Origin of the sequence: Paenibacillus sp. FSL R10-2788 (assembly GCF_038003885.1) — a bacterium.
Classification (GTDB): Bacteria; Bacillota; Bacilli; order Paenibacillales; family Paenibacillaceae; genus Paenibacillus_AQ; species Paenibacillus_AQ odorifer.
In genome coordinates this window covers 4,728,138-4,785,173 of sequence record NZ_JBBOQA010000001.1, presented here as the reverse complement: position 1 = coordinate 4,785,173, position 57,036 = coordinate 4,728,138, and the positions used below count along the sequence as shown (strand labels likewise).

Sequence of the window (57,036 nt, the reverse complement as noted above, 5' to 3'; positions counted from 1 at the left end):
CGGCGGACATATTTTTCGTTATCGTAAGGATCAGTTTAACTGGACGGCCAAATCAAGTGAGTTTATTGAAAAGAAACAACTGAAATTCGGCAGCATTCTGTTCCACCTCGGAATTATGCCGGTTATCCTGGGCCATATTGGCGGGCTCGCTGTTCCGAAATCATGGCTGGAATCCATCGGCGTAAGTGATCATCTTTACCATATCGGCGCGGTATACATCGGGGGCATCTTCGGTGCAGCCACACTGCTCGGGATGCTGATTCTGACTTCGCGGCGCTTTACGCTTAAGAATGTCCGCCGTCTCAGCAGTGCATCGGACCTGATAGTCAACTCACTCCTCCTGTTTATCGTGTTTATGGGGATGTACTCTACCATTGTAACGAATGCCGTACAACCTGAGTTTGACTACCGCGATACGATTTCTGTCTGGTTCCGCGGCCTGTTCATGTTCCGTCCGGACCCGTCACTGATGAGTGATGTGCCGTTTTCCTTCAAGCTTCACATCTTGTCGGGGTTTGCCATCTTTGCCTTTTGGCCGTTCACCCGGTTGGTCCATGTATGGAGTGTTCCGTTGAATTATATAGGCAGAAGTTATATCCTATACAGAAGAAATAAATCGAATTAACGGAAAGAGTTGCGTGGACTTCTTTTCCTGTTCTAATCGAGGAGAGAAAACGATGAACAATAAGGTGGATTATCAAATCGAACTTGACCGGATCCGCGCAGCTCTAGGATATGACTTCATGTCGCTGGCTCTTGCTGAACCTGCGGAATATGACTATGTAATTCGGTGGAAATACGCCTCAGGGAACACTAATGACCGTTACAAACGGATTGTACTTCAATCCGGCAGAGGGATTGCAGGGATCGTGTTCAAGACCGGAAAACCGTTCTTAATCCCTTCTGTGCAGACAGATGTGAAGCCTGATACCTTGTTTAATTATCCCATTACTAAGATGGAGAATTTGAACAGTATTGGTGCTGTACCGGTGTGGAATGATGCCCGCGTCGCAGGCGTGCTTCTAGGCGGTTTCAGGGGTGAACGGCAGGTAACCGCTGAAATGCTGAGAGACCTGGACAGGGTAGCACGTAAGGGGATTGGAGACTTGAACGGGAAGGAATTGTTGCTCAGTTGATGACACCCGGAATGGATCTGCGGAGCCTGCTCATGACGAAGCTGTTCGAGAACAGCTCGGAGGCGATGTTCTTTTTTGACCGGCAAGGGAAAGCCCTGGCGATGAATCCGGCTGCCGAGAACATCGTTGACCAGGATATCCTGAAGCAGTTGTATCAGGGAAATCCGGAGGCACTATGCGGGACCTGCCGGGGATACACTAGTGAGACGGAGCTCCGCACATGCCTTAATTGTTACTTTCATACACCGGACTCAGAGGAATTTACCTCTTATCAAGTCTATCTGGAGACGAAAGATAAGGGGATTGTCCCTTATGCCGCCACCTTTCACACGATAGATGACGAGAATGGTATCAGAGTGTTTATGCTCAGGGATCTGAGCAGACAGTTCACGACACAAGAGAAGTTCTACCAGAACAAGATGATGAAGCATATCATTGAGGCGCAGGAGAATGAACGCAAGCGGATATCCCGTGAACTGCATGACAGCGTTGCCCAAGAGCTGATGAGTGCCGTGATTGATCTGCGTGTGCTCAAATATATGACAGCTGATGAACAGCTGCTGAAGAAGGTGAAGCAGACCGAAGTATCCATGACAAGACTTCTGAATGATATCCGCAACCTTTCCGTGGAGCTCAGGCCGGCTGCACTTGATGATTTCGGGCTGGAGGCTGCATTCCGGTCACACTTCAAGCGGATGGAACAAAGCTACGGACTTATAATTGAATATGAGTCCCGGCTTTTGGAGAAACGGTATGAGAGTGAGATTGAAACCGTCATGTACCGTGTATGCCAGGAAGCTGTGTTGAACGCCCTGAAGTATGCCCAGGTAGACAGCGTCAAAGTATCTCTTACAGAAAATGACGGCGTGCTGCGGCTTCTGATTAAGGATGAGGGAACAGGCTTCATTCAGGGAGACGAACCCAATGGAACCGGACTTGGTCTTTTTGGCATGCAGGAACGGGCGGAGCTGGTGGGTGGCACCTTCACCGTAGATTCAGGGATAGGTAGGGGCACAACCATTATTTTACAGGTGCCAGTAGGATTATCCCGAGGAAAGGAATGAGCTTCTGATGAAGATCGTCATTGCAGACGACCATGCGATCGTACGGAGCGGATTCTCCATGATTCTCAATTTTCAGGATGACATAGAAGTGATCGGAGCGGCGGCAGACGGGAGGGAAGCTTATATAATGGTTGCCAAATTCCGGCCGGATATTCTGATTATGGATTTAAGCATGCCTCCGGGCGAAAGTGGGCTGGTTGCAACCGGGAAGATTAAAGAGGATTATCCCGATACCAAAATCCTAATTCTGACGATGCATGACGATGATGAATATCTTTTTCATGTATTGAAGAACGGGGCCTCCGGTTATGTTCTCAAAAGCGCTCCGGACGAGGAGCTTTTGCTGGCCATCCGGACCATTTATGAAGGCGGCACTTATATCCATCCTAAGATGGCGACCTCACTGGTCCGTGAATTTATTAAGCAGGACAAATCCGCCGGTACAGAGGATCTGTTTGAGCTGTTGTCCAAACGTGAACTGGAGATCCTGCCGCTTATCGCCAAGGGATACGGGAACAAGGAAATCGCAGAGAAGCTGTTTATTTCGGTAAAAACGGTGGAAGCCCACAAAGCGAAAATTATGGAGAAGTTAAACCTTAAAAGCAGACCGGAGCTGGTCGAGTATGCTTTAAGGAAAAAAATGCTGGATTTCTGATTTGCAAATGGAGGGTTAGCAGGATGCCGGAAAATACAGGGCTCAAGTTTACGATGCCCGCCATGCGTATTCTTGAGAATGAACACCGCTATTTATCATTTCTGATGGAAGAATGGCATGCCCTTGTACTCTGGTTTGAACACGATCAGCCCGCTCTGGAAGAATCTAGGACACAGCTGCATAAGCTGCGTAAGGCGATTCTGGAGTTTACTGGTCCGTTGAAGAAGCATACTGTGAAGGAAGAAACGTTTTTTTTTCCGCTGCTTGGCAGTTATATCGGCTTTGAACAAGGACCACTGGTCGGCATCCAGGAGGAGCACCGCGAGATTGACGGATATATAGGGCATTTCCTGCATTACACAGAGGGCAATATAGATATGCTGCCGCTTGAGGATATCCGCGCAGCTGTTAAGGATGCAGGGGAGGCTTTTGAGGTTCTGACGGTACACTTTGTCAAAGAAGAGACTGTCATTTACCCGATGGCCGAGCATCAGCTGAGTGCGAAAGACAAAGAACGGTTAAGCCAGCAATTGAATACGCTCATTACGTGAGAATGAACAGGCTGCTCCTACTTGGGGCGGCTTTTTTGGGTCTTATTAAGAGAGTAGATAAGGTATTATGTTTCATTTGTGATAGGAGTGAATAAGTTCTGGAGCATGGCCCCACTATGTGGGGTTATTTTATTTTTAGGGTTTCCCCTGTCAGGGAAAGGGGACTCCCCTATATCTGAGCCGGGGGATCGGCGGATACAATGAGTACAGGAAGTATTGGTATGAATAATCAAGAGAATAAACGGCGAAAAGGTGAGTCGAATGATTAAAAAAATGCAATTGCCGCTACAAACATTAAACTTGATTACTGGATTCATGGTGTGGGTGATCATCTCTTCCCTGATGCCCTTTATTTCCGAGGATATCAGCATTCCTCCGGGGCGGCTAGCGATGGTCACGGCTATTCCGGTGGTGCTCGGCTCTATTCTAAGGATTCCTTTAGGCTATTATGCAAACATTCTGGGAGCACGCATTATTTTTATGTTCAGCTTTATCCTGCTTTTGTTTCCGGTATATTTCATCAGTGAAGCATCCTCGGTCACTCATTTAATTATCGGAGGTTTGTTCCTGGGAATCGGCGGAGCCGTTTTTTCGGTAGGTGTAACCTCTTTGCCGAAGTATTTCCCTAAAGATAAGCATGGTCTGGTCAACGGAATCTACGGGATCGGGAATATCGGAACAGCTGTCACTACCTTCTCGGCTCCGATTGTGGCAGCACAGATTGGCTGGGCACCCGCGGTTAAAATGTATCTTATCCTGTTACTGGTATTTATCGCATTAAATTTCTTCTTTGGGGATCGTCATGAGCCTAAACTCAAAACGCCGATTATTGAACAGATCAAGGGCGTGTCCAAAAATGAAAAGCTCTGGCTTTTCTCCTTGTTCTATTTCATAACCTTTGGCTCCTTCGTTGCCTTCACTATTTATCTGCCGAACTTTCTAGTTTCGAACTTCGGTCTGGAAAAAGTGGATGCCGGGATGCGCACAGCCGGCTTCATTGCCGTTGCGACCTTCTTCCGGCCGATAGGCGGCTGGCTTGCCGACAAGTTCCAGCCTTTGTTTCTGCTTACCGGCACATTCAGTATTTATACGGTTGCAGCAATCATCCTGGCATTTATGCCTGACATGGGCTTATATACAGTAGGTTGCCTTGCTATTGCGTTCAGCGCGGGAATCGGTAACGGAGTCATATTCAAATTAGTCCCACTGTACTTCAATAAGCAGGCGGGTGTCGCCAACGGGATCGTATCGATGATGGGCGGTCTGGGCGGTTTTTTCCCTCCCATTATGCTGTCGGTGATTTATTCGGCTACAGGGCAATATTCCATCGGGTTCATGCTGCTCTCTCAGGTAGCGCTGGCCAGTCTGGTGCTGGTAGTGTGGATCTATTTTCAGGACCGGCTTGCGCTTACCTCTGAAGTGTTCAATTCTACCGGACAGGGGATTCTGGTTACGGATGTCTCCGGTCTGATCAAGACCGTCAATCCGGCGTTCACGAAGCTCACCGGCTATACGGAAGACGAAGTTCTTGGCAGACAGCCCAGCATTCTGAAGTCAGGCCGCCAATCCAAGGAGTTCTACCGCTTAATGTGGAGCGAAGTCAGGGAGAAGGGGATGTGGCAGGGTGAAATCTGGAACAAGCGCAAGGGCGGGGAAGAGTATTTGCAGTGGCTGAATATCAGCGCTGTAAAGGATGAGACCGGCGAAGATGTCCGGTATGTAGGCACATTCAGCGATATTACGGAGAAATAACCGGATGAACCGTTTTTTAGTACGGCACTAAGTTAGGAGCAGATGAAGGTGGAAAAGACCAGAACTCCGGTTACCGTTGCCGAAGCTGTATTCCGGGTAACTGAAAGAGCATGTCGCATAGGTACAGAAAGGATTCCACTTGCTGAAAGCTATGGACGGATCCTGGCGGAGCCGCTGACGGCAACCCATGATGTTCCGCATTTTACCCGATCACCCTATGACGGATATGCAATTTCTTCGGCAGATTCTGCCGGTGCTTCCGGTAATAACAGGATCAGCTTTACTGTAGTAGATCATATCGGCGCAGGGGCAGTATCTCAGATTGCAATTGGGCCATGCGAAGCTGTCCGTCTGATGACGGGAGCGGCGCTGCCGGCAGGAGCGGATGCTGTAGTTATGTTTGAACAGGCCACAGCAGCAGGTCATACGTTTACAATCCGTAAAGCTTTTGCGCCACAGGAGAATCTGTCCCTGAAGGGTGAAGATATGCGGTCAGGAGAAATGATCGTTCCGGCCGGCAGCTTCATTCATCCCGGGATTGTAGCGCTGCTGGCTACATTCGGTTATGGGTATGTTCAGGTCGGTAAGCGGCCGGTAGTAGGGATATTGTCTACGGGAACCGAACTGCTGGAGGTGACAGCACAGCTTGCACCCGGCAAAATCCGCAACAGTAACGGACCGATGATCGCAGCCCAGCTCGCCCGGATGGGTATTCCTTACCGGATGTATGATACAGCCGCAGACCAACTGGAAGCATGCCTGCTGACGGTGCGGAAGGCAATGACAGAAACAGACTGCCTGATCACAACGGGAGGTGTGTCCGTCGGTGATTATGACTACCTGCCGGAAATATATAACCGTCTCGGGGCTGATGTGCTGTTCAACAAGGTGGCGATGCGTCCGGGCAGCGTGACCACAGTTGCGGTTGCCGGGGATAAGTACTTGTTCGGACTGTCCGGCAATCCTTCTGCCTGCTTCACAGGCTTCGAGCTGTTTGTTAGACCCGCCCTGCTCAAAATGATGGGAGCGGATAAAATTTATCTGCCGCGCACGACGGCGGTACTGGCAGAGGATTACCCAAAGGCCAATCCGTTCACCCGGTTTATCCGGGCTGTTCATGACCGCACCTCGGTGCGTCCTGCCGGTTTCAATAAATCTAATGCCGTATCTTCCATCGCACGCGGGAATTCGCTGATTGTGCTGCCGGGCGGGACAAGAGGTTACGCCGCAGGTGATCTTGTTGATGTACTGCTTCTGGGTGTTGAAGAAGGTACTGATAAATGGGTACTGTAAGCCTACCGGAAGGGAGATAAGAGTCATGAATGCACATCCACTAAAGGATCAATTGCGACGGCCTATCCATGATTTGCGGATTTCGGTAACAGACCGGTGCAATTTCCGCTGTTCCTACTGCATGCCGAAGGAAGTGTTCGGTGATGATTATGCATTCCTCCCCGCAAGCGAGCTGTTAACCTTTGAGGAAATCTGCCGGCTGACGAAGCTGTTCGTATCCCTTGGAGTAAGCAAAATCCGGTTGACCGGTGGCGAGCCGCTTATGCGGCGTAATCTGCCTGAGCTTGTTGCGGGAATCCGCGCTATCGGCGGTGTAAAAGATATGGGACTGACGACGAATGGGGTACTGCTCGGTGCGCAGGCAGCGCCACTGTATGCTGCGGGACTCCGCAGACTGAACGTCAGCTTGGATGCTTTGGAGCATAAGCGGTTTGGAAAAATGAACGGACGGGGCTTTACGTCTGGATTAATTCTGCGTCATATTGATCATGCCGTAGAAGCCGGGTTTGAGGTCAAAGTAAACATGGTGGTACAAAGAGGTGTGAACGAATCGGAGATTGTACCGATGGCTGCCTATTTCAAGGATAAGAATATAACTTTGCGGTTCATTGAGTTTATGGATGCCGGCAACGATAACGGCTGGAGCTATGAGAAGGTTGTAACCAAACGGGAAATACTGGAGCGCCTCCAAGGCTCATTTGAACTGGAAGCACAGGACCATAATTATTTTGGCGAGGTAGCCAAAAGGTACCGGCACAAGGGTAGCTGTACCGAGGTCGGTTTTATTACTTCCGTATCTGAATCGTTCTGCTCTTCCTGTACACGTGCCCGGCTGTCTTCCGACGGCAAATTGTACACTTGCCTGTTCGCATCAGACGGTTTTGATCTCAGGGAAATGCTCCGCAGCGGGGCGAGTGACCAAAGCCTGCTGCTAGCCATTAGGGATGTATGGGAGCAGCGGACAGACCGTTACTCCGATGAGCGGACAGAACAAACCGTGAAGAACAGAACAAAGATCGGCATGTCCTATATTGGAGGTTAAAGAGCAGAATGCAATTTCAGCTGTTGATCGAGCCGGATGGCAGATCATTTTTGGCTGAGCAATGTATCCTTATTGTACCTCCAGGATCGAGCAATCCGGAAATGATCGCAGAATAGACTAACGCAACAACAAGGAAGCTCCTCTACCCGGATTACCGGCAGATGAGCTTTCTGGTTTTTTACAACTGTATACTAGAAGTACAACACGAGCACAGACACATATAACATAAAGGAGAAGCCAATTTCGATGATTCCGGTACGTTTTACTGTGATGCCCGTCTTTGGCAGGACAGCTGCCCGCACAAGCAGGATGAGCAGCGGAACAAGCAGAGATGGAAACAGGAACAGCCCGGCTGCTGCAACCAGCAGGTGATATAGAACAGATCCGTAATAGAAGCTAATATTATTTCGTTCACGGATGATGGTTTTGACATACAAAGCGGTTCCGACAAAGTACAGGACAGCCAGCAGGAACAACTCGGTCGCTGTCCGCCAGCTTTCTCCCTGACCGACGTAGAAGACCGGATAAATGATCAGGCAAAATGCCAAAATGGCCGAGATATCATTGAGCAGGGCACGTTCATTTTTAGTTTTTGCATAATAGAGATTTACAGCGAACAAAGGCACGAGCGGTAGAACAAACCATAACAACTTAGGTTCGGCTACTACCAGATAGACGATCAAAGGGAGTAGCAGAATTCCATATACCTTCAAGGGCTGGGCATAGCGTTTAAATCTTCCTGTCTTCACCCCCTGCAGTAAAGGAAAACTGAACAAATAGATCAGAAGCCAGCAAGCAAACAGCGGAATATGTATCGGTTGCCCCTGGGATGCGGCTACCCCGAACAGAAAGGGAAGGACGAGCATCGCCCAGGCGCCGTGCTGGTTAGGGATATACTTCTTCATAGTAAACATCCTCCTACCCTGAAATATCATGGCATGCGAGGATGCCATACTCTTTAACTATACGTTTTTCCTTGAGGGGACCCGGGTGATTTGAAGCACTAATCATTTTAAGAAAAGGAGTAAACATCGTGAGTATGGAATCTCATCATGCAACAGTACAGGGTCCGGTTCCTGTATTACAAATTGTCGGGTACAAGAATAGCGGAAAAACAACACTTGCCTGCCGTTTAATTCGAGCTCTATCTACTCAAGGTATACGCGTCGGGTCTGCTAAACACGATGCTCACCATTTTCAATTAGATGATCCGGGTACAGACAGCAGCAGGCATCTGCTGCACGGTGCGATTGAAACCGTACTGACATCGTCTGAGGCTACAAGAATAATGCGGAAGTCCGAGACTTCATTAGAAGAAATCGTACAGTCTATGTATGGTAAGGTTGATCTGCTGATTGCTGAAGGGTTCAAATCTGCAGATTATCCCAAAATCGCCTTGATCCGCAATGTAAATGAAATGATAAATCTGCGAAGTCAAGCAACGAATATTTATATGTGGTTAAGCTGGGAGGAGGACGCTAATATGAAAAGTGTAACGTCTGTGGTAAGCAAGAATACTACCCCTGTACTACTTTTAAGGGATCAAGCTCTTATAGATCAGGAGGTCCTCAACCTGGCTTTGTCGCTGCTTCAATCTAATATAGGAATCCCTGACATAAGAGAAGGAGATTCCCTTACAGGAGGTGCACATTGTGCTGACTGGAATAATACTGGCAGGGGGACAGAATTCCCGGATGAAGGGTCGGAATAAAGCGCTCCTGACCTATCACGGGGAGCATTTTATTGTTAGACAGGTGAAGGAGATGCGTACCCTTTGCTCCAAGATCATTATTGTTACGAAAGATGCATCCCTGTATGAGGATTGTCTTCCATCCGGTCTCATTTTTCTACCGGACATCTATGAAGGGCATGGACCCTTAAGCGGGTTTCATGCCGCTTTTGTCAGGGTGGAAACGGATTATGCTTGGGTTGTCGGATGCGATAGTCCTAATATTTCAGCCCCTGCAGCTTCGTGGATGCTCACCCGGTTCAAGGAAGGCGACTATGATGCTGTTCTTCCCATCATTAACGGTAAGCATCAGATGCTCCATGGGGTATATCGGCCGCACCTGATTTTGCCAAGTATCATTGATAGACTGGAAACACGACAGTACCAGCTATCAGGATTATTAGATTCGATGCATTGGTTAGGGGTAGATAAGGGCGACCTTGCTGGTGCTGGTATATATGAGGATTTCACTGTAGATGTAGATACACCTGAGCAATATAAGGATTTGCTGCATCTATCGAAAGGGAGTGATCACATGGGCAGTTCATTATTTGAAATTACAGACGGACCGATCACACCAGCGGAGGTATCTGATAAAGTCCTGCGTAGAGAAGCGGGAGCGATTACCTTATTCCTAGGCACTGTACGGGAGTTCACGCAGGGTAAGCGGACATTATATCTTGAATATGAAGCTTATCCGCTCATGGCTGTAGCGCAATTGGAACGAATCGGGCAGGAAGTGAATGAGCGTTGGCCAAATACTATGGTTGCTGTAACCCATAGGATAGGAAAACTTGAAATCACTGATATCGCCGTTGTGATCGCTGTATCCTCGCCGCACCGTAAGGCCGCTTACGAAGCGAATGAATATGTGATTGACCGGATTAAAGAAATCGTGCCTATTTGGAAAAAAGAAATGGGCGAAGACGGCGAAGCATGGGTTGGCGATCAGCTGAATCAATTAACCTATCCGGAAGGGCGGCCATTTTTTCCGGATGTTTCTGCAGAAGATAAGAAGTAGAGGCGGCTATTAATGAAGCAGGGGAGGAAGCAAAGAACATAAATGAGTACTGCTCGAATTGCCTTGTAGTATAATATTAATCAATTCAAGCCATCTAAACCTAAGGCAGCAATAGAACATAGGGATTTTTACCCAAAAAGCGAGGCGTAAGGAAATGAATGCAGCAGAGTTTCAACAGTATGTTAAGGAGTTCAGTGAAATCAAAGGGTTTGATACCAGCACCATTGAGCAGAGAATGCTGTACTTAATGACTGAGGTTGGGGAGTTGTCCAAAGAAGTTTTGTCCGTATCTTTTCATCCAGATGCAGAGCGGAAAGAAAACTTGGGATACGAGATGTACGATGTGGTGTGGAATATTTTTGATCTGGCCAATAAACTTGGCATTGATCTGGAGCAGGCTTTTAAACGTAAGCTGGAGATTAATGAACAGAGGACTTGGGAGTAAGGTGTATCTATTGAATACTATAAAAAAAAATCCAAGGACCTCCCCTGTGGGAAGCCTTGGATTTTTTTCACCCGAAATTTTATTTAAATGAAGCATAACCTTCATCAGCCATTACAACACTACCGTTAATTGCACTAGCTTCTGGTAAGGAGAGCAAGTATACAGTGTCTGCAACTTGTTCAGGCAATGTTAATTTGTTACCCATTACTTTACTCTTCATTTGGTCGACCATTCCTTGATCTTTATATCCTTGGATAATTGGCGTATCCACAGCGCCTGGAGCAACGGCAAGCACGCGGATACCATGGACGGAAAGTTCTAGTGCTGCGGATTTAGTCATCATAATGACCGCACCTTTGGAAGCGTGATATGCGAATGTACCTGGGGAAGCTAGGAATCCAAATACAGAAGCTGTATTGATGATCACACCTTTAATGCCGAGCTCACGCATTTTTTTACCAGCAGCGATAATCCCATGGGCTACGCCATGCTGATTGACATTAATGACACTATGATAATCCTTAAGGTCTTGGTCTAGTACAGGAGTGACGCGGCCGATGCCGGCATTGTTGAACATTACGTCAATTCTTCCATAAGTATCTACAGTTTTCTGAACGAGTGCTTCAACTTCTTCGTATTTTGAGACGTCAGTTTTGACGAAAATAGCTTCGCCACCATCTTTAATAATTTGTGCTACCGTTTCTTCACCTAATTGTTGATTGAAATCGGCAACGACAACTTGATCACCTTTACTTGCAAATTTAATGGCGGTTTGTTTCCCGATTCCACTGGCTCCACCTGTTATTACGGCTACTCTTTTGTCTGTCATTTGAGTTTCCTCCTCGAGAAATATAGTTATACTAGAAATGAAAGTTGATATAGTAAAAATGGTTACTTACTAACTTATTTACATTGTAGCACTTGTCTAAATTAATTAAAATTTAAGTAAATTTAATAGTTATTAAGTAAAGATTAACTTAAGGGGTGATTCAAATGAATTTGGAGCAGTGCGAGAATATCGTAGAAGTCGCAAAGATTGGTTCTTTAACCAAAGCAGCTCAGAATCGTCATATCACTCTATCCGCAATGAGCCAGTCCATTACCATGCTGGAGGCTGAGCTGGGAGTTACTTTGTTCATCCGTTCGCGCGGGCAAAAGGCGGTTCCCACAGCAGAAGGAAATGCCATTATTAGCAAAGCAAATGAAGTCCTGATGAAAGTAAATGAATTAAAAGAAGAAGCACAGATTTACAGCGATACGTTAAGTGGTCATTTGAAAATTGCTACGATACCTGGACCCATGCATTTGATGGTGAAGGTAATCTCTAGCTTTAAGGCAGATTTTCCAAATGTGAAAATAGAGATTTTTGAAAAGGGACCTAAAGAAATTCTGGATAATGTACTGCAGGATGAAATGGACATTGGACTTATGGTCTCGCCGGAGGGAATGCCTGACAAATATAAAGGGGTTAAGTTTGAACGGTTAGTGGAAGGAAAGATTGTAGTCGGTGTACATCCTCACTCACCGCTTGCCCTGAATTCCATCCTTACACCTGCTCAGTTAGTGGGGCAGACGTTGGTTTTATACGATGATTCTTACATTAAGGACTATGTAGAGCGATATTTATCTGGCTATGGGCCGATCAATTTGCTTTTTGTAAGTAACAACACACGGGCGATTGAGAATGCAGTTGCAGAAGGACTGGCCATCACAATTGGTCTGGATTATTCGTTTCTGAAAATATCAGAGGGTTCTCCAGCCTTCATGAAAACCATCGAGTTACGATCACCAGATACCCGTGCGAAATATTCAGGAGCTATTGTCTCTGCTTCAAAACAGACCTCCCAGACCGCCCGGAGATTTATCAACAGGCTAAAGCATGAATTTGATGAAATGATTAGACGAAGTTAACAGTATGCCTTGGTAAATTTTATCTAACCTTTACGCTTCCTAGTTAATATTAACCCTATGATGTTGTCCAAGCTCAGATCGATATTAGGACAGCCAAGTGGGGAGGATGTCAACATAGTGAGATGGTATCTTAGGCAAATTAATGTTGTTATTATCTTTGTTTTGTTGATTTCGTTGTTACAACCGGGAGCAATTGTTCGCGCTTCCATTTCTGATTTATATTTACCAGCAACAGATTACGGAACCGTTATTGATGTTCGCCAAACAGAGCTTGCACCCGGGGCGATGTATACCTGGATAGATCTCCAGAATGAACGTGGTTTACAAAAGATACATGCAGTGGAGTTCAACCCGCAACAAGGAAATTTGGAGCTGCGGGCAGGTACGAAGGATGGAAAGGTATACGGTATGAAGGGCGTTACCGAAATGGCCATGTATGCGGATTCGCCTGGAAACCGAGTGATCGCAGGGATCAACGGTGATTTCTATGAAATCCCCGGTTTTGCTACGGGTGTTCCCAATGGACTTTAAGCTTACACCAAGAGTAGTGTATCTGTGGCTAGCCGTAACATTTCGGCATTCAATGATATTGGTCTTGCTCCACAGTGGGCTCAAGAGGCAATCAGTGAAGTGTACAGACTTGGTTTGATGCAAGGACGTGCTGAAGGGCAATTTGCACCGGACCAAAACGGAACACGTGCTGAAAGTGCACAGATGATCCTCAACCTGCTGAGTGTTATGGAGTAATGATTATGGCCAGTCTCAGGTTTATAGGGACTGGCTGTTTTTTTGATAATTGGATTAGTGGGATATACGCAGGATACGCACGCATGAATACACTGAGGGGGAAGCGGAGTAAAAGTAAAAATAAGGGTGTGACACAAAAGGTAAGTGTATATGGAGAACAGAGAACTAAGGCACGCTCGCTAAGGTACAATAAAGCTGAGGCACGCTCGCTGAGGTGTGCTAAAGCTAAAGTACGCTCACTGAGGTACGCTAAAGCTAAAGTGCGCCAACAGCGACGCACACTTGGTAAGTTTGGCTCGGACGAGCTACTTTTATCAAGAAAGTTTGTTTTAACAGATAGCCTCGATGGTTTGGGATCGTAACGGACTGTATTGCCGCTATTTGAACTTTTTGGTCTATTTTTCCAATTTTTCGGACTCCATAGCTCTTATTGTCATACTTTTGCACGGAATCGTAATATATTTTAATGAATAGCTGCATTTGAGTCCGATAGCTGAGCAGAATGGCAGAAATCAGCTTAATAAGGTCTCCTCGGTCCGATGAAGTAGAATTGAGTTAATAAGGTGAGTAAGGTGAGTAAGGTGAGTAAGGTGAGTAAGGTGAGCTATGTGAGCCAAGTGAGCTAGGTAAGTCAAGTGAGTAAAGTGAGCAAGTTGAGAAGGTGAGCTAGATGAGTAAAGTAAGTAAACTGAGTCAGTAAACGGAAGATAAGATGCAGAATACAGATGGGGTTTAAGCGTATAGTAAAACTGAGGCGAGTATCGAGCATATTCCAAATCCTTACAGACGAGCGCTGAGTCTTTTTCCGGTATTTTGTAAAGATAGGGTTATATTGGGCGTGGAATACTGGGAATTGCTCTTCAGAGGCAAGTAAAAACAAGGAATAATTGTTATTAGCCAACACAAATTGTTATGTTGTGTTATGATAGTAGGGAGGTGACTCCCATGAATGATTTTGAGAACTATCCCGATGAGCTGGGTAATTTCATTCGGCACATCAGAAAGACGAGAGGGTTAACCTTAAGAGGACTGGAAGAAAAGAGCGGTATAAGTTACTCACAGCTCAGCAAAATCGAACGTGGAGAGAGCATTCCGCTTAAAGACAATCTGGACAAGATCATTGAAGCGCTTGGAACGGATCTGAAGAATCGGATGTACCATTTGGCAGATTATATGCCAGATATTGAATATATCAAGACCTTGAAGCAAGGATATGAGCTGCCACAGCTCAAACAGTCTCAAGATTATATCTACGAGACAGCCTTTAACAAGCTTAAGGAATTCAGAGCGAAGGAAGGGAAAGAAACATCGTACGTTTCCTTTGATTCGAATGAAGTTATAGTTTACGAAACGGAATATGGGGCAGGAATGGTAATAGAGAAGATTGAGAAATACAATCTGACCGATGTCCTGAACGATAAGTTTGAGGGTAACCTCGACTCCTTAAGAAAGAGCCCCCGTAAAGGGCGTCAAGCCTTTCTATTTGGCGAGTGGCTACGGGAGTGCGTTTATGAACTGAAGGAAGAGGAACAGGATCAGGTCATACAAGCACTTAAAGAATTTACTCAGTTTAAAGTACAACAAATAAAGGGTGCTTATAAATAATGTATGCCTTTTGCTAATGATCTCAAAAATGAATGAATGTTGCCCTTTCTTGCAGCCATCTATTCATCTTGATCCATAAACTAACAACTAAAAATGGTTTGACAGAAAAGGGGATATTAATAATGAAAATTAACATGAAGTTTACCAGCAAGGGCAAAGTCGCTATAGAGAATTTTAATAACGAGGAATTGCTGGAGATCTTCGCACGTTACATCAAGACATTATCCAAAAAGTATGACATCGAAGTTGATGTTCCTCTTGAAGCGAATCAAAACATTGTTGGTGATGGTGCGGTAATCGCAACTGCAAAAAATGTGAAATGTGATGTTGAAACTTTCTTTAAAGAATTGGGCAGAGATATTAAAGTTCCTTTGAAGAAAAGACTCGGCGGCAAATTGGAGAATGTTTTCAAAACAGAAATTACAGAATAGAGCATTATTTTTATCTGAGATTAACCATCATATGTGCATTTAAAAAAGGTAGGGCCGCGGAGGCTCTACCTTTTTTATGTTTATGTACTTAACTTAAGGCGACCTAAGGAGCTTATTGTTGGTTGAAGCTGGAGAAAAATGTGTACCATGCGTCAGTGTGAATTTAATGGGGAAGGGGATGTTATATATTTTCAGAATCTATGAGATTTCTACTTCTCATGATATCTTTAATAATTTCAATGAAATCCGGTAATGCATGGGCATCAACCGCTAGCTCATAGATTCTTAGTAAATCCTCGTCAGATATCGATTCCAGGGATGAGGGGCGTGGAGAGGGATGAAAATAGTAATTCATTATGATCCTCCATCATTAATTGTTTTTATTATAGGTTTATCTATATGGTATCATTTGGAATAGGATCCGTCTCCTGTCATTCATCCTACGAATTTATCTTTACATTTGAGGATTATTATGGCATAATGTGCGATTTTGAGGAAAATGCTAAAAAGTTTCAATTTTTAATAAAATAATCCCGGCATGTGTGAACATGCCGGGATTATTAAAAACTGAATTTTATTCTGACGGTTTTTTCTTTTGTGAAGCAAGATACTTCTTAAGGCGAGGTTCATTGGATTCCGAAACAGTAGTGAACTGCGTACCTTGATTAAAGCATACAATCTTCCGCCCGGGATCATAGCCTTCTATGTTGTTGATATTGACGACATTGCTGCGGTCAAGGCGTTCGAATCCCTTACCCTCATACGCTACGGAAAGATCGGAAAGCGTGGTGGGGAGAATAAATTCGCCTTCTTTCGTATGGACGAATATTGTATTTTTATAATTCGAGAAATACAATATATCTTCCTCTAGAATATCACTAGAGGAACCGTCTTTCTGTAAGACACGCATCTTTTCCCCATCCTTGTTTAATTACTTGCGCAGTTCTTTTGGAATTTCAGGGCTGTAAGCTGCTGGTTTTAGAATTTTTGTAAAAACTTGAGCAGAAGTACCCAGTAGGTTAGAAGCATAACGAGCTAAGGTTTTTTTCATCTGATTGACCTCCTTTGTAATGGGATTATAACTGTAAAGGATTGAACTAAAAATGCCAATCCAATGACAGACGAATGGATCCAAAAATTCAAAGAAACCAGAATTATGGAAATGATCTTTAAACCCAAATACCATTCTTTGGGGATTTGAGCATTAACATCAGGATTCGGAGCACATAAGATCATTACAAGTAAAGAAAAAAGATTAATCCAAATCAAATGGTTATGTATTAGATAGGTAATATGAGGGATAAGTGAACAGATAAAGATAGATACAATATTGCAGGACCTTGCGGATTTTAAATGCACACCACCAGATGACATTCTTAGGAGTATGAAACTGAATAAGGCTAAGAATGTTTCTTTTAGCTGTCCAGTGAGCCCGCCAATGCATAATGAAGTCATAATAATTAATAAAGTATTCAGAATAATGCTAAGGGCATAATGCATGATTTCAATAGAATGCGTTTGCTCTGGATTACTTTTCTTAATGAACTCAACAATTTTAAGAGATAAATGATTCATAATTATTTCTGTCCTTTTTGTATGAGAAATATAGATATCCCCATAATAGTATTCCATAGAGAAATGGGATTATGAAAAAGAAACGAGATTCAAAAAAGTAGTTGAGTGAAGTAACGACAATTATTGTAGGAAGATTAAGAGCGAATAATATTTTTTCATTAGTCGTTGGTTTAATTTTTACATCGGGTTTATCAGGTACAAAGTCATATCCAATACGTTTATGACCTACATACATACCAATGAGAATCGCGGTTAATGCTGATAAAACCTGCATTGTGATCATGTTTTTGGTAATCGGGTTCAAGATATTTAGAGGCATGATGATTACAGAGTTTAATAGATACATAAGACTGGTCTGAATCACCAAGTATGCTTGATAGGTCATCCCGGTTAATATAGAAGCGTAGAAGGGATGAATCCGGAATAACATCCACATAAAACAAAACATTAGTGCATATTGTGAGAAAATATCTAATGGAAACATCCCATAGTTGATCCTAATTGTATAAGAAAAAAAGCCCATAATAAAACTAGCAAACACCATCTCTTTATGATATAAGTCAATTTTGAAAATTTTGAAAGCCAGAAAGAACATCGCATAAGTCTCAAGTATTGAAAATATCATAAAAAGAATAAAATCTAGCATGCCGACACTCCCGATGACTTCTAGTTTAACCAACCCTATTATTGCAAGTATCGTATAAAATGAGCTAAAATACAACAACTACAGTATAATTTTCCTCCTATTTTTTCAAAAAAATTCAAAATGAGAGGGGTTTAGACATGGATCGACGTCCAGAAAGCAGTGAGTATCTCGAAGAATTATCAAAATATGTCGATTTAGTGCCAGCTGAAGGAGACATCATTACTATTTTTAGAGAGCAGACGGATGAGATTTGCACTTTTATTTCGAATCTTACGGAAGAACAAGGGGACTATCGTTACGCTCCGGAGAAATGGAGTATCAAGGAAATGGTCGGACATCTGGCTGATACCGGAAGAATCATGTCCTACCGTTTATTGTGCATCGCCAGAGGGGATACGACTCCACTGCCGGGTTTTGAAGAGAAAGACTATGTACTTACCGCCAATTTCGAAGCGCACACTTTAAAAGCGTTGCTGGCCCACTACAATCTTGTTCGAGAATCGACATTACTCCTAATGGAAACTCTGCCGGAGGAAGCATGGATCCGGAAGGGAACTGTTAACGAGGCTACTCTTTCTGCGAGAGCTCAGGCCTGCATTATGATTGGACATGACCATCATCATTTGAATATTCTTAAAGAAAGATATTTAGGGTAATATCTTCTTAATCAAAAAAGCATTCCAATAGCCTTTATGGCTTTGGGATGCTTTTTATACACGGCTATAGCGGTGGATTCTTGTGACATTTGCGGCATACCGGATAGTAAGCTTCATTACCACCAATCTGGATTTGCTTGCCGCTATATACGGGCTTGCCGTTTTCTACTCGTAGAGCCATAGTAGCTTTGCGCTCGCAGAACCAGCAGATCGTCTTCATTTCCTCAATTTTATCAGCGTAGATCAGCATATATTTGCTGCCTTCAAATAACTGATTCTGAAAATCATTTTTAAGTCCGAAGGCCATTACCGGAATACCCAGCTCATCAACGATACGCACTAGCTGGAGAATACATTCCTTGCTTAGAAATTGACATTCATCAATAAGTACACAGTGTGGTTTAGGTTGGTTACTGCTGACGATATTATAAATATCTGTGTTCTCATCGATGGGGATTGCTTGTTTCCGAAGCCCAATACGAGAAGAAATAAAACCAACCTCGTCCCGGTCGTCTATGGATGGAGTGAAAATAAGCACCGATTTCCCCTGCTCTTCATAATTATGTGCAACCTTGAGTATCTCAATAGATTTACCACTGTTCATTGCTCCGTATTTGAAAAACAATTGTGCCACTTCCATCTATCCTTTCGTAAAAACAATGATCATATCTTAAAAATGCGACCTTATTAGAGTATCATATTCGGATCGGATGTATCCAGTGAAAACATTGCGATTGATTGGATGTGGTATGATAAGTGGTAATAAGAGATGGGAAAGGAAGTAATAAGTGTGACTGAAAGATTAGATGAATATAAGGAACGGTTAGCTCTTTTGCAGCAGAATGGAGATTTATCCAGTGACACTGAAAGCTTGCTGGAAGAAATGATGGCGGATTTGGTGGAATTGAATCGGAGTAATAAAGCACTGCGTCGAGCAATACTGAAAACTGGACAGGCTTCCACGATGTCAACTCGGTTAAGGGATGCACTGTACGAATAGAAAAAGAGGGTATGCGAATGGCTTTGATTTTCTCTTTTCTCAAAAAATATAAGGTAGCTGCAATAGCTGCCCTTGTAATGATGCTCATTGAATTGACGGTAGAATTATCACAGCCTTTGATCATTTCCAAAATCATTGACTTAGGGATCCGAGAAAAAGATACCTCTGTAGTATGGCTGTGGGGCAGTATATTGATCGGCAGCGCGGTAGTTGCGTTTACAGCCGGGGTACTCAGTTCTTTTTTTGCTGCCCATGCAAGTCAGAGCTTTGCGTTCGATCTTAGGGACAAATTGTACGAAAAGGTACAGTCTTTTACGTATGAAGTATTCAATCGTTTTGCTACCTCGTCACTGATTACCCGTCTGACTGGTGATGTATCACAGCTGCAGGATACTATTTTTATGAGCTTGCGCTTTATGACACGGGTGCCACTTGTTGTGGTAGGCAGTGTGATTATGGCGTTAGTTGTTCATGTGAAGCTGGGATTACTGCTGACGGTGGCGTTACCTTTGTTGATTTTTTTCCTCTACTGGATTATGAGAAAAGCTTCCTTGTTATTTCGTACGGTCCAGCAGCGTTTAGACGGAGTTAATGGCGTGATTCAGGAGAATCTTACGGGTATTCGCTTGATCCGCGTATTTGTGCGTATGGGGTATGAGATTGAACGTTTCACGGTATTTAGCGGGAATTTGATGAGATCAACGGTGTCTGCCTTGCGTTTGACTGAGACGACGATGCCTTTTGTTATGCTTATTGTGAATGCGGCGATTTTGGCGATTTTATGGTTTGGACGGATAGCCATTTCCAATGGGGATGCTACTTTGGGTCAGACTGTTGCTGTTATTAATTACTCCTTGCGAACGATTGGAGCACTATCAGCGATATCTGGTCTTGTTGTAACGTTTTCCCGCGCTCGGGCCTCCTCTCAGCGTGTTTCAGAAGTTATGGAAGCGGGAGCTGGAGTTCATGAAGGCGGGACTTTGCAAGGCGAACCGATTCAGGGCCACGTTAAATTTGAAGGCGTTTGCTTTAAGTATCCTAATAGTGATATCTCTGTCCTGGAGGACATTCATTTTGAAGTAGCTGCTGGTGAGCGAGTAGCGATTATGGGGGCGACCGGATCTGGAAAATCCTCACTCGTGAGTCTGATTCCGCGCTTGTATGAAGAGACTGACGGCACCATTTGGATTGACGGTGAAAAAAGTGCTGATATTGATATTTTCAGACTGCGGAGATCGATAGGTTATGTGCCTCAGGAATTGCAGCTTTTCAGCGGATCAATCCGCAATAATATTGCATGGGGCAATGAACACGCCACACTGGAACAAATCCAACAAGCAGCGGCGGCTGCACAAATTCACGAGACGGTAAAAGGGTTGCCGGATGGCTATGACACGATGCTTGGTCAACGAGGGGTTAATCTCTCCGGCGGACAAAAGCAGCGGTTAACGATTGCCCGCGCACTTGTTAGGAAACCGGCTATGTTGATCCTTGATGACAGCACCAGTGCACTTGATGCGGTTACGGAAGGGCTTTTGCTGGAGGCGCTAAAGGATATCTCCTGTACAACCTTTTTGATTACTCAGAAAATCAGTTCAACGGCATCAGCCGATTTGATCCTGTTGCTGGATGAGGGACGATTAATTGGCAAAGGCTCGCATAAGGAGCTTATGGCAAGCTCCGAGCTGTACCGCAAGATTTATGAATCACAGGTAGAGGAGGCGAAGCAGCATGTTCAAAGCATTAATTGAACCTTTTCGTCATCCTAAACCGAACTTTGAACTTGGCGTGGGACGAAGTCTAGGGACAGCATCTGGCGGCAAACCCAAAGCAAAGGCGAAGGATTGGTCAGGGACGCTGATCCGGATCTGGAGTTATCTAGCTGAGCGTAAAGCCAAGCTTATTCTTGTACTGATCATGGTTGTCTTCAGCTCAGCGCTAGCGCTGCTGGGGCCATACATGATTGGCAGAGCGGTGGATAATTATCTGGAAGGTACCGGCGGGCGCTCATGGGTTGTTTTTCTGACAAGCCTTGCTTGTGTGTACATTTTTTATTCTCTGACTTCTTGGCTGCAAAACATATGGATGATCGAAATTGCTCAAGAAACTGTATTACGGATGCGTACGGAGCTATTCTCCCATTTACACCGTCTGCCCATTTCCTTTTTTAATCGGAGACAGCAGGGAGAAATTATGAGCCGTCTTACCAATGATATCGAGAACGTCAGCTCTACGTTGAATAGCTCGGCTATTCAGATATTTTCAAGTGTCTTAACCTTGCTGGGAACCGTAGGGGTTATGCTGTGGCTTAGTCCCTTGTTGACGCTGCTCACATTCCTCGTCGTGCCTTTGATGTTGTTAGGCATGCGCTGGATTACACGCCGTACAGGTCCACTATTTAAAGAACGTCAGCGCAATGTAGGGGAGCTTAACGGTTATATTGAGGAGACCTTATCCGGACAACGGATTATCAAGGCTTTTTCACAAGAGGAACGGGTCATCTCCGGTTTTCATGAACGCAACAAGCGAATTATGCTGTCAGGTTACTGGGCGCAGTCCATTTCTGGTTTCATCCCCAAGCTTATGAATGGTCTTAATAATCTCAGCTTCGCCATTGTTGCAGGAATTGGTGGTCTGCTTGCGATCCGTGGGTCGATTACAGTGGGTGTGATCATCGTATTCGTTGAATATACCCGCCAGTTTACTCGTCCGCTTAATGATTTAGCGAATCAGTGGAATACCTTGCTTTCAGCGGTGGCAGGGGCAGAACGGGTGTTTGAAGTGCTGGACGAAGAGACCGAGGCTAAAGATGAAGGTGCAGCCATATCACTTGAAACTGTACAGGGTGCGGTGAAGTTTGAAAATGTAGCTTTTTCTTATGATGGAGGTTCTAACACGCTGCAGGATATCAGCTTTGAAGCGAAGCCTGGTGAGATGATCGCTTTAGTTGGACCTACCGGTGCAGGCAAAACAACGCTAATAGGGCTGTTATCCCGTTTTTATGATCCTAATCAGGGGAAAATCACGCTGGATGGCTTAGATATCACTTCGATTCGGCGGGAAAGCTTGAGAAGTCATATGGCCTTTGTATTGCAGGATTCCTTTTTGTTCAAAGGGAGTATCCGCGATAACATCCGGTACGGGAGGCTGGATGCGTCCGATGAAGAGGTTGAAGAGGCGGCTAAGCTGGCCAATGCCCATTCTTTTATTATGCGAATGCCCGAAGGTTATGAACGGATGCTCTCGGCGGATGGCAGCGGTATAAGCCAAGGGCAGAAGCAGCTGCTCTCCATTGCGAGAGCGATTCTTGCTAACCCCTCTATGCTTGTGCTTGATGAAGCAACCAGCAGTATTGATACAGTGACCGAGATCAAGATTCAGGAAGGGCTGCAGGCGCTGATGAAAGGGCGAACGAGCTTCGTCATCGCTCATAGACTTGGCACGATTCGTGCGGCTGATCGAATTCTTGTGCTTCAGGGCGGCAGATTATTGCAGCAAGGCTCTCATGAAGAGCTGCTGAAGCAAAGCGGACTGTACAGTGAGTTGGTACAGGGGCGGCGGAAAGAGGCGCTTGATAAGGCGGGTATTTAAGAAAAAGGCGAGAATTTTCAGGGAGCGCAGATTGCGTCCATGAAGTTCTCGCCTTTATGTTATTTGTGATAGATAACGAGCACCAGATCGGGTGAGCTGGGAGGGTTTGAATGTGGGGAAATCTATTGTACAAATTACAATCAGCAGGGTAATAAGGCTTGATTGTGTGCGATTCGAGATTCATATGATCAGATGAACAAATGATGAGATGAAAATGCTGATTCTAAGTTTAGTATAGCATCTTAAGAGATCGTTTCCTGCGTTCCGGCTTGTTTCGCCTTTTGCTTCTCCTTGAACCTTGGACCTACGTAATTCTTCTTACGGTCCCTAGCCAGAATCCAGCCACCAAGGAAAGTCATGCCAGCTGCGAAGAGCAGCAATCCACCACCGAAATGCAGCCAAGCAAAGTGGGGCACAACGGTATCATCACCATGCATGGATATGTAATCAAAAATATCATCCTTCATCATAAGGAAGCCCTTCATTGCTATTAAGCCCGGAAACACAAGAATAAGGATGGCAATGAAGCGTGAAATTAACAGTTTCATAAGTGTCTCCTACCCCTCTTAGCCCTTTAGATTCACCCATATGATAACGCTTTAGCAAGAAAAAGTCCATTTGCATATGACGTTTATAAGTTTTGTAATAGAGCAAAAAGAGAGTACAATATACTAAGTAAAATGAACTTACGTGTAATGACTGGAGGATACATATCATGACAATTTCATGTGACGTGGCCATACTTGGCGGAGGTACTGGAGGGTATGTGGCGGCTATTCGCGCTGCACAGCTTGGAAAGTCCGTTGTCGTCATCGAAATGGACAAACTGGGAGGAACCTGTCTGCATCGGGGCTGCATTCCTAGTAAATCACTGCTCCGTAGTGCAGAGGTATATGCTGAAATCAATGAGAGTGAGAGCTATGGCATTGAGACAAGCGGTGTACAGCTGGTATTCCCAAAGGTACAGAAACGCAAAGAAGCTGTAGTTGAGCAACTTCATCAAGGCGTACAATATTTGATGCGCAAAAATAAAATACAAGTTGTCAAAGGTAAAGGGCGCGTAACGGGTCCTTCTATTTTTTCTCCGCGCAGCGGTGCTGTAGCTGTGGAACTGGAAGATGGGGAGATGGAAACAGTAGTTTCCAGCCATCTTATTATCGCTACGGGCTCACGCCCACGAGTATTGCCTGGTCTCGAACCAGACGGGAAAGTGATTCTTAGCAGTGATGAAGCGCTCACGCTCGAAGAGCTGCCATCTTCTATCATTATTGTGGGCGGCGGTGTAATTGGTGTCGAATGGGCTTCAATGCTGGCTGATTTTGGAGTGCAGGTGACTGTGGTTGAAGCGGCAGGTCAGTTACTGCCTCAAGAGGATGAAGAGATAGCTAAGGAACTGCAACGGTTGTTGAAAAAGCGTGGTGTTAAGGTACTGACTGAAACTACAGTGGATGCTGCAACCTGCCAGGTAACGGAGGATGGAATTTCGATCGAAGCCCGTAAGGGAGAGCAAAGTCAAAGCCTATCCGCAGAAAAATTGCTTGTATCCGTAGGCAGAGTGGCCAACATCGAGAATATTGGTCTTGAAAACACAGATATTCGCTTTGACAAAGGGATTATTGCTGTAAACGCTAGTATGCAGACGGCAGAACCGCATATTTATGCGATTGGTGACTGCATCGGCGGGCTTCAATTGGCTCATGCAGCCAGTCATGAAGGGATTATGGCGGTTAACCATCTATCTGGTGAGAAGCTACATCCTTACCATACACATTTAGTACCACGTTGTGTCTATACTCGGCCTGAGGTAGCAAGTGTGGGCTACACCGTGAAGGAAGCTAAAGAGCTTGGACATGTTGTAGTGATTGGCAAGTTCCCATTTTCGGCCATTGGCAAGGCAATTGTATATGGCCAGAAGGACGGATTTGTCAAAGTTGTTGCCGATCGTAGCAGTGGAGATATTCTTGGTGTGCAGATGATTGGTCCTCATGTGACCGATTTAATTGGAGAAGCGGCCTTGGCACAGCTTCTGGATGCAACACCTTGGGAGATTGGTGAAGCTATACATGCTCACCCTACCCTTTCGGAGATTATCGGAGAAGCAATGTTAGCTGTGGATGGAAGATCTATTGGATTTTAGTTTTTCTTAGCTTTTCTTTTTGGGTAGAAAGGGATTATAATATACTCAAGCCAAGTCTTAGTACCAGGTTTTAAGATCAGGGCACAATTGGTCTTAATTCCTGTAAGACTTCAGGCTTTATGAATAAGGAGGTATCTCTTTATGGAATCCCAAGGTACTGTAGAAACGATTAACAGACATAAGCAGCTTGGACTTAGTGACGGCCAGGTCATCGATATGTACAGATATATGTCGCTCGCTCGTAAATACGATGAGCGCAGTCTGCTGCTTCAGCGCGCTGGCAAGATCAACTTTCATGTCTCCGGCATAGGCCAGGAGGCGGGTCAGGTGGCGGCGGCGTTCGCGCTGGACCGGCAAAATGATTATTTTTTACCGTATTACCGCGATTATGCTTTCGTGCTCTCAGTGGGTATGACTACACGCGAACTTATGTTGTCCGTATTCGCAAAGGCAGAAGATCCAAACAGTGGTGGGCGGCAAATGCCAGGTCACTTTGGCAGCAAACGTCTGCGTATTGTGACAGGGTCAAGCCCTGTAACCACGCAGGTCCCTCATGCGGTTGGCTTTGCTCTGGCGGCCAAAATGCAGAAGAAGAAATTCGTCTCATTTGTAACCTTCGGTGAAGGTTCCAGCAATCAGGGGGATTTTCATGAAGCTTGTAACTTTGCCGGAGTGAATAAGCTGCCGGTTATTATCATGTGCCAGAACAATCAGTACGCAATCTCTGTTCCTGTTCATAAACAGTTAGGCGGCAAGGTTAGCGACCGTGCGCTGGGTTATGGATTTCCTGGTGTGCGTGTAGACGGAAACGATCCGCTTGAGGTTTATCGTGTCGTTAAGGAAGCGCGGGAAAGAGCCCTCGCGGGTGAAGGTCCTACGCTGATTGAAGCGATGATGTACCGTTTGTCTCCACACTCCACCTCAGATAATGATCTGGCTTACCGGACCAAAGAAGAGGTTGATGAGAACTGGAAGAAGGACGGCGTAGCAGGATTCCGTAATTACTTGATCGGTCTGGGATTGTGGAGTGACGAGCAAGAACAAGATCTTGCTGCTGAATGCAATCTTGAGCTTAAAGCGGCTATCGAATATGCCGATAATGCTCCGTTCCCGAAACCGGAAGACACACTGCTGCATGTATACAGTGATTCCGACCTCAAAGGAGGGGCATAAACCATGGCTATAATGGAATATATCGATGCCATCAGGCTCGCGATGAAGGAAGAAATGGAGCGCGATGATTCCGTGTTCGTGCTTGGTGAGGACGTTGGTCTCAAAGGCGGCGTATTTACCACAACTAAAGGTCTACAGGAACAGTTTGGCGAAGAGCGGGTTATGGATACACCCCTCGCTGAATCAGCGATTGCTGGTGTAGCCATCGGAGCAGCTATGTACGGAATGAAACCAATTGCTGAAATGCAATACTCCGACTTTATGCTTCCAGCGACGAATCAAATCATTAGTGAAGCGGCTAAAATCCGTTATCGTTCAAATAACGATTGGAGTTGCCCGGTTGTCATTCGTGCCCCTATTGGCGGCGGGGTGTTCGGCGGTTTGTATCATTCACAGTGTCCAGAATCGATTTTCTTTGGTACACCTGGATTGAAGATTGTAGCGCCTTACTCCGCTTATGATGCTAAAGGTTTGTTGAAGGCAGCCGTACGTGATCCTGATCCGGTTCTTTTCTTTGAGAACAAAAAGTGTTACAAGCTGATCAAGGAAGAAGTGCCGGAAGGGGATTACACCGTTCCAATTGGCGAAGCTAATCTGTTGCGTGAGGGAACGGATATTACGGTGATTGGCTACAGTCTTCCGCTGCATTTTGCTATGCAGGCTGCGGAAGAATTGGAACGCGAGGAAGGAATTACAGCACATATTCTTGATCTGCGTACCTTGCAACCGCTGGATCGTGATGCGATTATTGCTGCTGCCCGTCAGACCGGTAAGGTATTGATTGTGCATGAAGATAATAAAACAGGCGGAATTGGCGGCGAAGTGGCGGCCATTATCGCTGAGCATTGTCTGTTCGAGCTGGATGCACCGATCTTCCGTCTCTGTGGTCCCGATGTTCCGGCGATGCCAATCAGCCCGCCAATGGAGAAGTTTTTCATGCTAAGTAAAGAAAAAGTGAAGGCGGAAATGCTCCGGCTAGCACAATATTAATTTGTTAAGTAGATGCGAAGCTTCCTAAAACTCAAGTGATGCTTACGAAGCAAGTTTTACTGCGTAGTCTTTCTAAGAGTCATTGCTTCGTAAAACTTTTAAGGAGTGAAAAGATGTCTGACAACCAAAAGTTGACTGACGTGATCATGCCGCAGCTGGCAGAATCGCTGGTATCGGCGACGATCGGCAAATGGCTGAAGAAACCGGGTGAACCGGTAGAGCAATATGAACCACTATGTGAGCTTATTACAGATAAAGTAAATGCTGAATTACCTTCAACGATCGATGGAGTTATGGGTGAACTATTAGCGGAAGAAGGCCAGGTTGTCAATGTCGGCGAAGTCATTTGTCGTATAGCCGTGCCTGTGGCTGCCTCTGCTGCTGCTCCAAGTACGAATCAGACGACAATTGCATCGAATGCTTCTAATGATGTTGCAGGGCAGAAGTCCACTGCAAATGCTGGCGATTCGATGCGTGCTCGTTATTCTCCTGCAGTACAGACACTGGCTGCTGAGCATAACATTGATCTATCGTTGGTTACTGGTACAGGTATGGGTGGCAGAATTACCCGTAAAGATGTGCTAACCTTCTTAGAAAAAGGTGGAGCTACATCCGCAGCTTCAACTCCTGCTAGTCAGCCTGCCCCGTCTGTATCACAACCACCAGCTCCACAGTTTGTTCAAACCGAAGTGAAGAAAGCAGAAGAGCCTCTTCGCCATTCCGGGCTACATTTGAGCGAATCTCCGCGTATTCCAACGATAGAGGTTGAGGGTGGACGAGGAAGCAGTTCGGAATATCTGATTGATGTAACACCAATCCGAAACACAATTGCTACAAGAATGCGCCAGAGTGTCTCGGAGATTCCACATGCTTGGACGATGATTGAGGTGGACGTGACTAATCTGGTAGCGCTGCGCAATAAACATAAGGAAGAATTCAAGCGCAAGGAAGGCATCAATCTAACCTATCTGGCTTTCATGATGAAGGCTGTTGTGAGTGCGATTAAGGATTACCCGATTATGAACTCTGTCTGGGCTGTAGACAAAATTATTGTCAAACGTGATATCAATATCTCGTTAGCGGTAGGTACAGAAGATTCGGTTATCACTCCTGTGATTAAGAAGGCTGATCAGAAAAATGTTGCTGGGTTGGCTCGTGAGATTGATGAATTGGCACAAAAAACACGCGAAGGCAAACTTAGTCTGGAAGATTTGCAGGGAGGGACTTTCACTGTAAATAATACAGGCTCGTTTGGCTCCATTCTTTCTTATCCAATCATTAACTATCCACAAGCAGCGATTCTGACCTTTGAATCGATTGTGAAAAAGCCTGTGGTCATCAATGATATGATTGCTGTTCGCTCAATGGCTAATATTTGTCTGTCCCTGGATCACCGGATTCTGGACGGAGTCATTTGTGGCCGTTTCTTGCAACGCGTCAAGGATAATATAGAAGGATATACACCGGACACTAAGCTCTATTAATGAATAACTAGCCAAACTGTGCAGGCAGGAGACTGGAAAAGGGGACCTGACGGTATGAAAAATACGGATTTTCGTAAGCTGCAGATTTCATATGACCCCATTATGGAGTATGGGACGGCCTGGGAGCTGCAAAAAGAAAGTGTGCATGCCATTGATTCTGGCGAGCAGCCGGAGCGACTTATTCTTTTGCAGCATCCGCCTACCTATACTATCGGTTCACAAAATCATCCTGAACATCTTCTCTTGGATCAAGAGCAGCTCGAAGAAAAAGGAATCGCGCTGTTTGAAATCGATCGCGGAGGAGATATTACATATCACGGACCAGGTCAGCTTGTAGGTTATCCGATCCTTAAGCTCGGAGAGGATGGCAAAGTGGATTTGCATGGGTACTTGCGCAGTCTGGAGGCTGTTATTATTGATTATTTGGCATCCTACGGAATTGTCGGAGATCGTAAACCGGAGTTTACCGGAGTCTGGGTTGGCGATGAGAAGATCTGTGCTATTGGTGTGAAGTTTAATAAGAGTAAATTTCGAAGAGGTTTTATTACCAGTCATGGTTTTGCTTTTAACATTTCTGAGGGGATTGCGGCGCGCGGGTTTCAAGGGATTATTCCATGCGGGATCACCGATTTTGGAATAACTTCTCTAGAGGAATGTGCAGGTCGTCGATTTGAGCTTCAAGAGGTGGCTAGAGAGCTGGTCCCATATTTCTTGAAACATTTTCCATATGAAGAGCTGATGGATACTTTCTGTGATATAGCAAAGGCTGATTAAGAACAAACGTGCAGGCCAAATAGCGGCAAGGTGTTCCTAGCCGCTATTATTAATGCTTCCTGAGCAATGTTTAACCTGCAAGGAACGGCTCGATAACCATAAATAGCGTAGAGGCAATCATGGCAAACAACATGACGTAGATGAAGATCTTGAACCATTTATTACGTTGCATGGGTAACTCCTTTAGATTTAGTTTAAGTTATTAACATGAAGATGGTAATGCCGTACAACCATTGTACCGTATTCACGAAAGAGAGGGAAGTCCAGTGATTTCACAAGACCGATTGATTCAGGAGTTTATGGAACTTGTCCAAGTTGATAGCGAAACAAGAAATGAACGGCAGATTGCCGATGTCCTTAAGAGTAAGTTTAACGCACTGGGTTTAGAAGTGCTCGAAGACGATTCCCAGGAAAGAACCGGACATGGAGCAGGTAATCTATTCATTACCTGGCCAGCTGAGAATGGAGGAGCTGCTCCAAAGCTTCTGTTCACTTGCCATATGGATACGGTTGTTCCCGGACAAAATATCAAGCCTACACTTGGTTCAGATGGATGGATTACAAGTGATGGCACTACGATTCTTGGAGCCGATGACAAAGCAGGGCTTGCTGCGTTGTTCGAAGCCATTCGTGTTATCCAAGAGCAAAAGCTTCCGCATGGTCAGATTCAATTCGTGATTACAGCGGGTGAAGAATCTGGATTGCTGGGCGCACGTTCGATGGATCCAAGTAACTTGGATGCTGACTTCGGCTTTGCACTTGATTCCAATGGTGAAGTTGGAGCGATTGCGGTGGCAGCACCGACACAGGCTAAAATCACGATGCAAATCTTTGGGAAATCGGCTCATGCTGGCGTGAACCCTGAGGACGGCATCAGCGCAATTCAAGTCGCTAGCAAAGCGATTGCAGCCATGAAGCTGGGTCGTATTGATAATGAAACCACAGCGAATATTGGAAAGTTCGCTGGCGGCGGCCCAACGAATGTAGTGTGTGATCACGTTCAGTTGGATGCAGAAGCACGCAGTATTGTGCAGGAGAAGGTAGGCGATCAAATCGCTTCGATGCGCGAAGCACTCGAGACAACTGTGCGGGAATACGGCGCAGAATGCGAATTCCGCAGTGAAATCATCTACCCTGCTTTTAGCTTTAATGAGCATGATGCAGTAGTGCAGCTTGCACAGCGGGCCATTACTTCTATGGGGCTTACTCCACGTCTGTTCCACTCTGGCGGAGGTAGTGACGCTAATGTATTCAACGGTCTAGATGTTCCGACTGTTAACCTTGCAGTGGGTTATGAACATATCCATACTACCAAGGAACGGATTAAAGCCGAAGATATCGTTAAAGTGGCTGAACTCGTTGTGAATATTGTAAAAGAGAGCGCAAAGGGCTAATTGCCTTATAAAACAGCAGAGCAGCGATCTTACCGTAACGGAGGATTGCTGCTCTGCATTTTTTTATGGGGAGTTTAGTGTAGCAATATCAAGGTAAATCCAAAAAAAGTCATGCGACCTCTAACGCCGCTTTTGGCGAGTCTCGAAGTAGAAATTTTCGGAATGCTCCGATGAAGTCTTCATGCCAGTAGCGACACTGGGGTCCATAGGCATATCCATGTGCAGAGAGCGATAGCGTCAAGTCACCACCCTCTCTTGAGGCTAAAGGACCCAGATGACGCTATAAGCAAAATTATCGCCATTTGAGCAGAATTTCGGACACCAGTGCAGCTATTCCTTAGGAAGAGGAGCATATAGTGTGTTTTTCATGCTGATAGCGGCAATGGAGTCCGATAGCATAGCAAAAGGGGAAAAGGTGTGTTTAAGGGCAGCTGTGTCCGATAGCGTCAAGTCCGTCCCCTCTCTTGAGGCAAAAGGACCCAGATGACGCTATAAGCAATATTATCGCCATTTGAGCAGAGTTTCGGACACCAGCGCAGCTAATCCTTAAAAAGAGGAGTATATAGTGTGTTTTTTGTGCTGATAGCTGCACTGGGGTCCGATAGCATCGCAAAAGTACGAGAAAGGTGTGTTTAAGGTCAACTGAGTCCGATAGCACGAGTCACATCCGATAGTGCGAGACACATCCGACAGCGCGAGTCACATCACATAGTGCCGAGACACATCACACAGCAACGAGTCACATTCGATAGCACCGAGACACAACAGATAGCGTCAAGTCCGCCCCCTCTCTTGAGGCTAAAGGACCAGATGACGCTATAAGCAATATTATCGCCATTTGAGCAGAATTTCGGACACCAGTGCAGCTATTCCTTAAGAAGAGGTGCACATAGTGTGTTTTTCATGCTGATAGCGTCACTGGGGTCCGACAGCATAGCAAAAGTGGGGAAAACGTGTGTTTAAGGTCAACTGAGTCCGATAGCGTACAAAGATAGGCGCAATAGCGATCTAATCAAACAAGTTGTGCTAGATATCAACATCGTAAGCGCGTTAGTCGCTTAATCAAACAACTTGTGCCCAATACCAGCATCGTAAGCACAAAAGTCCCTCTAATCGGGGAGGACGCAAAAAGACTGGGGTGCCCCAGCAGCCATTTCATGGCTTTTGAGACACCCCTATAGTTGTGTGAACATGTATGGCTAAGTCCCAGAGGAGAGGATGAATTCATCCTGCCTTGGACGGAAGGATTGTAGATTGATCGTGCAGGGAAAGAATGTATGCCAGGGGCATATCGCGCCCATACTGCTGGATCCATCCAGCCAAGATGGCCTTTATTTCCTCCGGCTTACCTACCATCATAACTGCGGATGAGCTTGTACGGCTGAAGATTTCGTTCATCTGAAATTCCTTCTTTCCCTTTAAGTTTGCTATAATACACCGTATGCACAATAGAGAAAAAGGAGACCAGAAACTTTATGGGAGAACAACATTTGCACAGCAAACCCGAGCTTGATGAAGTGACATTGTCTACACAGCCTGTTTTTGATGGGAAGATTATATCTTTGCAGGTGGACACAGTGAGACTGCCTGATGGAAATACTGCGACACGTGAAGTTGTGAAGCATCCCGGTGCTGTAGCGGTGCTTGCTTTAAACAACAACAAAATGCTTGTTGTAGAGCAATACCGTCAGCCCATGCAACGCACTGAGGTGGAAATTCCTGCTGGGAAGCTGGATAAAGGTGAAGATCCATTAGTTGCGGCTGGTCGTGAACTTCAGGAAGAGACTGGATTTCACAGTGGAGATCTGAAATTGCTTAAATCCTTCTATACTTCTCCCGGCTTCGCCGATGAGATTATTCATTTGTATGTGACTACTAACGCTCAACCAGGGGATATGTCACTGGACGAGGACGAATTCCTAGAGGTTTCGGAGCTTACCCTGGAGGAAGCGTATCAATATATGGCTGACGGGCGCATCGCGGATGCAAAAACGATGATGGCAGTGTACGCTTGGCATCTATACACGCTGACAGGCCAATGGAATTAACAACTGAACTGAAGAGTTTCTATTGCGATTTGCATGTTCATATTGGACGAACGTCGGAAGGTCAGGCTGTCAAAATTAGCGGCAGCCGCGAGCTTACCTTTGCGGGCATTGCCAAAGAAGCTGCAGAGCGCAAGGGACTAGAAATGATCGGTATTATAGACAGTCATTCACCTGGCGTACTGCGGGATATTCAGCGCTCTTTGGAATCTGGAGAGATGACGTTAGCTGAAGGTGGAGGGATTGCTTACCGAGGGACTACGATCATTCTGGGGACAGAGATTGAAATCCGCGAGCCGGGGCGAAAAGAGTGCCATGTGCTCGCTTACATGCCGGACGTGGAACGCATGACCGACTTTAGTGCGTGGATGAGCCGCTATATGCGGAATGTGAATCTAAGTTCCCAGCGCCTGTATGCTCCGGCTAGGGAGCTTCAGGATGAGATTTACGGGCGGGGAGGCATTCTTATTCCTGCACATATTTTCACGCCTCACAAGGGCTTGTACGGCTGTGCTGCAGAGCGTATGGCGGACATCTTTGATCTGGACCGCATAGCTGCGGTTGAACTCGGGCTGAGTGCGGATTCCGAAATGGCTGGATATCTTTCTGAACTTGATAATTACACGTTTCTAACCAACTCAGATGCGCATTCACTGGGTAAGCTAGGGCGTGAGTATAATGTGATGGAGCTGGCACAGCCTTCGTTCGCTGAACTGCGGCTTGCACTCGAACGTAAAGATGGACGGAAGGTAATTGCAAATTTCGGACTTAATCCACGGCTTGGCAAATACCACCGGAGCTATTGCGGGGGCTGCGGCAGTATTATTGATGAGGCTTATGTCAACGCGGATCGTTGCCAATATTGCGGCAGTCTTAAGCTGGTTAGAGGTGTCTTCGACCGGATCCTAGATATTGCTGACCGCAAGACGCCGATAGTGCCTGCTGACCGTCCACCCTATCATTATCAGGTTCCGCTTGAATTTATCCCGGGGTTAGGGAAGGCGAAGATGAACGCGTTACTGCAAGCATTTGGAACTGAGATGAACATTTTACATGGTTGTGGTGAAGCGGAAATTGCCAGCGTTGTAGGTGCGGATCTGGCGTCGATGATCGTCCAGGCCCGCTCTGGCATTTTGGAGCTATCAGCAGGCGGTGGCGGGACGTACGGTAAAGTGGTACAGCCCAGAAAGTAGAGTCATTACCTAAAGGACAAGTCATATCGCGGGACGTTTTCTCATATGGTGTAACATGTAACCGGAAAGGGGAACGTCCCAAATGCGTAATTTACGGCTGATGATGAAGGAACAGACGCCTCTGTATATTTTTGTCGGCGTATTATTTCTGGTAGGTGTTGTATTTGGAGCTCTTATCGTTAGTGCGCTTACGATGGATCAGCAGCAGGAGCTGGGGGATTATCTGGGGAATTTCTTTGTTACGGTTGATCAGCAAGGTCTGCCAGCCGCACCTGATTCGTACTGGAGTATAGCAGCCTTGAATCTGAAATGGATCGGACTGATCTGGATTCTTGGGTTGTCGGTCATTGGGCTGCCGGGAATTTTGATTCTTGATTTTTTAAAAGGGGTACTGATCGGTTTTACGGTTGGCTGTCTGGTCAGTCAATATTCTTGGCATGGGATGTTGTTCGCGTTAGTTTCTGTGGCTCCACATAATCTGGTGCTGATCCCTGTGCTGCTGGTTAGCAGTGCAGCTGCGATAGCTTTTTCCTTGCAGATGATCCGCAGCCGGGTGATGGGACAACGCCGGACGCCAGTGACTCGTCCTTTTACCATGTACACTATATTGTCATTTGTGATGGCGCTTTTGATCCTGGGTATTTCATGTTTTGAGACCTGGGTTACACCAACCATGATGCGTTGGGTCACGCCTTCACTTGTACAAGCGGTGACGACCTTGACTGTGCAGTAAAAGCGTTTGACTTCTGAAAGCGACACCCCCTATAATGGAAGAAGTGGTTTGAAGACCGGTGCGGTAATTATCCAAGGGGGAGGGAGACAGGTGGAAGCACGGATAGACAAGATTAAGCAACAGTTACAATCCCAAGGATACAAGCTTACACCCCAACGGGAAGCGACCTTAAGAGTGCTGCTGGAGAATGAGGAAGATCATCTTAGCGCGGAAGACGTATTTATGCTCGTGAAGGAGAAAGCTCCCGAGATTGGTCTTGCGACTGTGTATCGTACCCTCGAACTTCTCAGTGAGCTACATGTCGTAGAAAAGATCAATTTCGGCGACGGTGTAGCCCGGTATGATTTGCGAACAGATACTGCGAAGCATCATCATCATCACTTAATTTGTGTGCAATGCGGCAGTATGGATGAGATTCGCGAGGATTGGCTCGGTCCGCTGGAAGAGCGACTGGAGAAAGAGTTTAATTTCACAGTGCTTGATCATAGACTTGATTTCCATGGGATTTGCTACCGCTGTACTGATAAGAACAATACAGACGGAAATCCATCCTAAGTTATCTTATATTAAGAATTAACTTCACAAGTCCTCCCCGGTTCCTATACCGGAGGGGGCTTTTTAAATGATTAGTCTATTAGAGCCATACATATCAGCCTTTTTTGGAGCATAAAATGAAGGACGAGCAGAATTCATTTATATGTAATAGGAGGCGTCCTTATGATTGTTTCTGTGCCCAAAACAGTGCGCAAGCTGTATTTTATGATCATGTTTGTGGCTCTAAGCTATTTACTCTACTATGCTATGAGCTGGCTAGGGGAATGGCTTAGTCCGATAGAGAACTATGGAATTCCTGAAGGCACTGCTGTTCGGGCATTTGATCACGCCGAGGTTGGTGATGATGGTCTGGATGCAAGGCAGCGCTTACGTTTCTATTACTGGTTCGGAGAATGAAAGCTCCGCAGGAAGCAGGAACAAGCGAGAAGAATGTCGAAGAAAGCTAGGGTGGATTTATGCAGAGTAAGAGTTGTGTACACATCTGCTGAAGCCTCATGCTGAATGTGCTGCAGGAAGACACTAAGAGTAGCTGCGCCAGGACAGGAGCGTGAAATAATGAAGTCACACTTGCAGCCTTTTTTACATTATTTGTCCGGAGATAAAGGCTTGTCCCCGAATACACTGGAATCTTACGGTAGGGATGTATCGCAGTTTCTAGAGTTTGCTGAAGAGCGGGGGGCTGAACAGCCTGAAGAAATCCGAAGATCTCATGTGATGTTATATCTTGGCTCCTTACGCGGAGCGGGAAGAGCCACTGCAACGCTCAACAGAAACGCGGTGTCCCTGCGGGCCTTTTTTCATTATTTGTTGAAGGAACGTTTAATTGAGCAGGATCCAACACTGGACATGGAAACCATGAAGCCTGATAAGAAGCCACCTATGGTGCTTGCGGTTTCGGAGGTTGAGCGGCTGCTGGCTGCTCCAGATGTGAGTACAGTACAAGGGATGCGCGATAAGGCAATGCTGGAATTGCTCTACGCAACGGGAATAAAGGTTTCTGAATTGATTTCTCTTAACGTAGACGATGTGCATACGGACATGAAGTTTGCGCGCTGTACAGGGACTTCGGGCAAGGAACGAGTGGTTCCCATTGGAACCATTGCTGCTGAGAGTGTAGCAGCTTACACTTCTCTTATGCGGGACAAGCTGCTTCGTGATCATCAGGAGGAGCCGGCCATGTTCCTGAATAGCCTAGGTGGGCGATTAACCCGCCAGGGGTTCTGGAAAATCATAAAAAAATACGCACGGGAAGCAAACATTGAGCAGGATATTACACCGCATACGCTTAGGCATTCCTTCGCCGCCCATTTACTGGAAGGTGGAGCGGATTTGCGTTCCGTACAACAAATGCTGGGTCATGCTGATATTTCGACGACTCAGATTTATAACGGTATCGCCCGTAAGAATATGAAGGAAGTATATGAGAGCCATCATCCCAGAGCTCGCTGATCATGCTTCAAAGATGCTTTTTGTGAGTAAGATAGTTATGATGGAATCATACTTATAGGATAGACTGGGGAATGGGTAATTTTCCACAGGTTATCCTTTGGCAGAAACGGATACCTGACAGGCGATACATTGTATCGCTAGCTACGGAAGCATCTGACTTCCGGGAGAAGGTACAGCCGTTTCTTCTTGTTGGTGCAAACGAATGAACTAACGATCTATATTAAAAAAGGAGTGAAGACAATATGTCCTCATTTAAACGAATTGGTTTTATTGTTCTGGATAGTGTAGGTATCGGAGAAGCTCCAGATGCTGCGAATTTTGGTGATGCGGGTTCACATACGCTTGGTCATATTTTGAACCGTGTTCCCGGATTGAAACTCCCTAACCTACAGCAGTTAGGATTAGCTAATATTGCTCCGCTGCCGCCGCTTGAACCTGTAGCTTCACCAACAGGATATTATGGCAAGATGCAGGAAGTATCTGTCGGTAAGGATACGATGACCGGGCACTGGGAGCTGATGGGGCTGAAGATCGAGGTTCCATTCAATACGTATCCGGATGGATTTCCGACAGAATTGATTGAAAAATTCGAAGCAGCAACTGGCCGGAAAGTGATCGGTAATAAACCAGCTTCCGGTACGGAAATTCTAGTTGAATATGGCGAAGAGCAGATGAAGACCGGAGCTTGGATTGTCTACACCTCTGCGGACAGTGTATTCCAGCTTGCGGCACATGAAGATATCATTCCACTGGAAGAGCTGTACAGCGCATGTAAAATCGCCCGTGAGCTAACTATGGCTCCAGAATTCTCCGTAGGGCGTGTTATTGCTCGTCCATATGTTGGCGAACCAGGAAAGTTCGTACGGACCTCAAATCGCCATGATTATGCCGTGAAACCACCGGAACCAACGGTAATGAACGCGCTGGCTGATATCGGAAAAGATGTTATCGCGGTAGGAAAGATCAACGATATTTTCACAGGTGAAGGGGTTACAGCTTCTTACCCTACGAAGAGCAATGAACATGGTATCGAAGTCACCATTGAGCAACTTCGCCAACCGTTCAATGGCTTGCTGTTCACGAATCTGGTGGATTTTGACTCTTTATATGGACACCGTCGCGATCCGGAAGGATATGGTCATGCACTGGAAGTATTCGATCAGGCGCTGCCTGAAATTCTATCCACGCTTGGTGAAGATGACCTGTTGATTATTTCAGCAGATCATGGGAATGATCCAATCCATAGCGGAACAGATCATACTCGTGAATATGTGCCACTGCTTATTTACAGCCCACGCCTTAAGCATCCAGATAGCTTAGGTATTCGTGAGACCTTCTCGGATGTTGCCGCAACCATTGCTGATAATTTCGGTGCGAAGGCGCCGCAGTATGGGACAAGCTTTTTAGCGAAACTGCAATAAAAGGATGTGGGTTGCGCCACAACATTCATTAAGGAGGATCATCCATAGCATGTTAACTCAAAAAGAAATTCAAGAAGCAGCCATTTATATAAAAGACAAATGTCCGGTGGCTCCGGAAATTGGATTGATCCTTGGTTCAGGACTCGGTGTGCTGGCAGACCTGATCACCGATGGAATCAGCATTCCATATGATGAGATTCCTCACTTCCCTGTGTCCACTGTAGAAGGGCATGAGGGAGAACTGCTGATCGGTATGATTGAAGGACGCCGTGTCGTGATGATGAAGGGCCGCTTTCATATGTATGAAGGATATGGACCGGAGGTAACGGCATTCCCTGTTCGGGTTATGAAAGAACTTGGTATAGCCAGCCTATTAGTAACTAATGCTGCTGGTGGAGTGAACACAGATTTCACGCCGGGCGATCTTATGCTCCTTACGGATCATCTGAATATGACGGGTCGGAACCCGTTAATAGGACCTAATGATCCTGCACTGGGCGTGCGCTTCCCGGATATGTCAACCGCTTATAGTCGCCGCCTAATCAAGGTAGCGAAGGAAACGGCAGCGCAGCAGAATTTCGAATTCAAAGAAGGCGTATATGCAGGTCTGCTGGGACCTTGCTACGAAACACCTGCTGAAATCGTAATGCTTCGTCATCTAGGGGCTGACGCTGTGGGCATGTCTACTGTGTCGGAAACCATTGTTGCCCGTCATGCAGGTATCGAGGTATTGGGTATCTCCTGTATTACTAACATGGCTGCGGGAATTCTGGATCAACCTCTCAACCATGAAGAGGTTATGGAAACTGCAGACCGTGTGCGTGAGCGTTTCCTGAAGCTGGTGTTGGGCTTTATTCCGAAAATGTAATTTCGGGTACTGCATTTTGAATTTTTGGGAGGTCCAATCTATGACACAAGTGAATGAACTTGAGCCATTGACGTTTGAACAGATAATGAAGGTAACTAATTTGACTAGACCAAAATTTATCGGACTTGCTCGCGCAATTGTCCGTGAAGTGCAGGTGTAATATGAGAGCTGTCGATATTATTCAGAAAAAAAGAGATGGCGGAGAGCTGAGTCGTGAGGAAATTTCCTTTCTAATTCAGGGCTATAGTAAAGGTGAAGTGCCTGATTATCAGCTCTCTGCTTGGGCAATGGCTGTTTATTTTCAAGGCATGAACGCGCGGGAAACCGGCGATCTAACGATGGAAATGGCGATGTCCGGCGATCAAGTAGATCTTAGCCCAATCGCAGGTATTAAAGTCGATAAACACTCCACAGGCGGAGTGGGCGATAAAACAACTGTAGTATTGGCACCCTTGGTAGCTTCTGCTGGAGTACCGGTAGCGAAGATGTCCGGTCGTGGACTTGGGCACACTGGAGGCACGCTCGATAAGCTGGAGTCAATCAGTGGTTTCTCTATCGAGATGGCTCGTGAGCGTTTCTTTGACCAAGTAGGGGAGATCGGGGCTGCCGTGATCGGTCAGTCGGGCAACATTACACCCGCAGACAAAAAGCTGTATGCCCTTCGGGATGTAACTGCAACAGTTGAATCCATCCCCCTTATTGCAAGCTCTGTGATGAGCAAGAAGATTGCAGCAGGTGCGGATGCGATCGTGTTGGATGTCAAAACAGGCAGCGGTGCTTTTATGAAGACGCTGGATGATTCTATAGCACTCGCTCAGGCGATGGTTGACATTGGAACGCATCTGGGTCGCAATACCGTTGCAATCATCAGTGATATGGACCAGCCGCTTGGTTACGGGATCGGAAATGCGTTGGAAATTAAGGAAGGAATCGAGACCTTGAAGGGTCATGGTCCAAAGGATCTACAGGAGGTCTGTCTTATTCTGGGCAGCCAGATGCTTGTTCTTGGCGGCAAAGCCAAGGATGAAGCGGAGGCACGTTCGATTCTTATGACGCATATTGAAGATGGCAGTGCGCTAGAGAAGTTCAAACAAATCGTGAAGGCACAAGGTGGAGATGTATCGCAAATTGATTCTCCGGAGAAGCTCCCTACTGCTAAGCGATTCATTGAAGTGAAGGCGAAAACGAAGGGGTTCATAGAAGGTATTCAGGCCGAGGAAATTGGCGTTGCGGCTATGCTGCTTGGAGCTGGACGTGAAACTAAGGAATCTGTAATCGATCTGGCTGTGGGGATTCAACTCTCCAAAAAGGTTGGAGATGCTGTAGAGATTGGCGAGACGCTTGCAGTCTTGCATATCAACGATGCCAGTGAGAAGAAAGTTGAGGAAGCTGAAGGTAAGGTGTTAGAAGCCTACCGTATCACTTCTGAACCTGTTCCTGCCCAACCTTTGGTATTTGCACTTGTTACTAAAGATGGGGTAACACGGTACTAGTCAAGGTAATATAAATATTGTCATGGCTATGGCCGTAAACAGACAACAAAGCAGCGATCCTCCCATAACGGGAAGGTCGCTGCTTTGCGTTTTGCTCAATGGTGCAATATTTATAACTGATTATTGATCTTATTGAAAATCTGCGAAGCCCCGCTGCTTGTATTACATAATACGACCACAGTCTCGCCACTAGCTGGATAAATAGCCGACCGGAAGGAAACACCGGGATCATAGCCCATAATGTGAAATTTGAACACTTTTTCTTCGCGGAGGGTAATCCATACACCATAACCATAATAGCCTTCGCCATCCACATGTACATGGGGAGTAAGCAATAATGAAGTGATTACTGGACTCAATAATGTATGGTTCATTAACCCGATCCAGAATAGCTGCAGGTCGGGGGCAGTGACGAAAGCTCCACCGTCAGCGCCTCCTTTTACCGGGATTGAGTAGATGTTGGTTCTCCAGTTCCCGTTCTCTTCCTCTATGTATCCTAGTGCACAGTTGGCAGGTAAGGCATCTAACGTGAAGTAACCGGATTGCTCCATTCCGCAAGGCTTAAAGATGTGATGCTCTACATAATCGGAAAAAGACATTTCACTCAGTTCCTCCACCAGAAGGCCTAGCACGATATAGCCGGCATTGTTGTAGTGGAAACGTTCGCCCGGGGTCCACATCATGGGAAGGGTTCGGAACATCGGCACAAAATCCTCAAGCTGTCGCAAGGTGTACATAGGCCGTGCCTTCCACAGGTCCTCGAAATCATCCATAATTGTTTCATCAAAATAATCCGGAATACCAGAGCTATGCGTAAGTAGCTGATGAATGGTGATGTCAGGACTAAAGAGAGGGAACTCTACCTTTTTAAGATAATCTATTAGTCTACTTTCAAAAGAAATCAATCCCTGATCGACCAGCTGGCAGACAGCAATCGCGGTAAATATTTTACATCCGGAAGCAATGCCGAACCGGGTATGAATATTGTTTTCGCGCTTATCCGACTTATTGGCATAACCGTAACAGCTGCTGCTGACTTCTTTATCATGTTGTTGTACCAGCACTACACCAGAGAAATTGTTCTGTGTAGCTTCTGCTTCAATACAATCTGCAAGGTGGTTCATCTGTATATTCACTCCTCTATAAGCAGTTAAGTTCTTAAATAGCATTCGTTAAAATATTCCATTTTCCTTTAAAGTGAATACGAAAAAATTGGAAATACTTAAAATTTGAAATAATTTTTGATCTCCCCTATAATAAAAATGCTCTGCAACTACTGCTGGGCTTTTTTTAATTGACAACAACATTACTTCTTGGGATAAATTATTATAGTTATTTACTTAGAAATGGAATAATTTCCACCCTTTCTGACGAAACTGGAACACAGTACCTGTGATATGAAGGTTAACGTTCAGGAGGGGAACCATTGTGAGAAAAATGCGTTTTGCTGTGCTTGTGCTCTGTATCGTTGTGTCGGTTCTAGGACCGATGTCAGGTGCTTATGCTGAGGAAAAAAGCAAGGATTCTGGCAGTAATGCTGCCGCTGTAGATCTTGCGCCTGGTGCGCGTTCTGCGATTTTGATGGATGCAGGCACCGGCACTATTATTTATGAAAAGAACAGCCATGATAAGCTGCCTCCCGCAAGTATTACGAAGATTATGACGATGCTGCTTACGGTGGAAGCACTGGATGAAGGAAGACTGCAACTGACGGATAAGGTGCGCACGAGTGAATATGCCGCGTCGATGGGCGGATCGCAAATTTTCCTGGAGCCTGGTGAAGAAATGTCGGTGGATGAGATGCTCAAAGGCATCGCTATGGCCTCCGGTAATGATGCATCTGTGGCGATGGCAGAGAAAATAGCGGGTTCGGAGAGCGCTTTTGTCGATCTGATGAATAAAAGAGCGGAAGAGCTGGGTCTGAAAGATACCCACTTTGCCAATTGCAACGGTCTTCCAGCTGCTAATCACTATTCCTCAGCCTACGATATTGCGGTAATTAGCCGGGAGCTTTTAAAGCATGATAGAATTATCAAATATACCGGTTCCTATCAGGATTATCTGCGTAAGGATTCCACCAAACCATTCTGGTTGGTAAACACGAACAAGCTTGTACGTTTCTATACAGGCGCTGATGGACTGAAAACAGGATATACCGCTGAAGCAAAATTCTGCTTATCCGCTACGGCTGCAAGAGACGGTCTGCGTGCTGTTGCTGTTGTGCTGGGTGAGCCGAACACGAAGACACGTAACAGTGAAGTGTCGGGCATGTTTGACTATCTCTTTTCGCAATATAAGATCCACACTATTCACAAAGAAGGGGACGCTATTGGTACCCTTAAGATTGAGAAGGGTGTGAAGTCCGAGCTGCCGATTACGGCGAAAGAGACGTATAGTGTTCTTTTGAAAAAAGGTGTGACGCAAGAAGGCATTCGTCACGAACTAGTACTTCCAGAAAGCGTGAAGGCACCAGTGGCTGAAGGCCAGTCCATAGGCAAGCTGGTTGTCTACCAAGGAACCCAAGTGATTAAAGAGTATGAACTTAAAGCAGGGGAAGCTGTGGCAAAAGCAGGCTGGTGGAAGCTCTTTAAACGTACAACAGGCTCGATGTTCGGCATGGATTAAAAAGAGCTTTTTTGTAGATTGCGCCCATGTGCTTTGTAGATTCATAGGGGTTTTCTTCTAGTTTTGTCGTGAGGCAGGATTCCTGATTTGCCACGTAGAAACCTTGTCCTTGAAGAGAATGGGTACTGTCTCTTAAGGCCAAGTTTTCAAAGCAACGAAGAGGAGAGTGGCAAGCATGAATTCTAATGTGGAAATGGAGCATCACAGGGGTGTGCTGATTGTCCGTTTATCTGGGGAACTCGATCATCATGCCGCCGATTTTGTAAGAATGGATATGGATGAAGCGATTATGCGGGGTCAGGTATCGCATTTGATCCTTAGTCTTAAGCATCTGCAGTTTATGGACAGTTCGGGTCTCGGCGTAATTCTGGGAAGGTATAAACTGATCCATAGTAAAGGCGGCAAAATGGTGGTGTGTGATGCAACGGCACCTGTGAAGCGACTTCTGGAAATGTCAGGCCTGTTCAAGATCATGCCCCTATATGACGACGAGAGTACTGCACTCTCGGATTTGGAGGTTGCGTTATGACAAATGGTAAGGCTGGTAACTTCATGAACGTGCAGTTCGCTGCACTCTCGGAGAACGAATCATTCGCGCGTGTAGTTGTAGCGGCGTTCGTTTCTAGGCTTGATCCTACAATGGACGAGCTGAATGATCTGAAGACAGTCGTGTCGGAGGCGGTCACCAATTGTATTATTCATGGGTATGATAGTGATCCGGAAGGTATTGTGACTATTTCAGCTTCGCTGGACAACGAAACGGTACATTTAACCATTGAGGATCAGGGACGGGGCATTGAGGATTTGGAGCTGGCACAACAGCCGCTATATACCTCAAAGCCAGAGCTGGAGCGGTCGGGCATGGGCTTTACCATTATGGAGAATTTCATGGATGAATTTGAAGTCACTAGTGAACCGGGACACGGCACTTCGATCTCAATGAAGAAAACCATCGTTTCGAAAAAAGCTTTATACAATTAGGGGTTGGAGCCATGGATGCAGAGTCAAAAAAAGCTCCGCCGACCTATTTGGACGATGCGGAGGTCAAACGTCTTATCGCGCTCAGTCAGGCCGGAGATAATCTTGCCCGGGACACACTAGTTAGCTGCAATATCCGGTTGGTCTGGTCGGTAGTGCAGCGGTTTATGAACCGCGGGTATGAACCTGACGATTTGTTCCAGATCGGTTGCATCGGGCTCTTGAAGTCCGTTGATAAGTTCGACCTCAGCTATGAGGTCAAATTCTCCACTTATGCCGTGCCGATGATCATTGGCGAGATTCAGCGTTTCCTTCGCGACGATGGAACCTTGAAAGTTAGCCGTTCTCTTAAGGAGATGGCTAATAAGGTCCGCAAGATGAAGGATGAAATGTCTAAGACGCTGGACCGTCTGCCTACCATCGGTGAAGTTGCTGAGGCACTGGGAGTTACCCCTGAAGAAGTGGTATTTGCTCAGGAAGCTAACAAGCCACCGACCTCGATTCATGAGACTGTGTTCGAGAATGATGGCGACCCGATCACACTGATTGATCAAATCGCTGACGAATCACAGGAACGCTGGTTTGATAAGCTGGCACTGAATGAGGCTATCGGAGGTCTCAGCGAGCGTGAACGGCTGATTGTTTATCTTCGATATTACCGTGACCAAACGCAGTCAGAGGTTGCTAGTCGCCTTGGGATTTCTCAAGTGCAGGTATCCCGGCTGGAGAAGAAAATATTGCAGAATATCCGCGAGCAGATTGCTCAGTAGATAATGGCTAAAATGTAAAGACGCTTGTGAAATAGCGAATAGGAAGAAAAAGCCGCCCCGAAAAGGGGGGGCTTTTTATGTGGAGGGAATCTCAATATGCATTCACTTGGTGACAAGGATATGACCTCATGGTCTATTGACATGGAAGCGAATTTGCTGACAATGTCGAATGTTTTGGAGAATTGGGTGGACTGTTCAGATCATGCTTTACCGCATAACCCCAATTTTTTACGTGAATATGTGTACGGTGAGGATCTTGAACGGTTTGATGCGTATATAGATAAATTATACTCTGGTCACCTATGTAATCTTGAGTATCGTATGCAGTTACCTGCAAAAGCGCTGAAGTGGGTTCAAAGTATAGGCACGCCCGTTTTTAATCAAGAGCATAAGGTTTGTAGAATAGATGGCGTAATCATAGATATCACGGAACAAAAAAATGCTCAAGCCCAGTTAGAGAATAGCTTTTCTCTGTATCAGCAGATGTTTGCTACGATCGATGTGGCGATTTGGTCTTACGATTACGTATCACGGAAAATGTTATTCATATCGGATGCCATTTTCAATATCACGGGATATTCACCAGAACAGGCGAAGGAAGATGACTTTTGGCTAAGAATTGCTCCTAAAGAAGAGCGGCCTTTAATTCAAGAGATTATAACTACAGTGGGGCAAGGAATAAGCAATCTTAGTGAATATCGGATCATCCATGCCAGCGGTGAACTCCGATGGGTCCAAGTCAGGATCATTCCCAGTATGGATGAGACAGGGGCAGTGGTACGGCTCAATGGGATCTTAATCGACCATACGGAAAAAAAGCAGATGCAAGAGGTTCTATTAAAAAGCGAGCAGCGCTACAAATCCCTGTTTGACCATAACCCAGATATCGTGTGTGAATTGGATCTGCAGGGCAGCATTGTAGCTATCAATCCAGCGGCAGATCAAATTACTGGAGAAGCTTTTAATAGATTCGGAGAAAACTTATCCATTGTGAATTTATTTGGTGCAGAGAATTCGCATATGATGTCTGATTATTTTGAGAAAACGGTTGGCGGAGTTCTGCAGCATTACACGGTTACTTCTGTCCGCGAGAATGGATTAGTTAACCATTGGTCGATGAAAAACATCCCTGTACATGAAAACAATCAAATTGTGGGTACCTTTGTTATCGCAAGAGATATCACTGCATCTGTGGAGGTGGAAAAGCGGCTGGCTCAGCGGGAGGCGGAGTACAGGCTTATTACAGAGAATATGGAGGATATGATTGGGGTTCTGGATCAGCAAGGGAACTTCATTATTGCTTCGTCCTCTTGTGAGAAAATTATTGGTCTTCCTGTTGGTTCAATAAAGAACACAACCATTTTGGAGTATATTCATCCTGATGAACAAGAAGTGTTGCGGGAACAGATCTTGGATATTTTTCGGACAAAAGTATGTAAGATGTTTTACAATCGGTTTATTCACATCAAAGGTCACATTATAGATCTGGAATGCTTGGGTACACCTGTTCTTGGTGAGGATGGAGAAGTAGTTAGTATTGTGATTGTAGCGAGAGACATTACAAAAAGGGTCCAGATGGAGAGTGAACTTAGAGAAAGCGAGGAACTCAATCGGCTGCTTATTGATATGTCACCTGAAGCGGTAGTACTCCATAGTGAATATAAATTCCTTTATGTGAATTTTTCCTGTTTAGGATTGTTTGGAGTTTGCAGTGAGGATCAATTGATTGGCACCTCTATTTTTAATTGGGCCCACCCAGACTATATAACGCTGGCTAGAGATCGGATGCGTGAAATCTATTATGGACCCAATCGGATATTAGCTCCTATTGAACAAAAGGTCGTGCGGTCAGATGGATCTATTATCGATGTAGAAGTAACAGCTAGCTCAATTCTATATAAGGGTAAGGTTGCATGTATCTCTATCTTTAGGGATATCAGTGATCGGAAAAAAATTGAGGTGGAAAGACAGCTTACAGAGCAGATCATTCGGAACAGCGAGGAAAGGTATTTCAACTTACAGATGAGTCTTGATCAATTCTCGCAAGATTTGTTTGGTGCGATGAAGATCAGTCACATGGAACAACGATTACTAAAAGAAGTTAGAGAAGTCTTGCGGGTTACCAATATTTGTATGGTTGAAGTTGAAGATAACCATGATAAAATATGCGAGATTATTGAGACAGAGCGGGGCTATTCACTTAAGATCGGAGAGTTCCGAAGAAAAAGCTATATTCTATCCATTAATGAGAAGTCTATTTTATTAGAAATAAGTTCTGTTCGAGTGTGGCTGAAGACGATTACCCGTTATGTTAGTGTGTTATTTGATAATTTTTTGCTCATAGAAGATCTAACTAAGGACCTTGAGTTAGCGGCTTCCGAGCAAGCTCCGACATGGTTACTACGCTTTATGTTTAATTTATCCGAGAATGAACGCAAACGGCTTGCTCAAGATTTACATGATTCAGCACTTCAAGAACAGATCATCTGGTATCGTAAGCTTGATAATTTTTTAAGTGATAAATCCGTTACGGGGGAACTAAAGGAGCAGTTAGAACAGATCACAGAAGGTTTACTCGATGTTATCTATGAACTGCGGATTATCTGCAATGAGCTTAGGCCACCAGCATTAATCAATGAGGGGCTTGCTTCCTCACTTGAGACATTGTTTGAATTTGCTCAGTTGCGGAACGACTATCAGATATATTTTGAGTCAAACGCTTTCAGGCATAAGTTAAAAGACGAGATTCTAATAGGTCTGTACCGTATTGTGCAGGAACTTTTGGCTAATGCAGCTAAACATTCCTGTGCCACAGAAGTACGTATCTCCTTAGCTAGTGAAGGGCAACAGGTGCTTTTGGATTATGAAGATAACGGAATTGGAATGAGCCTTTTAGGAGAGGATTCTATTAAGAGTATGGGGATTTATGGGATGAAAGAAAGGGTTCGCAGTATGGATGGGACCATACGATTTCTTTCGCCAGAGAATAAGGGATTAGCTGTCTTTATATCCATACCTGCAGATTAATCATGGGGCATAATAAGGGGATAGGGGTGTATTAGGCATGATTCAAATTTTGTTAGTGGACGACCATCCCTCTGTCATGGAAGGGACTAAGATGATACTGGAACAAGAGGGAGATATGAAGGTTACCCTAGCCAATTCAGCCCATGAGGCGCTTAACATGGTGGGTAGCCATACGTTTGACGTGATGTTGTTTGATCTTCATATCGCTGATGGGAATGGGATTGATTTGGCGAAGGAAGTCTTAAAAATAAACGCAGACGCGATTATCTTAATCTATACCGGATACGAAATTACTAACAAATTTAACTTGATGATTGAATCGGGTCTGTTTGGGTTTATTTCAAAAACGACCAATAGAGAGCAGTTGGTTGCAGCAGTGCGTTGTGCTTTAAGGGGAGATGTCATTTTGCCTCATACCCTAGTTAAACAGTTAAGAAAAGTATCATCTAAAGGAATGGAGATTAATGTTGACCAAGCAAACCCGAAGATAAGCAAAAAAGAGCATGAAATGCTGACAGAGATTGCAAAAGGAAAAAGCAACAAGGAAATAGCAGAGATTGTACTTATGAGTCAACGATCGCTGGAATACAGTTTAACGAGTCTGTTCCAGAAGCTAAATGTGAAATCAAGAATTGAAGCGGCAATAAAAGCTAAACGACTGGGCATATTGAAGGAGTCCGATTTCAACAATTCACTATGAAAATTCGTAACAAACAAATAGATCAAAATCCCATTCACGGTTCTGTGAGGCGGGATTTTTTGGTCTGCGCTTTTTTTGCGGGATGACGCAATATTTTTGCGTGGTCGCGCTATTTTTTTTCGGTTACCTTAATCTGCTTACCGTATATGATGAAATAGTTCCTAAGAATTACTAAAAAATGACTAACGCCAATGAGGGGCTGAAGAAAATGAAGTGGTTTTATAATTTAAGAACAGCAGTGAAGTTAATCTCCGCATTTCTGTTAGTATCCGCAATATTGTGCTTTGTAGGATTCTATGGAATTACGAATTTGAGTAAGATGGACCGCTCTATCGTGGACATGTATGAAAACCGCTTAACACCTATAGCTTATCTGGGAGAAGCGAATGAACTATTTTTAACAAATAGAATCAATATCCGTGATATAAACACGATGGCTAAAACAGTGGCAGAAAAGAAAGAATACGAAGATAAAATACATAAAAACGTTCAAAGTATTGAAGAGATCATGGGTAAATATAGCAAGACTGCGTTGAGAGCTGAAGAATTAGCCATAATGAAGGATTATCCTGAGATCTGGAAACGGTATATCACAAGCCTGGATGAGGCTATTGAATTAAATAATACAAATATTAGTAATGAGAAATATACAAATTTTTTGCTTGTAAGTGATTTGCAAACAGCTACAACAGAGCTGACTGACTTTCTGCAAAATTTAATAGACATCAATATGAAGCAGGCTCAAGGTTCGATTGTTAATGCCAATGACCTTTATCAGTCCTCTCGTTTGATTACGTTTAGCGTTACTATTGTTGCGCTGCTCATCAGTATTGGTCTGGGTCTTCTAATATCGCAGATCATAGCACGGCCTCTAAATCAAGTAATGCGCCTGCTAGGTAAAGTGGCTAATGGTGATTTAAGCGAAACGTCGAATCTGGAATCTAAGGACGAGATTGGAATGCTAGCTTATTCTGTTAATGAAATGGTTCTGAACCTAAGACGAACTGTGAGCGGCATTTCTTCTTCTGCGGAAAGTGTCTCAGCTGCTGCACAGCAAATCTCAGCAAGTACAGAGGAAGTAGCTAGTGGAAGTATGAGTCAAGCTAGTGCAGCACAAACGATGAATGAGTTGTTCCGAGAATTATCTGCGGCGATTAATTCAGTAGCCCAGAGTGCTGAACAGGCCTCTGAGCTTTCAGATCAAACGATGCGTATAGCTCAAGATGGAGGGATCGTGGTTAAGAACTCCGTACAAGGAATGGCAGTACTGGATACTCAAATGTCTAGACTTGCGGAAGATTCCGATAAGATTGGTGAGATTATTGCGGTGATTGAAGATATTGCCCAACAGACAAATCTGCTAGCCCTGAACGCAGCGATAGAAGCGGCCCGCGCAGGTGAACAAGGTCGAGGTTTTGCCGTTGTTGCGAATGAAGTAAGAAAGTTAGCTGAGCGGAGCAGTGGGGCTACGAAACAAATCACGGGCATTATCAAAGAAATGCAGAAGAATACGCAGCATAGTGTAAATGCTGTAGTAGAAGGAGTAGCTTTTTCACAAAAAAATGGAGAAGCCTTTGAACATATCCTTACGATGGTGAACGATACCGCTCATAAAGTAACAGAAATTGCGGCTGCCAGTGAAGAACAGGCGGCACAATCATCTGAGGTGATGTTCTCAATTGAGAGCATATCCGCCGCAACTGAAGAAATGGCGGCAAGCAGCAGTGAAACGGCAACGACGGCCAATGCTTTGGCTCAGCTAGCAGAAGAGTTAAATAGTCTGGTATCAATTTTTAAAGTTAAATAAACAGTGTCAGGGGTATTATCATTGATAGGAGAGGAGAAGTAGTGCAAAAAATAAAGGTGCTCGTTGTAGCTGCTTCAGTAACCATGCGTAAACAGATCTCGAACCTAATTTCGGAGGACTCAACCCTCGAGGTCATTGGAGTAGCTCGAAATGCATCCGAAGCGATCAGCATGGTTCAAAAACTCAGGCCCGATGTCGTGGCTATAGATATAGAAATGCCGGAATTGAACGGTTTGGTAGCACTCACAAGCATAATGTCACAGCGGCCAACACCTATACTTATCCTGAGCTCAGCTACAAAGGAAGGTATAACTGCAACCATTACTGCTCTACAAAATGGTGCAGTAGATTTCATCTCCAAGCCAGCTCAATCTTATGGACCTGGTCTATACAGCATAAAAGATGAGTTATTATTCAAAATTAAGAAAGCCGCTGAAATTCCTTTAAGAACTCTTATTCTTAACAATATAAACATCTCCAAAGTGAAAGCTCGACAAGAGAAACAAAAAAACGATAAGAGTGGATGTACAGAAGTCATTGAGCAGATCGTGGGAATTGGATGTGGAGTAGGAGGGCCGAAGGCATTAGAAATCTTAATTACCTCACTTCCAGCGAGCTTCCCGTATCCCCTGCTAATTGTGCAACATATGCCGCCTAAGTACACAAAAGCATTGGCGGAACGACTGAATCGGTTCTCAAGTGTACGGGTGGTGGAAGCCAAGGACAAGCAATCGGTGCTCGGGGGAACCGTCTATATCGCTCCAGGTAATTTTCATATGACCATCATTCAGGAGGGGCAAGATCTCAGAATAAAACTTATGAAAAAGCCTGCAGTGAATGGGCACTGTCCTTCGGTCGATGTCTTGTTTGGGTCTATATCTGCATTAACTGGTCTACAGCAGCATTTAATCCTAATGACCGGAATGGGAAATGATGGCGCTAAAGGGATGCTAGCTGCCAAACATGCTGGTGCCCAATCAACGCTTGTAGAATCGCAAGAAACTTCTATTGAAAGTGAAATGCCTGAAGCAGCGGCGAAGCTGGGTTGTGTGGATTACGAGCTGCCCTCGCATTTGTTAGCCTCGAAGATTATGGAGGTTACGGGGGAGCTGAGATACCGAAGGGACACATTTCCATCAGTTTGAACGGTCTTATTTTACTTCTGAAAAAGCGTTGGCAGGATAAAATCCGCCAATGCTTTTTTGTATTTCAGGTTGACACTTTCAAGTGATAACAATTATCATTTACGGAGCTAGAGTAGAGATTATGTAACTCATCGTATACAAGGAGCGAAGAAGGAGAGGTTTGCGATGACTTTAAATATATTGAATATGGAAATTCATGATCTTTTTGATCAATTTACAGAACGGATAGAGGGGCATGTTGAGCATAACCAATGGGAACAACGGCTTACTATTCCTTCACATATTGGTAAGGGAACTGTCACCCGTACACGGATTCGTCCAGGTATGGAGATTATGTATACGGACATAACTTACGAACAAGATATGAAGCTCTACATTCAAGAAGCTTGTCCGTTGTTTGAACTAAGCTATAATCTAAGCGGAGAAATCTATTGCGAATGGAACGGCAAGGAAAGTTACACGGATAAACAAATGGGCAACGTCCTTTTTCTAGAGGATGTTCAGGTGTATGAAGAGAAAAAAGCAGGTGTCCCCAATCAATTGCTGGAAATACGGTTAGCTCCTAGTGAACTGCTGAATTACGCCGGAGATTTATCGGAGACACAGCAAATGGAAACCTGGCTTAGACATCATCGTGGCAATATTGATCGTTATCCAGATACTGCGGCAATCCGAAAATGTGTCTCCGAAATAATCCACTGTACCTATCATGGAACATTGAGACGTTTATATATGGAGAGCAAAGCCCTTGAATTTATTGCTTTGTTTGGTGAGTCTGATGGTTACGGTTCTATTAGCGATAGTATGACGCTGCGGCACGATGATATTACCAATCTGAAGCGGGTACATGAATTGGTGCAAATCCATTTCGAACAACCGTTATCTATACGTGAGTTGGCTAAGCGGGTAGGTATCAACGAATTCAAGCTGAAAAAAGGCTTCCGCGAATTATTTGGCATGACGATCTTCGAGCTAGTACGTATAAAAAGGATGGAGAAAGCGCTCTGGTATATGGAGGTTGAAGGTTTGAATATAGGGAAAACAGCTGTTTCGGTCGGATATAGCAATGTCAGCAATTTCACGACGACCTTTCGTAAGCATTATGGCTGCAATCCAAGCGAATACTTAAAACGTATCGAACAACAGAGTTTGGAACGAAACAGGCTGTAGGAAGATTTGTAAATGCAGAAAGCTTAAAGCTTCAAGTGTTAGAACATAGGGTTCGGAATCGAACGTTATATTCTGTCTGCTTGAGGTTTTTTTGTGTTTGCTCCCTTATCAAGGAGTGCACCTCCCTTAACAGGTAGAGAAAAAGACCACTCTAAATGATAATAATTACATAGATTGCAGATAAAAAGGTGGTTATACAATGGAACAACAACAAGTAGATTCGCGCCGGTGGTATGCGCTGGGGGTTATTTTACTGCCAACATTACTTATTTCATTAAATACTTATATGATTCAAGTTGCGCTTCCATCTATGCAATATAGCTTGAACGCAAGCTTTTCGGAAGCACAGCTTATCGTTACCGGATTTTCGCTAGGATTAGCTGTGGCGTTGATTATTAGTGGAAAGCTTGGAGATATATACGGCAGGAAACGGATGTTGCTGATCGGGGTAAGCGGGTTTACGGTCATGGCAGTATTGGGCGGAGTGACCTCAGATCCGGCTCTTCTGATTGTTATTCGGATTGTGCAGGGATTGGCTGCGGCGCTTATTCAACCTCAGGTTCTATCTACGCTGCAGGTCAGCTTTCTGCCAAAGGAAAAAGGGCTTGTTTTCGGCATTTACGGCGCCATGATTGGTTTTGGATTTGCATTCGGATTCATCCTCGGAGGCACTATTGTGAATTGGAATCCGTTCGATCTCGGTTGGCGGACGGTGTTTTTTTTCAATGTGCCATTTGGACTTCTCGTCCTGCTGTTAATGCCGATTGTACCTGAAACACGGGCTGAGCAGGCGCACAGTATTGATTGGACTGGAAGCTTCCTTCTGCTGATCGGTTTGTTCCTGCTGATCTATCCGTTGTCAGAGGGACAAAAACAAGGGTGGCCGTTGTGGATTTTTGGCTGTCTAATGTTAGCTCTTTTCGTGTTGTTTACTTTTATCTGGGTTGAAAATCGAAAGGGAAAGCAGGGGGCGTTACCGTTAGTCGATCTGTCTATTTTCAGAGATCGAACATTTAGCGCAGGTCTGGCAACCGTTCTTGTCCTTTATCTAAGTATGTTCTCTTTCTTTTTTATTTTGAGCTATTATATGCAATTTGGTTTGCACTATAGTGTTCAAGATACGAGTATGGTTTTCTTGCCTATAGGGATAGGCTTTTTTCTGACTTCCTTAATCTCGTCTCGAATGGTCAAAAGATGGGGGATGAGTGTACTTAAGATAGGAGCGCTGATGATGGGTAGCTGTAGCCTGCTGCTTATGTTAGAGCTAAATGTGGACGTTACGAATCTGCTGGACCCCCGTAATATCCTAATATTATTGATATATGGTTTCGGTCTCGGAATGGCTACTACGCCCCTAGTTAACGTCACGCTTAGTTCAGTACCCCCAAAGATCACGGGCACGGGTTCAGGCTTGATCACTACCTTTATGTATTTTGCGAATTCGTTAGGAGTGGCGTTAATCGGTATTTTATTCTCCGCTTCGCTAAAGCATTCTCTTTTGGAAGCAGATCTAGCGGATTATGTAAGGGCGTTTTCCTTCTCATTAGCAGCAATCGGAGGACTTGCTTTTACTGGTTTTCTTTGCCTTTGTTTTTTGCGGGAGCGGAAATTATAGAGGAGGTATCCTGCTTTTTTTGCGCTGTGAGCAATCTAACAAAAGAACGCCCTTCTTAGCTTTATAGTAATACCGAGTGATTGAATTCCATTTAATGTAACTCAATCCAAACCTATCAATGAGAAGGTGCCAGGATGTCCATACTGCAAGTAGAGAATCTCTCAAAAGAATACAAAGGAAAAGGCAAAACGAATCGGTATCGAGCGCTGAACGGGATTAGTCTTACTGTGGACAGTGGCGAGTTTGTGGCGATTATGGGACCCTCGGGGAGCGGAAAAACGACATTTTTAAATATACTAAGCGGAATCGATACGGAGTATAGTGGGGTTGTAAGAATTGCAGAGACTAGTATAAGTGAGATGTCCAAGAACGAGCTTGCGCTTTTTCGCCGGCAGCGTATGGGATTCGTTTTTCAGGATTACAATCTGCTGGATAGTCTGACCCTACGGGAAAATATCATGGTGCCCATGGTGCTGGATGATCAAGAGGTAGAAGATATCAATGCCAAGACAGATGAGACGTTATCGCTATTTGATCTGGATGAGGTGAAGGACAAATATCCTTATATGGTTTCAGGGGGGCAACAGCAGCGTGCGGCGATCAGCAGGGCGATTATTAATCATCCAGATGTGATTTTTGCGGACGAGCCGACGGGGAATTTGGATTCCAAATCCTCGAGTACGGTGATGGCGACCTTCGCCAAGCTCAACACTCTAAAAGGAGCAACGATAGTGATGGTCACGCATGATCCTTTTGCGGCCAGCTATTGTAATCGCGTGCTTTTTATCAAAGATGGGAAGGCTCTACTAGAGATTGCTAGAGAGAATAAAGAGCGCAGAGCATTTTTTGATCTGATTCTGGAGAACCTGGCCTTTATTGGAGGGGGAGAAGATGACCTTTAGGAGAATGGCATTTCAGATATTTAAGGCGAATCTTAGAAGATATTTGTTGTTTTTCTTATGCAGCAGCTTTACAGTCATGATCTTTTTTACATTTTATTCGCTGTACAGTAATCCTGATTTTAATGACCCTTATCAAGTGAATGGGATGGTGTCGGGTAATTTATATGCTCCTTTTTTGGTGATAAGAGTGTTTGCTGTTCTGTTTATTGTATATGCGCAAATGGCCTTTTTGAAATTTAGAAAAAGCGACTTCGGGCTATTAATGGTACTTGGAATGACAAGCCACAATATCCGCAAAATCATTTTGTTCGAGAATAGTATGATCGCTTTAGCCTCGATTCTCACTGGTTTAGGTGCAGGGACGGTTTTCTCCGGTATTTTTTTCTTCATTGTTTCGTTGTTTGTAAATATTGGGGACAGTGCTTTTATACTGACGCCGGATAGTTATCTGTATACCATTAAATTCTTCGCGGTGATTTACATAGTTGTGATTGCAATCAATTTCCTATTCACTTTGAGATACAGCATTTTACGTCTTTTAAAAGAATCCAGAACCGCAGAACGCAACCTGATTCATGGGAAAATCACCGGAGTCATCGGAGTTTTACTGTTGGGAATCTCCGTTTATAATATGCTCACTCATTACAACCCTTCCGATGCTCGCATGATGTTAATAAATCTGGGAATTAGTATGTTGGGCGTTTATTTGCTGCTGTCAGGACTTGGGGACTGGATGAAACTTTTTATATCGCGATCAAGCAGAGCATATCACAAGCACCTGCTGTTTAGTTCCAATTTGATCTATACCCTTGGTCGCTCCAAAGTAGTGCTTTCTCTCATCACCTTTCTCGTCTTCATCACGATTTCTCTAAGCGGGATTATTTTTTATTTGACCTGGAATGCTGAGGAAATTCCGGTTGCAAACAATCCATATGATATTGCCTATTCAGAAGTATTCGGAAAAAATAGCATCTCACCAAAAATACTAAGTGAGATCACGGATCATGGCGCTACGCCGCTGCTTTCACACCAAAAGCTGGAGTATATCGACTTGTTTAATTTTAAAATATTTCTGGACCAGAATATAAACGCATTAATCGGCTCTGATTATCATGTGGAGAAAGATCACTTTCTAAATCTGGCCACAGTTGCACAAGGAGAAGAGTGGAAGAATCAAAGACCGGAAATGCCGACCTTTGACCTGACGCTTGCTTCCGGGAAGTATACGCTGTATTCACAAGGTATCCTATTTCACATGGTATTTAACCCTGTGCCGAATTTAATGAATGGTCTTCATATCATTGTAAACGAAGAGGATTATATGGCGCTGAAAGCGGAAAATAGAAAAGGGATCGGTATCCTTCAGCTCCTGAATTTTAAGGATTGGAAAAAAACTGCGGATATAGATGCTAAGTTAAATGCCGCTTTAGCCAAATATAACAAAGACAATACAGAGTCCTGGTATGGCAATGAGCGGCAAGAGGCCCTCGTATTTTCTACGAAGTCTAGAATAAGTGACTATCTACAGTTACAGGAGTCTGGCCGATTTGGAATCTTCGTAATTTCATTTGTTGGTTTAATATTTTTCGGCGCCTCCGGGATAGTGCTGCATTTCAGTATTCAGACCGATTTAGAGCGTGAGCGGATCAAATTCAGGAAGCTGAACAAGATTGGAATTACTACTAAGGACGTGGCTCGTATTATAGGCGGCCCTTTAAAAGTGCTGTTTTTTCTCCCT

At 45.0% G+C, this 57,036-nt stretch carries 59 protein-coding genes and 1 pseudogene (2 of these 60 running past the window's edge); 48 read left to right on the top strand and 12 right to left on the bottom strand.

Features of this window, described 5'->3' with window-relative positions; translation table 11 throughout:
- The 8 genes from narI to moaA form a co-directional block, all read left to right on the top strand.
- Positions 1 to 625: the 3' portion of a respiratory nitrate reductase subunit gamma gene (gene narI, locus NSQ50_RS21355; RefSeq protein WP_036675990.1), read on the top strand. Its footprint begins 62 nt before the window's first position; the window shows 625 of its 687 coding nt (coding positions 63-687); the start codon falls outside the window, past its left edge; it ends in the stop codon at positions 623 to 625.
- A 52-nt stretch (positions 626 to 677) separates the two neighbouring features.
- Complete coding sequence (locus tag NSQ50_RS21350) at positions 678 to 1,136, top strand: GAF domain-containing protein (RefSeq protein ID WP_036675992.1); 459 nt, start codon at positions 678 to 680, stop codon at positions 1,134 to 1,136.
- Entirely contained in the window at positions 1,136 to 2,200 is a 1,065-nt protein-coding gene (locus NSQ50_RS21345) for a sensor histidine kinase (protein ID WP_036675994.1), read from the top strand. The genes NSQ50_RS21350 and NSQ50_RS21345 overlap by 1 nt, the downstream gene beginning before the upstream one ends.
- 7 nt (positions 2,201 to 2,207) lie before the next feature.
- On the top strand, positions 2,208 to 2,855 hold the full coding sequence (locus NSQ50_RS21340) for a response regulator transcription factor (RefSeq protein ID WP_076223015.1): 648 nt from the start codon (positions 2,208 to 2,210) through the stop codon (positions 2,853 to 2,855).
- Between the two features lie 23 nt (positions 2,856 to 2,878).
- The gene (locus NSQ50_RS21335; protein WP_076141340.1) at positions 2,879 to 3,406 is read left to right on the top strand and encodes a hemerythrin domain-containing protein; all 528 of its coding nucleotides are present in this window, start codon (positions 2,879 to 2,881) and stop codon (positions 3,404 to 3,406) included.
- A gap of 261 nt (positions 3,407 to 3,667) precedes the next feature.
- The gene (locus NSQ50_RS21330) at positions 3,668 to 5,158 is read left to right on the top strand and encodes a nitrate/nitrite transporter (protein WP_036675998.1); all 1,491 of its coding nucleotides are present in this window, start codon (positions 3,668 to 3,670) and stop codon (positions 5,156 to 5,158) included.
- Between the two features lie 42 nt (positions 5,159 to 5,200).
- On the top strand, positions 5,201 to 6,451 hold the full coding sequence (locus NSQ50_RS21325) for a molybdopterin molybdotransferase MoeA (RefSeq protein ID WP_036675999.1): 1,251 nt from the start codon (positions 5,201 to 5,203) through the stop codon (positions 6,449 to 6,451).
- A 25-nt stretch (positions 6,452 to 6,476) separates the two neighbouring features.
- Positions 6,477 to 7,493 carry a GTP 3',8-cyclase MoaA gene (gene moaA, locus NSQ50_RS21320; protein WP_076146983.1) on the top strand — a complete coding sequence of 339 codons (1,017 nt, stop codon included), beginning with the start codon at positions 6,477 to 6,479 and terminating at the stop codon, positions 7,491 to 7,493.
- A 191-nt stretch (positions 7,494 to 7,684) separates the two neighbouring features.
- On the opposite strand, the gene NSQ50_RS21315 is transcribed toward moaA, so the two are convergent.
- Complete coding sequence (locus NSQ50_RS21315; RefSeq protein WP_169744792.1) at positions 7,685 to 8,398, bottom strand: YwiC-like family protein; 714 nt, start codon at positions 8,396 to 8,398, stop codon at positions 7,685 to 7,687.
- A gap of 134 nt (positions 8,399 to 8,532) precedes the next feature.
- On the opposite strand from NSQ50_RS21315, the gene mobB reads away from it, so the two are divergent.
- From mobB to NSQ50_RS21295, 4 genes and pseudogenes are all read left to right on the top strand, one after another.
- Positions 8,533 to 9,204: a molybdopterin-guanine dinucleotide biosynthesis protein B gene (gene mobB, locus NSQ50_RS21310; protein ID WP_244886529.1), complete on the top strand. Its 672-nt coding sequence runs from the start codon at positions 8,533 to 8,535 to the stop codon at positions 9,202 to 9,204.
- Positions 9,188 to 9,505 (top strand): annotated as a pseudogene (mobA, locus tag NSQ50_RS21305) (molybdenum cofactor guanylyltransferase); the annotation flags it as partial. The gene mobB and the pseudogene mobA, both read left to right, overlap by 17 nt.
- A gap of 252 nt (positions 9,506 to 9,757) precedes the next feature.
- Positions 9,758 to 10,243 carry a molybdenum cofactor biosynthesis protein MoaE gene (locus NSQ50_RS21300; RefSeq protein ID WP_038574689.1) on the top strand — a complete coding sequence of 162 codons (486 nt, stop codon included), beginning with the start codon at positions 9,758 to 9,760 and terminating at the stop codon, positions 10,241 to 10,243.
- Positions 10,244 to 10,397: 154 nt separating this feature from the next.
- A complete protein-coding gene (locus NSQ50_RS21295; RefSeq protein ID WP_036676004.1) occupies positions 10,398 to 10,688 on the top strand; it encodes a MazG nucleotide pyrophosphohydrolase domain-containing protein in 291 nt (96 codons plus the stop codon).
- Positions 10,689 to 10,767: 79 nt separating this feature from the next.
- Here the strand turns inward: NSQ50_RS21295 and NSQ50_RS21290 are convergent, their stop codons facing one another.
- Entirely contained in the window at positions 10,768 to 11,517 is a 750-nt protein-coding gene (locus NSQ50_RS21290; RefSeq protein WP_036676006.1) for an SDR family NAD(P)-dependent oxidoreductase, read from the bottom strand.
- Between the two features lie 164 nt (positions 11,518 to 11,681).
- On the opposite strand from NSQ50_RS21290, the gene NSQ50_RS21285 reads away from it, so the two are divergent.
- The 5 genes from NSQ50_RS21285 (at position 11,682) to NSQ50_RS21265 (ending at position 15,382) form a co-directional block, all read left to right on the top strand.
- The gene (locus NSQ50_RS21285) at positions 11,682 to 12,599 is read left to right on the top strand and encodes a LysR family transcriptional regulator (RefSeq protein ID WP_036676007.1); all 918 of its coding nucleotides are present in this window, start codon (positions 11,682 to 11,684) and stop codon (positions 12,597 to 12,599) included.
- Between the two features lie 117 nt (positions 12,600 to 12,716).
- The gene (locus NSQ50_RS21280) at positions 12,717 to 13,130 is read left to right on the top strand and encodes a hypothetical protein (protein WP_038572498.1); all 414 of its coding nucleotides are present in this window, start codon (positions 12,717 to 12,719) and stop codon (positions 13,128 to 13,130) included.
- A 24-nt stretch (positions 13,131 to 13,154) separates the two neighbouring features.
- Positions 13,155 to 13,346 carry an S-layer homology domain-containing protein gene (locus tag NSQ50_RS21275; protein ID WP_076223017.1) on the top strand — a complete coding sequence of 64 codons (192 nt, stop codon included), beginning with the start codon at positions 13,155 to 13,157 and terminating at the stop codon, positions 13,344 to 13,346.
- A gap of 945 nt (positions 13,347 to 14,291) precedes the next feature.
- Positions 14,292 to 14,951 (top strand): helix-turn-helix domain-containing protein, encoded by a 660-nt coding sequence (locus NSQ50_RS21270; protein WP_036676012.1) that lies wholly within the window; start codon positions 14,292 to 14,294, stop codon positions 14,949 to 14,951.
- A 122-nt stretch (positions 14,952 to 15,073) separates the two neighbouring features.
- Complete coding sequence (locus NSQ50_RS21265; protein WP_036676014.1) at positions 15,074 to 15,382, top strand: hypothetical protein; 309 nt, start codon at positions 15,074 to 15,076, stop codon at positions 15,380 to 15,382.
- A gap of 181 nt (positions 15,383 to 15,563) precedes the next feature.
- On the opposite strand, the gene sda is transcribed toward NSQ50_RS21265, so the two are convergent.
- The 5 genes from sda to NSQ50_RS21250 form a co-directional block, all read right to left on the bottom strand.
- Positions 15,564 to 15,737, bottom strand: a complete 174-nt coding sequence (sda, locus tag NSQ50_RS31635) for a sporulation histidine kinase inhibitor Sda (RefSeq protein WP_080742544.1) — start codon at positions 15,735 to 15,737, stop codon at positions 15,564 to 15,566.
- Positions 15,738 to 15,956: 219 nt separating this feature from the next.
- Positions 15,957 to 16,292 carry a LytTR family DNA-binding domain-containing protein gene (locus tag NSQ50_RS21260; RefSeq protein WP_036676016.1) on the bottom strand — a complete coding sequence of 112 codons (336 nt, stop codon included), beginning with the start codon at positions 16,290 to 16,292 and terminating at the stop codon, positions 15,957 to 15,959.
- 21 nt (positions 16,293 to 16,313) lie between these two features.
- Positions 16,314 to 16,433 (bottom strand): cyclic lactone autoinducer peptide, encoded by a 120-nt coding sequence (locus tag NSQ50_RS21255; protein ID WP_139329854.1) that lies wholly within the window; start codon positions 16,431 to 16,433, stop codon positions 16,314 to 16,316.
- On the bottom strand, positions 16,430 to 16,957 hold the full coding sequence (locus NSQ50_RS31630; protein ID WP_051490897.1) for an accessory gene regulator ArgB-like protein: 528 nt from the start codon (positions 16,955 to 16,957) through the stop codon (positions 16,430 to 16,432). Before NSQ50_RS31630 ends, NSQ50_RS21255 begins: the two co-directional genes overlap by 4 nt.
- Complete coding sequence (locus NSQ50_RS21250; RefSeq protein WP_169744791.1) at positions 16,938 to 17,603, bottom strand: hypothetical protein; 666 nt, start codon at positions 17,601 to 17,603, stop codon at positions 16,938 to 16,940. Before NSQ50_RS21250 ends, NSQ50_RS31630 begins: the two co-directional genes overlap by 20 nt.
- Before the next feature lie 137 nt (positions 17,604 to 17,740).
- Here NSQ50_RS21250 and NSQ50_RS21245 point away from each other — a divergent pair, with 137 nt between their 5' ends.
- On the top strand, positions 17,741 to 18,259 hold the full coding sequence (locus tag NSQ50_RS21245; RefSeq protein WP_038572491.1) for a DinB family protein: 519 nt from the start codon (positions 17,741 to 17,743) through the stop codon (positions 18,257 to 18,259).
- A 64-nt stretch (positions 18,260 to 18,323) separates the two neighbouring features.
- Here NSQ50_RS21245 and NSQ50_RS21240 read toward each other — a convergent pair whose 3' ends face one another.
- Positions 18,324 to 18,893, bottom strand: coding sequence for a thymidine kinase (locus NSQ50_RS21240; RefSeq protein ID WP_036676019.1), 570 nt, complete (start codon positions 18,891 to 18,893; stop codon positions 18,324 to 18,326).
- A 156-nt stretch (positions 18,894 to 19,049) separates the two neighbouring features.
- On the opposite strand from NSQ50_RS21240, the gene NSQ50_RS21235 reads away from it, so the two are divergent.
- Genes NSQ50_RS21235 through NSQ50_RS21225 form a run of 3 tightly spaced genes read left to right on the top strand, consistent with a single transcriptional unit; the run spans position 19,050 to position 22,850 of the window.
- Positions 19,050 to 19,259, top strand: a complete 210-nt coding sequence (locus NSQ50_RS21235; protein ID WP_139329853.1) for a hypothetical protein — start codon at positions 19,050 to 19,052, stop codon at positions 19,257 to 19,259.
- Between the two features lie 17 nt (positions 19,260 to 19,276).
- Entirely contained in the window at positions 19,277 to 21,010 is a 1,734-nt protein-coding gene (locus NSQ50_RS21230; RefSeq protein WP_038572489.1) for an ABC transporter ATP-binding protein, read from the top strand.
- Entirely contained in the window at positions 20,991 to 22,850 is a 1,860-nt protein-coding gene (locus tag NSQ50_RS21225) for an ABC transporter ATP-binding protein (RefSeq protein ID WP_038572487.1), read from the top strand. The genes NSQ50_RS21230 and NSQ50_RS21225 overlap by 20 nt, the downstream gene beginning before the upstream one ends.
- A gap of 242 nt (positions 22,851 to 23,092) precedes the next feature.
- On the opposite strand, the gene NSQ50_RS21220 is transcribed toward NSQ50_RS21225, so the two are convergent.
- On the bottom strand, positions 23,093 to 23,398 hold the full coding sequence (locus tag NSQ50_RS21220; protein WP_038572486.1) for a DUF2627 domain-containing protein: 306 nt from the start codon (positions 23,396 to 23,398) through the stop codon (positions 23,093 to 23,095).
- Between the two features lie 167 nt (positions 23,399 to 23,565).
- On the opposite strand from NSQ50_RS21220, the gene lpdA reads away from it, so the two are divergent.
- From lpdA to lipB, 5 genes are all read left to right on the top strand, one after another.
- Positions 23,566 to 24,987 carry a dihydrolipoyl dehydrogenase gene (gene lpdA / locus NSQ50_RS21215; protein ID WP_076223019.1) on the top strand — a complete coding sequence of 474 codons (1,422 nt, stop codon included), beginning with the start codon at positions 23,566 to 23,568 and terminating at the stop codon, positions 24,985 to 24,987.
- Positions 24,988 to 25,128: 141 nt separating this feature from the next.
- Complete coding sequence (locus tag NSQ50_RS21210) at positions 25,129 to 26,160, top strand: thiamine pyrophosphate-dependent dehydrogenase E1 component subunit alpha (protein ID WP_036676031.1); 1,032 nt, start codon at positions 25,129 to 25,131, stop codon at positions 26,158 to 26,160.
- A gap of 3 nt (positions 26,161 to 26,163) precedes the next feature.
- Complete coding sequence (locus NSQ50_RS21205) at positions 26,164 to 27,150, top strand: alpha-ketoacid dehydrogenase subunit beta (RefSeq protein WP_036676034.1); 987 nt, start codon at positions 26,164 to 26,166, stop codon at positions 27,148 to 27,150.
- 113 nt (positions 27,151 to 27,263) lie between these two features.
- Complete coding sequence (locus tag NSQ50_RS21200) at positions 27,264 to 28,634, top strand: dihydrolipoamide acetyltransferase family protein (RefSeq protein WP_076146993.1); 1,371 nt, start codon at positions 27,264 to 27,266, stop codon at positions 28,632 to 28,634.
- Between the two features lie 54 nt (positions 28,635 to 28,688).
- Positions 28,689 to 29,408, top strand: coding sequence for a lipoyl(octanoyl) transferase LipB (gene lipB / locus NSQ50_RS21195; protein ID WP_076223021.1), 720 nt, complete (start codon positions 28,689 to 28,691; stop codon positions 29,406 to 29,408).
- A 70-nt stretch (positions 29,409 to 29,478) separates the two neighbouring features.
- Here the strand turns inward: lipB and prli42 are convergent, their stop codons facing one another.
- A complete protein-coding gene (prli42, locus tag NSQ50_RS21190) occupies positions 29,479 to 29,580 on the bottom strand; it encodes a stressosome-associated protein Prli42 (RefSeq protein WP_094872112.1) in 102 nt (33 codons plus the stop codon).
- A gap of 94 nt (positions 29,581 to 29,674) precedes the next feature.
- On the opposite strand from prli42, the gene NSQ50_RS21185 reads away from it, so the two are divergent.
- Positions 29,675 to 30,802, top strand: a complete 1,128-nt coding sequence (locus NSQ50_RS21185) for a tripeptidase T (protein ID WP_036676047.1) — start codon at positions 29,675 to 29,677, stop codon at positions 30,800 to 30,802.
- A gap of 1,224 nt (positions 30,803 to 32,026) precedes the next feature.
- Here NSQ50_RS21185 and NSQ50_RS21180 read toward each other — a convergent pair.
- Positions 32,027 to 32,200, bottom strand: a complete 174-nt coding sequence (locus NSQ50_RS21180) for a hypothetical protein (protein ID WP_155288161.1) — start codon at positions 32,198 to 32,200, stop codon at positions 32,027 to 32,029.
- A 77-nt stretch (positions 32,201 to 32,277) separates the two neighbouring features.
- Between NSQ50_RS21180 and NSQ50_RS21175 the strand changes: the two genes are divergently transcribed.
- The 9 genes from NSQ50_RS21175 to NSQ50_RS21135 all read left to right on the top strand — a co-directional run bounded on the left by NSQ50_RS21175 (position 32,278) and on the right by NSQ50_RS21135 (position 40,559).
- Positions 32,278 to 32,850 carry an NUDIX hydrolase gene (locus NSQ50_RS21175; protein ID WP_036676048.1) on the top strand — a complete coding sequence of 191 codons (573 nt, stop codon included), beginning with the start codon at positions 32,278 to 32,280 and terminating at the stop codon, positions 32,848 to 32,850.
- Entirely contained in the window at positions 32,841 to 34,040 is a 1,200-nt protein-coding gene (locus NSQ50_RS21170) for an endonuclease Q family protein (protein ID WP_076223023.1), read from the top strand. Before NSQ50_RS21175 ends, NSQ50_RS21170 begins: the two co-directional genes overlap by 10 nt.
- 82 nt (positions 34,041 to 34,122) lie before the next feature.
- Positions 34,123 to 34,773, top strand: coding sequence for a stage II sporulation protein M (spoIIM, locus tag NSQ50_RS21165; RefSeq protein ID WP_036676050.1), 651 nt, complete (start codon positions 34,123 to 34,125; stop codon positions 34,771 to 34,773).
- A gap of 90 nt (positions 34,774 to 34,863) precedes the next feature.
- On the top strand, positions 34,864 to 35,328 hold the full coding sequence (fur, locus tag NSQ50_RS21160; protein ID WP_036676051.1) for a ferric iron uptake transcriptional regulator: 465 nt from the start codon (positions 34,864 to 34,866) through the stop codon (positions 35,326 to 35,328).
- A 162-nt stretch (positions 35,329 to 35,490) separates the two neighbouring features.
- Complete coding sequence (locus tag NSQ50_RS21155) at positions 35,491 to 35,724, top strand: DUF4227 family protein (RefSeq protein ID WP_036676052.1); 234 nt, start codon at positions 35,491 to 35,493, stop codon at positions 35,722 to 35,724.
- Positions 35,725 to 35,883: 159 nt separating this feature from the next.
- Positions 35,884 to 36,777, top strand: coding sequence for a site-specific tyrosine recombinase XerD (xerD, locus tag NSQ50_RS21150; protein WP_076223025.1), 894 nt, complete (start codon positions 35,884 to 35,886; stop codon positions 36,775 to 36,777).
- 242 nt (positions 36,778 to 37,019) lie between these two features.
- Positions 37,020 to 38,198: a phosphopentomutase gene (gene deoB, locus NSQ50_RS21145; RefSeq protein ID WP_076223027.1), complete on the top strand. Its 1,179-nt coding sequence runs from the start codon at positions 37,020 to 37,022 to the stop codon at positions 38,196 to 38,198.
- 49 nt (positions 38,199 to 38,247) lie between these two features.
- The gene (locus tag NSQ50_RS21140; protein ID WP_036676055.1) at positions 38,248 to 39,066 is read left to right on the top strand and encodes a purine-nucleoside phosphorylase; all 819 of its coding nucleotides are present in this window, start codon (positions 38,248 to 38,250) and stop codon (positions 39,064 to 39,066) included.
- 161 nt (positions 39,067 to 39,227) lie between these two features.
- Positions 39,228 to 40,559 carry a pyrimidine-nucleoside phosphorylase gene (locus tag NSQ50_RS21135; protein WP_036676056.1) on the top strand — a complete coding sequence of 444 codons (1,332 nt, stop codon included), beginning with the start codon at positions 39,228 to 39,230 and terminating at the stop codon, positions 40,557 to 40,559.
- A gap of 110 nt (positions 40,560 to 40,669) precedes the next feature.
- Here NSQ50_RS21135 and NSQ50_RS21130 read toward each other — a convergent pair whose 3' ends face one another.
- A complete protein-coding gene (locus NSQ50_RS21130) occupies positions 40,670 to 41,683 on the bottom strand; it encodes a serine hydrolase domain-containing protein (RefSeq protein WP_052097210.1) in 1,014 nt (337 codons plus the stop codon).
- Between the two features lie 364 nt (positions 41,684 to 42,047).
- On the opposite strand from NSQ50_RS21130, the gene NSQ50_RS21125 reads away from it, so the two are divergent.
- From NSQ50_RS21125 to NSQ50_RS21070, 12 genes are all read left to right on the top strand, one after another.
- Complete coding sequence (locus NSQ50_RS21125; RefSeq protein WP_235219379.1) at positions 42,048 to 43,184, top strand: D-alanyl-D-alanine carboxypeptidase family protein; 1,137 nt, start codon at positions 42,048 to 42,050, stop codon at positions 43,182 to 43,184.
- A gap of 175 nt (positions 43,185 to 43,359) precedes the next feature.
- Positions 43,360 to 43,713 carry an anti-sigma F factor antagonist gene (gene spoIIAA, locus NSQ50_RS21120; protein WP_036676057.1) on the top strand — a complete coding sequence of 118 codons (354 nt, stop codon included), beginning with the start codon at positions 43,360 to 43,362 and terminating at the stop codon, positions 43,711 to 43,713.
- Entirely contained in the window at positions 43,710 to 44,165 is a 456-nt protein-coding gene (gene spoIIAB / locus NSQ50_RS21115; protein ID WP_036676058.1) for an anti-sigma F factor, read from the top strand. The genes spoIIAA and spoIIAB overlap by 4 nt, the downstream gene beginning before the upstream one ends.
- An 11-nt stretch (positions 44,166 to 44,176) precedes the next feature.
- A complete protein-coding gene (gene sigF, locus NSQ50_RS21110; protein ID WP_036676059.1) occupies positions 44,177 to 44,932 on the top strand; it encodes an RNA polymerase sporulation sigma factor SigF in 756 nt (251 codons plus the stop codon).
- Between the two features lie 96 nt (positions 44,933 to 45,028).
- Entirely contained in the window at positions 45,029 to 47,959 is a 2,931-nt protein-coding gene (locus tag NSQ50_RS21105; RefSeq protein WP_052097208.1) for a sensor histidine kinase, read from the top strand.
- 37 nt (positions 47,960 to 47,996) lie between these two features.
- On the top strand, positions 47,997 to 48,659 hold the full coding sequence (locus NSQ50_RS21100) for a response regulator transcription factor (protein WP_036676060.1): 663 nt from the start codon (positions 47,997 to 47,999) through the stop codon (positions 48,657 to 48,659).
- Positions 48,660 to 48,867: 208 nt separating this feature from the next.
- A complete protein-coding gene (locus NSQ50_RS21095) occupies positions 48,868 to 50,466 on the top strand; it encodes a methyl-accepting chemotaxis protein (RefSeq protein WP_038572471.1) in 1,599 nt (532 codons plus the stop codon).
- Between the two features lie 41 nt (positions 50,467 to 50,507).
- On the top strand, positions 50,508 to 51,611 hold the full coding sequence (gene cheB / locus NSQ50_RS21090) for a chemotaxis-specific protein-glutamate methyltransferase CheB (RefSeq protein ID WP_038572469.1): 1,104 nt from the start codon (positions 50,508 to 50,510) through the stop codon (positions 51,609 to 51,611).
- Positions 51,612 to 51,776: 165 nt separating this feature from the next.
- The gene (locus NSQ50_RS21085; RefSeq protein ID WP_038572467.1) at positions 51,777 to 52,781 is read left to right on the top strand and encodes an AraC family transcriptional regulator; all 1,005 of its coding nucleotides are present in this window, start codon (positions 51,777 to 51,779) and stop codon (positions 52,779 to 52,781) included.
- Between the two features lie 199 nt (positions 52,782 to 52,980).
- Positions 52,981 to 54,396, top strand: coding sequence for an MFS transporter (locus NSQ50_RS21080; protein WP_051490900.1), 1,416 nt, complete (start codon positions 52,981 to 52,983; stop codon positions 54,394 to 54,396).
- A 134-nt stretch (positions 54,397 to 54,530) separates the two neighbouring features.
- Positions 54,531 to 55,298: an ABC transporter ATP-binding protein gene (locus NSQ50_RS21075; protein WP_036676070.1), complete on the top strand. Its 768-nt coding sequence runs from the start codon at positions 54,531 to 54,533 to the stop codon at positions 55,296 to 55,298.
- Positions 55,288 to 57,036 carry the 5' portion of an FtsX-like permease family protein gene (locus NSQ50_RS21070; protein WP_036676073.1) on the top strand. The gene runs 228 nt beyond the window's last position, so 1,749 of the gene's 1,977 nt are visible here — the first part of the coding sequence; it begins with the start codon at positions 55,288 to 55,290; its stop codon lies beyond the right edge, outside the window. Before NSQ50_RS21075 ends, NSQ50_RS21070 begins: the two co-directional genes overlap by 11 nt.

Excerpts from the sequence above, each read along its gene's own strand:
- NSQ50_RS21350 (WP_036675992.1), top strand. The coding sequence starts at position 678 with ATGAACAATAAGGTGGATTATCAAATCGAACTTGACCGGATCCGCGCA.
- NSQ50_RS21345 (WP_036675994.1), top strand. The coding sequence starts at position 1,136 with ATGACACCCGGAATGGATCTGCGGAGCCTGCTCATGACGAAGCTGTTC.
- NSQ50_RS21340 (WP_076223015.1), top strand. The coding sequence starts at position 2,208 with ATGAAGATCGTCATTGCAGACGACCATGCGATCGTACGGAGCGGATTC.
- NSQ50_RS21335 (WP_076141340.1), top strand. The coding sequence starts at position 2,879 with ATGCCGGAAAATACAGGGCTCAAGTTTACGATGCCCGCCATGCGTATT.
- NSQ50_RS21330 (WP_036675998.1), top strand. The coding sequence starts at position 3,668 with ATGATTAAAAAAATGCAATTGCCGCTACAAACATTAAACTTGATTACT.
- NSQ50_RS21325 (WP_036675999.1), top strand. The coding sequence starts at position 5,201 with ATGAAGGTGGAAAAGACCAGAACTCCGGTTACCGTTGCCGAAGCTGTA.
- moaA (WP_076146983.1), top strand. The coding sequence starts at position 6,477 with ATGAATGCACATCCACTAAAGGATCAATTGCGACGGCCTATCCATGAT.
- NSQ50_RS21315 (WP_169744792.1), bottom strand. The coding sequence starts at position 8,398 with ATGAAGAAGTATATCCCTAACCAGCACGGCGCCTGGGCGATGCTCGTC.
- mobB (WP_244886529.1), top strand. The coding sequence starts at position 8,533 with ATGGAATCTCATCATGCAACAGTACAGGGTCCGGTTCCTGTATTACAA.
- NSQ50_RS21300 (WP_038574689.1), top strand. The coding sequence starts at position 9,758 with ATGGGCAGTTCATTATTTGAAATTACAGACGGACCGATCACACCAGCG.
- NSQ50_RS21295 (WP_036676004.1), top strand. The coding sequence starts at position 10,398 with ATGAATGCAGCAGAGTTTCAACAGTATGTTAAGGAGTTCAGTGAAATC.
- NSQ50_RS21290 (WP_036676006.1), bottom strand. The coding sequence starts at position 11,517 with ATGACAGACAAAAGAGTAGCCGTAATAACAGGTGGAGCCAGTGGAATC.
- NSQ50_RS21285 (WP_036676007.1), top strand. The coding sequence starts at position 11,682 with ATGAATTTGGAGCAGTGCGAGAATATCGTAGAAGTCGCAAAGATTGGT.
- NSQ50_RS21270 (WP_036676012.1), top strand. The coding sequence starts at position 14,292 with ATGAATGATTTTGAGAACTATCCCGATGAGCTGGGTAATTTCATTCGG.
- NSQ50_RS21265 (WP_036676014.1), top strand. The coding sequence starts at position 15,074 with ATGAAAATTAACATGAAGTTTACCAGCAAGGGCAAAGTCGCTATAGAG.
- sda (WP_080742544.1), bottom strand. The coding sequence starts at position 15,737 with ATGAATTACTATTTTCATCCCTCTCCACGCCCCTCATCCCTGGAATCG.
- NSQ50_RS21260 (WP_036676016.1), bottom strand. The coding sequence starts at position 16,292 with ATGCGTGTCTTACAGAAAGACGGTTCCTCTAGTGATATTCTAGAGGAA.
- NSQ50_RS21255 (WP_139329854.1), bottom strand. The coding sequence starts at position 16,433 with ATGAAAAAAACCTTAGCTCGTTATGCTTCTAACCTACTGGGTACTTCT.
- NSQ50_RS31630 (WP_051490897.1), bottom strand. The coding sequence starts at position 16,957 with ATGAATCATTTATCTCTTAAAATTGTTGAGTTCATTAAGAAAAGTAAT.
- NSQ50_RS21250 (WP_169744791.1), bottom strand. The coding sequence starts at position 17,603 with ATGCTAGATTTTATTCTTTTTATGATATTTTCAATACTTGAGACTTAT.
- NSQ50_RS21245 (WP_038572491.1), top strand. The coding sequence starts at position 17,741 with ATGGATCGACGTCCAGAAAGCAGTGAGTATCTCGAAGAATTATCAAAA.
- NSQ50_RS21230 (WP_038572489.1), top strand. The coding sequence starts at position 19,277 with ATGGCTTTGATTTTCTCTTTTCTCAAAAAATATAAGGTAGCTGCAATA.
- NSQ50_RS21225 (WP_038572487.1), top strand. The coding sequence starts at position 20,991 with ATGTTCAAAGCATTAATTGAACCTTTTCGTCATCCTAAACCGAACTTT.
- NSQ50_RS21220 (WP_038572486.1), bottom strand. The coding sequence starts at position 23,398 with ATGAAACTGTTAATTTCACGCTTCATTGCCATCCTTATTCTTGTGTTT.
- lpdA (WP_076223019.1), top strand. The coding sequence starts at position 23,566 with ATGACAATTTCATGTGACGTGGCCATACTTGGCGGAGGTACTGGAGGG.
- NSQ50_RS21210 (WP_036676031.1), top strand. The coding sequence starts at position 25,129 with ATGGAATCCCAAGGTACTGTAGAAACGATTAACAGACATAAGCAGCTT.
- NSQ50_RS21205 (WP_036676034.1), top strand. The coding sequence starts at position 26,164 with ATGGCTATAATGGAATATATCGATGCCATCAGGCTCGCGATGAAGGAA.
- NSQ50_RS21200 (WP_076146993.1), top strand. The coding sequence starts at position 27,264 with ATGTCTGACAACCAAAAGTTGACTGACGTGATCATGCCGCAGCTGGCA.
- lipB (WP_076223021.1), top strand. The coding sequence starts at position 28,689 with ATGAAAAATACGGATTTTCGTAAGCTGCAGATTTCATATGACCCCATT.
- prli42 (WP_094872112.1), bottom strand. The coding sequence starts at position 29,580 with ATGCAACGTAATAAATGGTTCAAGATCTTCATCTACGTCATGTTGTTT.
- NSQ50_RS21180 (WP_155288161.1), bottom strand. The coding sequence starts at position 32,200 with ATGAACGAAATCTTCAGCCGTACAAGCTCATCCGCAGTTATGATGGTA.
- NSQ50_RS21175 (WP_036676048.1), top strand. The coding sequence starts at position 32,278 with ATGGGAGAACAACATTTGCACAGCAAACCCGAGCTTGATGAAGTGACA.
- NSQ50_RS21170 (WP_076223023.1), top strand. The coding sequence starts at position 32,841 with ATGGAATTAACAACTGAACTGAAGAGTTTCTATTGCGATTTGCATGTT.
- spoIIM (WP_036676050.1), top strand. The coding sequence starts at position 34,123 with ATGCGTAATTTACGGCTGATGATGAAGGAACAGACGCCTCTGTATATT.
- NSQ50_RS21155 (WP_036676052.1), top strand. The coding sequence starts at position 35,491 with ATGATTGTTTCTGTGCCCAAAACAGTGCGCAAGCTGTATTTTATGATC.
- xerD (WP_076223025.1), top strand. The coding sequence starts at position 35,884 with ATGAAGTCACACTTGCAGCCTTTTTTACATTATTTGTCCGGAGATAAA.
- deoB (WP_076223027.1), top strand. The coding sequence starts at position 37,020 with ATGTCCTCATTTAAACGAATTGGTTTTATTGTTCTGGATAGTGTAGGT.
- NSQ50_RS21140 (WP_036676055.1), top strand. The coding sequence starts at position 38,248 with ATGTTAACTCAAAAAGAAATTCAAGAAGCAGCCATTTATATAAAAGAC.
- NSQ50_RS21135 (WP_036676056.1), top strand. The coding sequence starts at position 39,228 with ATGAGAGCTGTCGATATTATTCAGAAAAAAAGAGATGGCGGAGAGCTG.
- NSQ50_RS21130 (WP_052097210.1), bottom strand. The coding sequence starts at position 41,683 with ATGAACCACCTTGCAGATTGTATTGAAGCAGAAGCTACACAGAACAAT.
- NSQ50_RS21125 (WP_235219379.1), top strand. The coding sequence starts at position 42,048 with ATGTCAGGTGCTTATGCTGAGGAAAAAAGCAAGGATTCTGGCAGTAAT.
- spoIIAA (WP_036676057.1), top strand. The coding sequence starts at position 43,360 with ATGAATTCTAATGTGGAAATGGAGCATCACAGGGGTGTGCTGATTGTC.
- spoIIAB (WP_036676058.1), top strand. The coding sequence starts at position 43,710 with ATGACAAATGGTAAGGCTGGTAACTTCATGAACGTGCAGTTCGCTGCA.
- sigF (WP_036676059.1), top strand. The coding sequence starts at position 44,177 with ATGGATGCAGAGTCAAAAAAAGCTCCGCCGACCTATTTGGACGATGCG.
- NSQ50_RS21105 (WP_052097208.1), top strand. The coding sequence starts at position 45,029 with ATGCATTCACTTGGTGACAAGGATATGACCTCATGGTCTATTGACATG.
- NSQ50_RS21100 (WP_036676060.1), top strand. The coding sequence starts at position 47,997 with ATGATTCAAATTTTGTTAGTGGACGACCATCCCTCTGTCATGGAAGGG.
- NSQ50_RS21095 (WP_038572471.1), top strand. The coding sequence starts at position 48,868 with ATGAAGTGGTTTTATAATTTAAGAACAGCAGTGAAGTTAATCTCCGCA.
- NSQ50_RS21085 (WP_038572467.1), top strand. The coding sequence starts at position 51,777 with ATGACTTTAAATATATTGAATATGGAAATTCATGATCTTTTTGATCAA.
- NSQ50_RS21080 (WP_051490900.1), top strand. The coding sequence starts at position 52,981 with ATGGAACAACAACAAGTAGATTCGCGCCGGTGGTATGCGCTGGGGGTT.
- NSQ50_RS21075 (WP_036676070.1), top strand. The coding sequence starts at position 54,531 with ATGTCCATACTGCAAGTAGAGAATCTCTCAAAAGAATACAAAGGAAAA.